The following is a 57,671-nucleotide window of genomic DNA, read 5'->3' on the forward strand; positions in this document are numbered from 1 at the left end:
AAAACAACGTCTGAAATTCCCGATTTTCGCTGCATTGAAACAATATCGGCAAAAATCACCGGTTATTCAGACCTTCCTTAGGTGAGCACTGTAGATGATCTGCTAGCAGGTAGATTTTTTCGATAGTGATATTCACTTCTCCTCTCTCAATCTTCCCCAAATAACTTCGATCAATTCCCGTTTCATGAGCGAGTCGTTCCTGAGAAAACCCTTTCGATTTTCGAATCGCACGCAAATTCCGGCCAAACGCCTCACAAATCGGTGAGCCCATTTCTTGCCCTCACAAAAGACAAGACTATGGTTTCTTGAGGCATGGGAGACCACGGCATATACTACCCATTTTTCGGGGGTCGACCAGATCGACCTAGAGACCAATCGGACCGCCTTATGAAAAAATCGCAACCACTGAGCGTCGACAAGATCCTGATCGAACTCCTGAGACAGCAGCCAGATACTCCTTTTTCCAATACCAGCATTCGGGATATGTATCTTCTTCAAATACCCGAAGTTCAGCGGCCAAGCCGCAACCAAGTTCGCAAGCACATATACAGAGAACTTCTACGCCTTGAAAAGGCAAAAGTTATCGATCGCTACGAGGGATCGACTGGTCGCGGATGCAAGTTTATCTACCGTTCAAACAAACAAGACATTTCCCTGGAATCCAAGCCTTCTCCATTTAAGGCTGCATATGGGCACGTTGAATCGTCGATGGATAGTGATACACAGCGGGCGTTGCAGGAGGAGCTTTCTAAAAGAAAGGTCGAACTGATTGCCAGTATTGGTGAAGCGGAGGAATACCAGCGCCTATATCACAAGTACCCGGCACTTCGGAGCGCCGTGAAGGCGCAGTACCTGGAGTCTCGGGAGAGAAGCACAAAGCTACTAGGTCAACTTCGTGCTGTAGAGTCGGTCATCACTAAAATTGGGTTTCCCGCATGATCCAATTGCGCGTTTGGCAGCGCGAGTGCGTCGATCAAGCTCTTCAAGCTTTTGAGTACCAAACCCACTTTCTATGCCACGCAACACCTGCGGCGGGCAAAACCGTCATGGTAGCGTCAGTGGCTAAGGCCCTTCTGGAACGCAATAAAATCGATTTCGTCCTATGCTTCTCCCCTTCACGGACAGTGTCGCAAAGCGTCGCCTCGACATTTAGCCAAATCCTTGGGCGAAGCTTCAATGGCCAGATTGGGGCCGCGGGTGGTTCTTACACCTATCAGTCGATGAACACGCTTCCCAGAGAGCTATGGCAAGTACTGGGTGAGCACAGAGTCTTCGTGGTTTTGGACGAGATCCATCACTGCTCCGGTAGCAGTTGGGACGAACTCACAATTGGCAACAGTTGGGGGCGAACAATTCTCGATAGGATTCAAGGAAAGGCCTCCCTCACAATGGCGCTATCAGGAACACCTTGGAGGAGTGACGACAACCCAATCGTACTTTCTCGCTACACGCAGCCTGACGGAGAGCTCCATTGCGATTACGAATACGGTTTAGAGCGGGCGGTTATCGACGGCGTTTGCCGAGCCCCAAAAATCGTGCTCACTGATAATCGGGAAATCAGCCTGAGGTCATCGGAACTCGGCCTCAAAACCTACTCCAGCATCCGGGAAACAATCAGTCAGGGTCATATTACATATCCTGACTTTCTGTTTCGGGACGAAGTGATCGACCATACACTCTCGGAAGCATCCAAAAAATTATTAGAGATCCGGAAGCAGGTTCCATCCGCTGCTGGCCTCATCGTAGCTGCGACAGCGGCACATGCAAAGCAGATTGCAGTTCGGCTTGCGGCGCTCGGAGAAAGGCCTGTTGTTGTCACTTACAACACGCCCGGAGCCCATCAAATTATTTCAAACTTCAAAACATCATCTGATCGATGGATCATTTCTGTGGGGATGATCAGTGAAGGAACTGACATCCCGAGATTGCAGGTGTGTTGTCATCTCAGCAGGATTCGAACAGAGCTCCATTTTCGGCAAGTTCTCGGCAGAATACTCCGGCGTCAAACAGGGGAGCCCTATGACATTGGTGGCTGGCTTTACGTCCTTGCTGAACCCAGTTTGACAGAGTTCGCACGCAGAATTGGTGAGGACCTACCAGGGCATCATGTGGTTTCATTTTCACCAAAATCATCAAAGCAAAGCACGGACGAAACTAAAAGGTCTGAAGTGCTGCAGAAAGAGAATTACACAACGGAGTGGGAACTCGATATCGATAATACGGGCACATGGGATGCTGCACCGGAACATAACGGCGCTAGGGAAACTATTGATCTATGTGTGAGCAATCAATACTGGAGTGAAGTTTTGTCCCTATTCGGGGAGAAGGTATTGTAGCTTGGTCGGAAATTTTCATATGAATGACACAAAGCATGAGCCGGCGCGGCAACTGCTGGGACAACGCCCCGATGGAGAGGCTGTTCCGGAGCCTCAAATCTGAATGGATACCGGCCCTGGGATATCGGAACCTACCCGAGGCCAAAAAAGATGTCGGTGGCTACTTGATGGATTACTACAACCGGCAACGACCTCATGCATTCAACGATGGCATTTCGCCCGTTGCCGCTGAGAAAAACCTTAAAATACTGTCTGGGATTAGTTGACCACTACAAACATCAAAAGGTGCAATCAATGAGCCGCTTCAGCACCAAGGCGACCGTATTTATGCATGGCAGACTTGCAGGGCATATGGAACGTATTGGAAGCCGCGTTCGGTTTCAGTACGACGCTCAATACCTAAAATTCGGTAGTGCCCTCAGCATGAGCTTACCTCTTCGTTCTGAGCCTTATGAGACAGAGGGGTTGCCTCCCTATTTCAGCGGTCTTTGCTCCGAGGGCTGGTTGAAACGAGTACAGGCGTACGAGCAGCGCATTGACCCCGAAGACAGTTTCACTTTGCTAATCAATAACGGTAAGGATTTGGCAGGAGCTGTGACGATCGAGCCGTCTGCGTAATCCCTACGCTGCCCGATCTGAATTGTTTATCAAAATTTTAGAGACTTACTGACTTAGTATTAATTAGTAACGCGGATTACTAATTGGTACTAAGTGTCCGATTTATGACCGGCATTCATCTATAAATGCGCCGATCCAAGTAGCCTCTTTGGGGCGCACTTTAAGTTTGTATATCTTGGTCAATCGATGAAAGCGAGCCACGTAGCTACAGGCCCCACTAGGTGGTAACCATTCATTCGGTCCTCTCGCACCTTTACTACGGTTCAAAGAGGCCTCAACGGGCCATAGATTGCGTTCGTCGTTTGCAAACCTCTCTCGACGCGCATCGGACCAGTTGCTTGCGCCCCTCTCCCAAGCCCAGGCGAGCGGCACCACGTGATCAATGTCGATTTCGCTGCTGTTCTGTATCAAGTTTCCGGTAAAAGGGCTGATCCAGCGACCGGTTACCACGCGGCAACTCTTATCGGTCGCGAAACGCACTGGCGTACTGGAACTTGCAATCAATGCCTCAGCACGGCTGTTCTGGCAGTCGCCATCGGCATCGTCCCAGCCGTGTCCGAAGGCCGATCGTCTGTACGAATCGGCCCGATGTTTGTTCAGTTTGGGCGCGTTATTAGAGGCCAACTGCTTGGGTAGGCGACCGCCACTAGCCAGGCATGTCTCCAGTGAGTCAAAGCCGTGGAATTTTTCGATGCGATCGTAATATGAGCTTTCAGGTGGATGACAAATGCCCGAAGACGTCTTTTTGATTGTCTCAGCTGTAACGGGTGCAAACCCAATGACGAGTATGAGCACCAGTAATGAGGACGGGAGATACCGCAACTACTTCTCCTTAAATACAACAAGCGTAATTTGGCTGCCATCGTATCGGGCACGGCCTCGCTTGTCTCGCCGTAGGAGATATCCCAATCGCTTTGCAGTGATATCGGCTTTCGCCGGGGGCCCAAGTCGCAGACACTAGCTCGGAGTCAATTGATCAGGGGGATCGGGGCTCAACGCCGGCAAGGATGCCAGGCAAACGCGACACCTGCCCAGTGGTGTGACGCGCCAGGGAGAGACCTGGCTCCTGTCCCCAGAGACGTTTCGCCATAACCTCAGATTATGCGCAGTGGGTCTGCGCCAAACACAAGCACGCCACCAGAGCCGGCAGAGAGGTCAAAGGCACGTCCGTGTGCCCGTATCGCTATTTTTTCTTCCGAGACGATTTGCTCTTTTCGCCCACGGTTTCCCGCGGGTGTTTCTTGGCAAAGGTCTCGGTTACATAACGGCCCGTTACAGCGCTTCGGTATTTTTTGGACATGCGTCACCTCACATGAATGAAAAGATTCTAGTGATGCCGAGGGATGCCCTCGGCATCGTCCTCATTTAGTGGTTTGGCCAACTCCGGAAATGGGCGCAAACGCGCTGGAGCGTGCCATTGACCATTCGGAAGTAAGCTCGAACGTAGACAGCGGGTCTGATGACCATGGCTGATCTCCTGTACGAGATAGCCAGTGAGGTGATGGGCGCTTCGTCACAGACTGGGACCTTATAACCAATTGGTCTTGGCAGGAAAATCCTCAGTTTTGTACTATGCTCTTCCTATCAGCCTCACTGGCTGGTGGATTTCGGTAAGGGCCTTTCCGCCAAGATTGATCCCTTACCCCTCGGTTGCTAAAAACCTCAGGACTCAACCCCTGGGGTTTTTTTATTGCCTGAAAATCAAGCAACGCCTCGATGATACAAGATATGGTGACGGAAACAATAAGGTCATTATGAAAGAAGCATGCCTGTGGATATCGATTTTCAGTTAAAACAAATGCTTAATGATTTACCCACACTTATGTGCATAACAAAATGTTATCAACATGTTGTGTTTGAGAGTTCTTGGCGGTGAGCAAATGATGGCGAACAGGCCGTTCTGCCATGTTGAGACAGATTTTTTATTCTTTCGCCTCGCCCAAAGAGGCTTCCCATTGATCCAAGATATCGTCCAGCTTTGCGTGCTTTATTTGCTCTCTGAGCTCTTCTGAAGGGTTGGTAGCCAGTGCGATTGAGCGGAAAAAAGACTCCATGAACGCATGCAGATCGAAAGCGTCCCCTTTGTCTCGATTAGCCATTTTTTTGCGTTTTGCGCCCAAAAACAGACTGTAAAGCCAGAACCACACCCCTGCACTCCAACTGACACGGCGTATTATTTTCTCAAGATCAACAATGAGTTCTTGGAGTGTTCTCTCGTTCGATGATTCGAGTTCTTGTTGTCCGATCGCGCTTACCAGCGTTGCCTCTTCGCTATCGGGCAGTGCCTCAGTCATTGCAGCGACTATGTTCGTCAGGTTTTCCGATAACTTAGGGAGAAGCTTCATTCCGCGAACGCGGTGAGCCAACAGAGGATTGAATCTTGAGTAGTTGTATAGAGCCGTCTCATAGCTGTCGAGCAACTTTGGGTCTGCCCTGACCAAGCCATCCATCAGCGTTGTAAGAATAGTGGCGACGTATTCCTTTGGAAACTCATTGACCATAATGCTTTTCAAATTTGGTCTGTCTCCAAGTATTTTCTTGAACTCGTCCTGGAATTCATCCACCGCCGCATTCAATTTTGGGCGTTCGATCAGTAGTTCGTGCCGTATTTCCATCAAGTGAAAAAGCAAGACACGAGAGCCCTCCCGGCGCTCCAGGCTCAGCTTCCAATAGTAACCAATGACGGCTAGCCCCGCGGTTACGAGTATCCCTGCATCAAACACGATTTCTTGCATTGCTATACCTGTCCCCGCCACAAGGCTACGATTGTGACGAGGCGTCGTTAAACGTCCCTTTGTGAGACGGATTCTTGAGAAGGCTTAGAATCAGCAGTGCGAACGCTCTCTGTTTTGGTTCACTCTCCAATATTTCCATCGATAATTTTTCATGGTCCGTCATGGAGTCCAGCACCAGGTCAGTTAGCCGCTTTGGAAGCAATCCGTGCATCACTTGATCCGGTGAGTGGCCGTCTACCTGAGCCATCACCGCTTCATCTCGGCGAACCCGATCAGCAATCCCGTTCGCAAAATGAAGCTGATCCTCATCGCTGACTTCAGCGCCGAAGATGTCATTCAGCTTTTCGATGATTTTGGACAGACGTTCTTTTTCCGGATCGTGGGGCTTTCCGGTGCCGACACCCGTAATCGGATCCAGTCCGTCCGAATCGTCCTCACCTTCTAACCGAAGCTCATGCTCCTTTCGCTTGGTGATCCGGTAATGGCTTAGCTCCAGCTCTGAAATATCGATTTCGTCCTCATCTAAAATTTCCTGGCGCAGCAACGGTAGTAAGTGCTTGGCAAAAACGCATAGCTGTTCCAGCTCCGGATCCTCAAAGAACACAATCTGTGACAAGAACTCATAAGCCCGAACAAAGCTGCCCAGGTTTTTCTTGAACAGGTCCAATTGATCGAGGCCTTCGCCAATCTCTTTGAGAGAAGCGTCGGCCTGCTTTAAGCCAATTGCATTCCCATCAGCCTCAGCCTGCTGCCTGACAGCTCGGACCTGTGCTCGTTCGTCACGGAGCAGCTTGTATCGCTTGTTGAATCGCTCCCGGGCCGGCTGGCAGTAATAGCTAAGCTTGGAAGATGCGGCCTTGGGATCGAAGAACGCCCGCGCAAAGGCCTCCACTTCGTCCCAGTGGTACACCTGCTCGACATCCAGAGCTTCCTGGAGGTCATAAACCACCTGAGCGTCGGAGACGCCGGTCAGCTCCGCCTTGTTGTAGTACGGCAGGAACGAATCGAGGATATCCTGGGCATCGTTGATGAAGTCCAGGATGAAGGTCTCCTTGCCAGGAAACAGCCGATTCAGGCGCGAGAGCGTCTGTACGCATTCCACACCCTTGAGTTTCTTGTCGACGTACATGGCGCAGAGCTTCGGCTGGTCGAAGCCAGTCTGATACTTGTTGGCGACCAGCATCACGTTGTATTCGTCGGTGTCGAACGCCCTGGCGTGATCCCGGCCATTCAGGCCCGGGTTCAAAAGACTGCTGGTTTCGGTGACTTCTTCCGGGATTACGTCATCGGGTGGTAGGCTTCCTGAAAAGGCAACCAGGGGGTGAACGTCCTGGTAGCCCTGACCTTTGATGTACTGTTGCATCGCCAGCTGGTACCGGACGGCTTCCTGTCGACTGCTGGTGACCACCATGGCCTTTGCCTGGCCATCCAGCAGGTGCCGGACGTTTTCCCGGAAGTGCCCAACAATAATTTCGACCTTCTGGCTTATGTTGTAAGGATGCAGTCGCACCCATCGAGCCAGTGTGGTCCGGGCTTTCTTCGAATCGACCTCTTCGTCTTCTGCATCTGGATGCGCGAGCTTCCAAGCCACTGCGTAGGTGGTGTACCGCTTCAGCACGTCGAGGATGAAGCCTTCCTCAATGGCCTGGCGCATGGAGTAAACATGAAAGGGCTGAGGTTTGTTGGTTTCGCTACGCGGTTGTGTCGGGTCTGGCTCACGGCCAAACAACTCCAGGGTCTTGGCCTTGGGGGTCGCTGTGAATGCGTAGTAGCTGATCTTCTGGCTCGGTTTTCGGGCAGCCACCGCAGCGTCTAACAACTCCTCGGCGCTGACTTCCTCACCCTCCGGCAAATCACCGCCAAGAATCGCCTTCAGCTTGGTTGCAGAGGATCCTGTCTGCGATGAGTGCGCCTCGTCAGCTATGACAGCATATCGGCCCGCAGCCAACCTGGGGTGCTTATCCAAGGCATCGAACAAGGCTGGGAATGTCTGGATCGTAACGATGATGATCCGGGTCTGTTCCGCTAATGCTTCGGCCAACTGTTCCGACTTACTCTGATTACCGAGATCCCGGGATATAGGCCGTACAACGCCCTGGGCGTGTTCAAACTGGTAGATCGTATTCTGAAGCTGGCTATCCAGCACCGTACGGTCAGTTACCACGATGATCGAACTGAACAGCTTCTGGCCGTCCTCGTTGTAGAGTTGAGCCAGTTGATGTGCTGACCAGGCAATCGAGTTCGACTTCCCCGAACCGGCACTGTGTTGAATCAGATAACGCTTACCGGCCCCTTCGGCTTGTGTGGTTTGAACCAATTGATTGACCACATCCCACTGGTGGTAGCGGGGGAAGATCAGGGTTTCTTTGGTCTTCCGGTTGCCGTAGAAGTCCTCTACCGTCTTCTTCTCCAGGTGTAAGAACCGGCCAATCACTTTTAGCCAATTGTCCTTCTGGAACAGCTGTTGCCACAGATACGCCGTCGCGTAGGTGTCCTCATCCTCTGCCCTGGGGTTACCAGCGCCACCATCAGCAGTCCCTCGGTTGAACGGCAGGAAGAACGTGTCTTTGCCATTCAGTTTGGTGGTCATCGCCACCTCGTCCTGGCTCACGGCAAAGTGGACCAGAGCCCCCCGCTTAAAGGTCAGCAGCGGTTCGGGCTTTCGTGTCAGCGAGTCTTTGACCGGTCGATCCTTTTTGTACTGGCGCTTAGCATGCTCGACGGTCTGCTTGAACTCGCTTTTGAGCTCCAGCGTCGCGGTAGGAATCCCATTGACGAAGAGCACCAGATCCAGACGGGGGTTGTAGTCCCCGGTCCGTGCGTGGGGTGAGTAAGACACTTCCTCCACCACGCGCAACCGGTTGGCGTTATATCGACGTTCTGTATCCGGGTTCATGCCGTGATCCGGTTTGAAGCTGCACAGATCGACCTTCACACCCGGTACTTTGAAACCATGGCGCAGCACATCGAGAGTGCCCTTTTTCTCAAGTTCCCGAACCGTTTTCTGGATGAGTACCTTTTCTGGGTTCTGCGGATTACCCTTGCAGAACTTTTCCCAACGGTCCGGCCAAGCCTTTTGGAAATAACCTACCAGGTCTTCCGGATACAAGGCATGCGCCTTGTCGTACTCAGACGCCTTGCCGACTAGCCAGCCCTGATCACTCATGGCGGCAATGATGTCGTTCTGGAACACTCTCTCGCGGCTGTCAGCCATGACTACTCCTCGTATCCTTCGAACCTTTTGACCACTGGCCAGTGCTTAAATGCTCTGGATCAATCCTTGAGCTCTTCTGCGGTACTTTGAGCCTCGACAAGCGAACTTTGCCAGTCACCGTAGGACTTCCTGCTGGACTCTTCAGTCCAGACAATCCGGCCATTCGCCGAGCGGCCGGATACCACTGCAGCGGCTGCGCTGGGGCTTGAGAATGATTGATCTTGAGTGAAACGCACCGCGCCGGAGGCATCTGGCACGAGTACGCCGTCTGCTGTTAATTGATCATAGAGCGGGCGATAGCTGGTGTAGCTACTTCCGCTCACCCATTTGTCTCGCGCCTGACTGCCCTCAAGCACCACAAACTCGCCGTCAACTTCCCGGGCTTTGGCACGAATCCCGTACTTGGGTAGCTCCATGAAAAAGGTGGGATCATCACCCTCCGCGCCAGCTTTACCCTGAATTTGAGCCGCTATTTTTTGACGATCACGGAGAAAATCGAAGCCCAGAACAGGCAGAATGATGCGGACTTGCTCAATGAAGAACGCCATATCGGATTGATCGGACTCTGGGAGCACCGTGTAATCGTGAGCGGTGCCGTTTACCAGGCCACAACGTCCGGATTGCTTAGCAATGGCGATGAGTTGGCTTTCCAGGTACTTCACATGGGCTTTGGTGAGATTCTGGTCTTTGCTGGTGATCAAGCACACCCGCTCCCAGAAGTCTTTGCCGCCTTGGGGTTCTGGTCGGTTGTGTTGCTTCAGGCGTTTGGCCACATCATCGGATTCACCGATGTAGACCAAGGGACGCATGGCGTTATCCGGATCTGGGCCCACCAGGAAATACACACCGGTACGACCGCATTCTGGTCGTTGCACCAACTCGGTGAGTTTCGTACGAGGCCCAGTCAGAGCATGGCCGGTCCAGTTCATGATTTCGGCAGTCAGAAGACCGTTCGGTGTGCCATCAACAAGGAATAAGCGGATGCCGCGTCCATGGTTCATACGGTAGCCTCTATTCCAGTCTGACGCACTTCCTCATTGAAGGCGTTTTCATCTGTTGGTGGTTGCCAGTTGCGGACATCAATCTTGCCGGTAACAGCAGCAGATATGAGTGCGGACCGGCGTTCCGACAGCAGCGCCATCGCCGCCTTGGCCTCACTTATCAACGCTTCCATTTCCTGTAGTCGCTTATCCAGCATCTGTGCGATCGAGATTTGTTCGTCGGTTGGAGGCACCGCGACGACGAGTTCACGAATATCTTCCAGACTAAGCTGAACCTTCGTACCTCCATAACCAGAGCCAAGTAACTGCTCCTTCGCAGCATTACCCAGAATAAAATAGGCAAGCCAGTTTGAACTGCAGAGAGTGGCAATAGGCCTCGCAAGGGCAACATGCTGACTCACATAACCACCTTCTATCGATTTGTCCGCTGCACAGACAGAACCAAGATCTGCTGTAATGGAAACCAGGATGTCACCAACTTTGATTTTCGCCCTGGAGCCTTCGCTTCCTTCGGGTGGTGTAACATACTGGATTGACTCAAGCTTCGGTCGGATAGAGTCTCGTGTCAGATTAGTGATTCGGAAAAATAGCTCACCAGAATCAGAGTAAAAATCCGCCCATCCACGTGATCCACTGGTAACGAAACTGACAAGAAACTTCACCGGCATTACTTTCCAATGCGCTGGCACTTCCCCAAGCCACTCCACTCCAGAATCCTTGGTTGGCACATCCGGATCCAGCCCCTTGGTCACCGCATGGGAAATCACGGCCTGGCGTTTTTCCTGAAGCAGCTCTATCAGGCGCTCTTGCTCGCGAATAAGTGCGTCGATTTTGGTGGTTTCGTGATCCAAGAATTGGGCGATTTGGCTTTGCTCAAGTAAAGAGGGCTCAGGTAACCTCAGACCTGAGATCGTTTGGGCTGATATGCCAATAATGGTTGTGCCGCGGGCTATAGATAAAAGGTATTTATTCGCCCCTTTACTCTTGATGCAGTAAAACAAAAACCGAGGGTTTATTAATCTAGGCTTCGGACGGATGAGTACCAGGTGATAGCCACAAATAGTGTGCTCCATTGGTTCAACTATAATTGAGACATCTGCTATTCGTGTTGGAACTACTGAATCCTTTGTGACTAGGAGGTCTCCAGCTTCGATTTGAAACTGTTTGATATCATTGGTTGATGCCGTTGATACGTTTAACTGAAACTGAACCGCTTTCGAAATCTCTGGTGTAGAGTAGACTGTATCCGTCCCCAGAAATTTAACTTCCTGCTCGCCTTCTCGCTTGTGTTTATCAACACCGCTTGCACGCACGCCGGCAACGTACTTTAGTTTTTTCACACTCCAAGACTCAGGTAACTCGTCAAGCCAATCGAAATCGATGCTTTTGTATTCTGGGTATTTATGAAAGCTCATGCAGACAACTCCTCGATCATCTGCTTGATCCGATCGGTGCACTTTTTCAAATCAGCATCAATCTCTTCCAGCGGCCGGGGCGGCGTGAACTCATAGAAGTGCCGGTTGAACGGAATTTCGAAGCCCACGATGCCGACTTCGCCATCCTTTTCGTCCCGCTTGGACTCGTCTATCCAGGCGTCTGGCAAATGGGGGTTCACTTCCCGGTCAAAGTAGTCGAACACGGACTCTGTGAGAGGCACGTTTTCATAATCCCGCAGGCCGGTGTCAGCTTCTGGATTGCCCTTGCTGTCCGTGCAGATATCCGCTTCTGGATCACGCTCACTCAGGGCATTGAGCAAAGCTTTTAGTTGCGGCGCACTCAGGTACACCTGATGGTCAGTGAGTGACGCTTTCAAGGCTTTCTGGAACTGTTTGCGATTCCGATAGACCGTCTCCGTATCCATAGCACGACAGGCAGCGAGGATTTTGTCCCGGTCTTCGTGATCCATTTTCTGGATGGCTTTCTCATCCGCGATTCGCTCAATCCGATTTTCCGAAGCCTGGAAGTTCAACTTCAGCGGACGCTCGACCGTGATCCGGCGATAACCAAAGGCTTCGATGGGGAAGATCTTGCTCTTCTTGGTTTCCTGGAAGTCCCCGTACATCCGCACGATTTCGTCCTGGTCGGACTCGCTGACAAACTGGCGCTTACTGCCGAGGGACTTACGCATCTTAGTCGACCGATCTGTAGCATCGATCAGTTGGACTTTGCCTTTGCGCTCAGCCGGCTTATTGTTGGAGAGCACCCACACATAGGTGGAGATGCCGGTGTTGTAGAACATATCCGTGGGCAGGGCCACGATGGCTTCGACCATATCGTTCTGCAGCAGATAGCGCCGGATTTCGGATTCGCCACTGCCAGCACCACCCGTAAACAACGGGCTACCATTGAGAATGATGCCGATCCGGGAGCCACCTTCACGGGCATCCCGCATCTTGCTGACCAGATGCATCAGGAACAGAAGCGAACCATCGGACACACGGGGTAGCCCAGGTCCAAAGCGGCCATCGAAGCCCCGGTGTTTGTGCTCATCGGTGACCTGCTTCTGAACTTTTTTCCACTCCACCCCAAAAGGTGGGTTACTGAGCATCAGGTCAAACTTGTTGGCAGCCAGCTGGTCATCTGACAGCGTATTCCCGAGCTTGATGTTGCTGACTTCCTGGCCTTTGATCAGCATGTCAGCCTTACAAATGGCGTAGGACTCCGGGTTCAGTTCCTGACCGTGCAGTGAGACAGTGACACTCTCGCTGATCTGTTGAATGTACTCGTCGCCCTCGGATAAGAACCCACCGGTACCCGCCGTAGGATCATAGATGGTAACAATGCTGTTGGGCGTCAGCCGGCTCTCCTGTCCGGTTAGGACAAGGGAAGTGGTCAAGTGCACGATGTCACGAGGCGTGAAGTGCTCCCCGGCCGTTTCGTTGGAGCTCTCTGCGAATTTCCGGATCAACTCCTCAAAGATGATCCCCATACCAAAATTGCTGATGGTTTCCGGGCTCAGGTTAATGCTGGCAAACCGCTGCACCACCTGATATAGCAAGTTGTTGGCGCTGAGCTGCTGAACAAAGTCTTCGAAATGGAAGTGCTCGAAGATCTCCCGGGCGTCCTGGCTGAACGACTGAACATAGCTCATCAGATCATCAGCCGTCTGGCTGTCAGATAGGGTAGCCAGGCTCAACGGGGAGGCATTGAAGAATTGCTGATCGGCAGCCCGGAGCAACAGTTTCTCGCGAACTGCATCCGGTTTGGTCTGGTGTTCCTGGGCCGCGGAGAGCACCTGAGCCTTCGTTGGCTCAAGAACACACTCCAGACGACGCAACAGGGTAAACGGCAGGATGACCCGCCCATACTGGCTCTGCTTGAAATCACCGCGCAGAAGATCGGCAACCGACCAGATAAAAGCGGCGGTTTGAGAGTGGTTGGTTTTGTTGTCAGTCATCCGTGGAGCTCCAATACAGCATGTTGTCGGACTGCGACTATCTCAGGCAGCCAATCCAATTCTTTTAAGTGATGCGTTTAACGTCGTTCGAGTCACACCAAAGTGAGCCGCAACTTCTGTTTTCGTGATTTGAGGGTCGGAGAGCATGGCCGCTGCTTTACGGACGTCCGAATCAGACATGGATGGTTTCCGGCCGCCTTTTCGCCCCCTCGCCCTGGCTGCTTGAAGACCAGCCTTTGTGCGCTCTCGAATTAGGTCATGCTCAAACTCTGCCAGTGCGCCGAAGATATGGAATACCAGACGTCCGCCTGAGCTGGTTGTGTCGATTGCCTCGGTGAGTGATTTGAAGCCAACTTCTCGATCATTCAGATCCTGGACGATCTCAACCAGGTCTTTCAGTGAACGTGCCAGCCGATCCAGCTTCCAAACTACGAGGACGTCTCCTTTCCGGAGGGTACGAAGGCACTGCGACAGATCGGGTCGCTCGCGAATTTTGCCGGTAAACTTTTCCTGGAAAATCTGCTCGCACCCAGCTTTTTCCAAAGCATCTACCTGAAACTCAGGATTCTGATCCTGGGTACTGACCCGCGCATAGCCTATGATCATTAAACGCACCTTTTCTAGTCATAGTTTTTTGTACGTGATTGTTGGACATAAAACAATAGGAAATTGCGGTTTTTTCGTGGCGCCATCCGAGCGTCCAACAAACGACCGTTTTCTGATAAAAACATAGCTCGGCAAAGGTGGGACCTAGGATCAGGATGTGGGAGCGCACGAACGGCGCCAGTGAGAACGAAGCGCTGGTCATCCAAGCCGGCTTTTAAACAAAAGCGGACATTCGAGTCAGGCCTTCCCACCACTCAGGCTGTCAGGACAGTTCAGGGGGCCGGAGTTTACCAGCAGGGCCCTGGGGGCCATTGGGCTCATGACAACCAGGTGGAGCTGAAACTGATCCGGCCTCAAAAGCCAACCCAGACCGGCTTTATCGAAAAGGCTCGGACACACAAAGGTGTGTCCGAGCCTTTTTGGCTTAAAATGCGTATTTAGCGTTAGCGTTTATCCTAAACACATTTGGCTCTTCGCCTGAACGTGTTTTTACACTGTAACGCCCAAGCTCAACCCCAAGTGACGAGTTTTTCATAGGACTCCAAACCAAATTCACGTGGGCAGAGGAAGAGCTATCGATAATCTCCGGCCCGAAATCATCAAGATCTTCATCAGCCTTCGTGTAGGCATATGCCAGCGTTGAACGCCATTTCCATTTACCACCCCACCGGTGAGTGTAGACTGCAGAGGCACCCCAGGAATCAAACCCCTCTATTTGTCCATCGGCTACGAAGGCATCAGGGTGGACACCAAGCCCCATGTACCTTCCGAGTGCCCCATAGTTGTACTGCAACCCAACACTATCGCTGAAAACTGGAAAACGAGTTGTTAAGCTTAGCGCACCGGCCCAAGCCGAATCATCCCCTTGGTTGACAGTGTCTAGCTTGAGTTGGCGAGCCATGACTTTAGTAGAGGTATGGACTTTCCCGACATTATAATCCAACCTTGCAACTAGGTCCGGAACCGTTTGGTCATCCTGATCAGTATCTGTCACGTTACCGCTCACAGTAATCACATCATTCTCATACGAATTTTCTGCAGATAACATTACAGCGCCCCAATCGAAGGGGGATGTGTACCTAATTTGCGGCTGGCGGATGAAAATCGCATTTCCGTGCGACCCATAGTTAAGAAGTTCCCCGAGAGAGGCGAAATCTAGAAACGTGGAATAGTCCTGACCCACCCTCCAGTTTTTGTAGTCAGCAAATGCTCTTCGGAGCCTAAGATCATGATTATTAGTAAAGCTCTCGGATCCCGTGCCCCCGGCAAAATCTATCTCAATATGAGTCTTAAGGTCTGCCCCCCCTGCAGGAGTTGAACTTGTAACCCAAAATCTACTTCTACGCACTGAAAATTCAGTGGCTGTATCTTTACCTTCAACGTCACCGGATGGTGTGTTGGCAAGTGTAGGCGCAAATAAGCTCTGGCTGGGAAGGCCGCTTCCATTCTCGCCGACGGCGACGTTTAGTTGAATCAATCCATGAAACGCAAGCTCAGTTTCTGTACCCGGAACAATGAAGCTTCTCGGGCTTTGTCCGGCCCGGACGTATTTCTTCGGCTCCGATTCTTGATCCCTTGACAGGTCCCCTCGATACTCTTTAATTTCCTTAATCTCATTTTCCAGATCCTTTATTCTAAGGTCATAGTCTCTCAGTGACTGCCCCATCGCTCCAGAGGAAAAAGTCGAAACTAAAACGCCAGCGCTTATGGTTGAAAGTAATGATTTTCTTTGCACTATTTTCATTATCTTTTCTCTCCACAAAAAATTAAATTATTGTAAATGCAAATTATAATATTGAGAAAATAGGAATAGACGGACCACTAACCCAAGCCAAATACTTTTTGGCGAGATTAGAAAGAATTACATCTCCCTCATATATCCCTCCTTATTCAAAACACTGAAAATTTAAAAAACTTATAAAAAAGGATAAAGTTAAATATCAAAAAACCTAAGAAATGCCAAAATAATTTTTTATAAAAAAAGCTATTATTTATAATAATTTATTCACTCAAAAGGCTACGTTGACCATCTCAGGACGGCAAATCAAAAAAACCGAACCCAAAATAACCAAATGGTAATATAGGTTACGTGTGGCTCGGTGCAGAGCTTGCTAATGCGAACGCTAAAGGGAAGAATCCATGAAGGGTTGCGACGCTAATACAGCCCTGGCACACAAACTGGGAAGCAAATACTGCGCTAGCGCGTTGAGCGATAACGCGACATTGGTTGGCAGAAATCAGATTCAAACGAGGTCCAACACTAAAACGCAAGTTGCCCGAACGTACTTTTGCTCTGTCACTACACTTCGGTCCGAGCACGGCTATGGCTCTATGTCGCCAACTTTACAGGCTCTAACAAGCCTCAATGGCCCAACGAAATTTTTATGCCCTATAACGATTGGGACGATGATTTATGGCAATAACCAAATTAAGCAAAATAGCCCCAAACACAGAAGCAATAAGCAATGGAAAGCTCACAACATATAGAGAAGCCAGTACCACAGATACATCAACAGCCATTTGGACTTTTCCGGCTCGAATGCCATGGTGATCCTGAAGGTGTAAAGAGAGTATGTTGATACCCCCCAAGCTGGTTTGATGCCTAAAGAGCACAATAAACCCGACTCCCATAATGGCATTTCCCAGTAGGGCCGCATAAAATGGCTGCAACTTACTAAATCCGATGAAATTCAGATGCACATCAATCAAAACGGAGACAAGCGCGACCGTAATAAACGTCTTAATGGTAAACTCCCATCCCATTCGCCGAATAGCCAAGAAGTAAAAAGGGAGGTTTATCAAAAAGAAAATCAAACCAAAAGAAATATCGAATGTGTAGTGCAGCAGGAAGGCCAACCCTGCAGTGCTTCCAGTGAGCGCACCTACATCCCGTAATAAAACAATACCCAATGAGACCATAGAGGCTCCAATCAGTATTGCTAGAGCATCCTCAGCATACGTGTGCTGAATAGCTTTCTTATCAATTTTGTTTGCCATAACTGTTAACTCGAATACGACCGAACCTGAATTTCGCACTCCTCGTCATAACTACTTCTATTTCGTCGTCAGGTGTTGCCTGCCCTCTTCCGCAACTGCATCAATCTCTTAATTTCGCAACAACTAGGCCTTGGAAGCCGATTCGCTCCATGGGAGTTACTGCCGTGGATTCCATTGCCCTCTAATAGAACGATGTGCTATAAAGGCTACAAGCAAAAGCTGATGTGAAGCAAGAATTTTCAACCATCGGACGAGGAACACTGCTGTGTCGGATGCCATTGATCGCCCCAAACGTCGTCGTGGTCGCGCTGCCGCCATTGGTCTTACAAAGGCTCAAGTCGTGGCGGCGGCAATTGAGCAAATTGACAACAAAGGGCTGTCTGGCTTTTCACTCCGAGAGCTTGCCCGCAGCCTTGGGGTTTCGCCTACCGTCATTTATTGGCACGTGGGTGGACGTCAAGAGGACCTGTTCGCAGAAATCTCCGCAGTGATAACGGCCTCTCTGGCCGAAGGGCTTACGGAATACCAGGATCCGAAACTGCGTTTACGGGAGGTTTTCCTCCGTTACCGCGAATTGGTTCTTAAGCATCCCAAGGTGGCCCCGCTGCTGGGGGCGCAGATGAAATCAAATGGCGTTGCAAACCTTATCTGGGTCGAAACGGTATTGTCGGCGCTGTCAGACATGGGCTTCAAGGATGGCTTACTGCGCGATGCATTCAATTCCCTGATCGGCGGCCTGGCAGGCTTTGTCACTATGGAGCTTGCACCGCCCCCTGCAGGCGATTCCAGCGGCTGGCAGGAAGTGTTCGCCGATCGTGTCAAAGACATCAGCCCCGAAAACTATCCATGTACTCATGCAGCACTGCCAACGATCACAAACCAGATATTTGTTCTGCGTTGGCAGAATGGTGAAGACATTTCATACGCGGGTAGCTTTGAGTTTCTGCTCGATTTGCTACTCGATGGACTCGAAAGGCGTGCTCAGCGCCTACATAACTCGTAACGGAGGCATTAACTATGAATTCAGCACCATCACTGCCATTCTCGAAAACCCGTCGAATCGGAAACACTCTCTATCTCTCTGGAGAATTAGGCTTTTCAGAAGATGGCACGGTGCCCGAGGGTGTAGAGGAACAGACACATAACTGCTTCAAACGAATCAAGGCCACCCTCGAAAGTGAAGGGCTTGGAATGCAGAATGTCGTTTCTTGCACCTGCTACCTGACCAACACCGAAGATTTTGCAGCCTTTAACTCCGCATATGCCCAACATTTCAGCGCTCCTTTGCCTGTCCGCACAACGGTGCAAAGCGGCCTAATGATTGATGCAAGGGTCGAGATCACCGTGATCGCGGAGATTTGATTGTTGATGGCTGCGTCGTTCCAGGCGCAGCCATCAATCCGACGAAATCCAGTTACATAAGGAGCGGTGGAGAATGGCTGAAATAATGGTGCTTGGTGCGGGCATGGTCGGGGTTTCCTCGGCCTTGGCGTTACAGTCAAATGGTCATAACGTGATCCTCGTTGATCGCTCCGCACCAGGCAGCGAGACCAGCTATGGTAATGCCGGGATCATTCAGGCCGAGGCAGCTGAACCTTATGCGTTACCAAGACAATTACAGACCATTCTGAAATACGGCTTGGGGCTGAGCAATGATGTTCTCTGGCATCCATCTGCCATTATACAAATGCTGCCGTCGCTTCTCGCATACTATAAACACTCGGCCCCTTCCCGCCATAAACAAATATCAGAGATTTATGCCCAACTGACGTCGCGCTCGACATCAGATCATACGCCTCTGATTGCAGACGCCGATGCCGAGGAACTTGTTTCTCGCGAAGGACTGGCGATGATATATCGTAACTCCAAAGACTTCGCTGCCGCGGCGGAAACAGCGGAGCGCTATCGCAGGGAGTATGGCGTGACCTCCAGAATACTCAGTGGCGACGCCTACTGCGCGGAGGAAGCTGCTCTGAAAAAATGTCCTGCAGGTGTCGTTCATTGGGAACAAAGCTGGAGCTGCTCAGATCCCGGCGAGCTTACCGCGCGATACGCAAAGCTTTTCAACCACAGGGGCGGCACACTTAAATACGGCCGCGCCGAAACCCTAGTACAAACCAGCTTGGGCTGGTGTGTGGAATGCAACGATGGGCCGGTTGAGGCTGAATCCGCCGTCGTAGCACTGGGCCCTTGGGCGCCCGACCTACTAAAAACCTTAGGTTATAGAATTCCAATGATCTATAAGCGCGGTTATCACGCCCATTTTGAATCACCCTTGGTACTAAAACGGCCGCTTTTGGACGCTTCCAATGGCGTTGTAGCAGCCTCCATGACCCAAGGGTTACGAGTATCTTCCGGAGCAGCCCTGGTAAACAGAGACTCGCCCGCCGAACCGCGGCAACTTGAGCGTGGAACCAAAGCTCTGAAAAGCATACTGCAGATTGGGCAAAGACTGGATGAGCCGCAGTGGTTTGGAACCCGTCCTTGCCTTCCCGACATGCTGCCGTTGGTCGGGGAAGCGCCTAATCACAAGGGGCTTTGGTTCAACTTTGGGCATGGCCACCAAGGGTTCACGCTTGGCCCGACCACAGCGATATTGCTGAAGCAAGCAATGGATGGTCAAACCTCAGCGCTCCATGAAGCGCTGTCTCCCAATGGCCGCATTTCAGCTTGACTCACGAATCACAAGCCCCCATGAAGGATGGAATCACCAATCCAAGGCGAAAGTCAGAGGTGATTTCATCCTTTATGGGGGCCCTCAAGCGGCTACGAAAGGGCTTTTCGCACTGAACTACAGGGGCCGGGATTCACGACCCCGCGCCATTTTCCGACAATCCTCGCTCTTCCAGCTTTCCAATTCGTCGCTAGCACCTAGGCGAAGACAACCTCCGAGTCACCCGGATGAATACAAGACCTGAATGCAAATAGGGTAACTGATCCGCTGACCGCCGTCGGCCTCCAGCCAAATATTGACGATCTTTGAATGGCTACATAGTGATTTACATGATTTTCCGATTGCACCATTCAATTCGGGAGCTCTTGTGACCTATGCACTAAATTCAGAGAATGACAACTGTCCCAAGGTTCAGAGTTAAAGTCCCGGCTTTGACCCCCTTTGGGACGGGGCGCCCCACAAACATGCATCCTTTTTTCCATGATTAGCCAGTTTGGCCAATCGCTACCGGCCCCTTGGAAGAAAATATTACACAGTATCGGAATAACTAGGTACAATTACTTACAGTTTCCAAAAAAAAATTCCAAAATAAATCTCTAATTATTATTTATGACTATTAGGTTCAGGCCCTATCTTGCTCACATATAAAAGAAGTTTTTCACATAGCAGTGCAGTAACGGGGTGAGTTCATGGAAAACAATGAAAGAGATATTAGACGATTTTTCAGATCAGAATTGAAGCTCAGGCACCTCCGTACAATTGCTGTGTTAGCGAGGGTTAAGCAAGTGAGCCGAGTTGCAGAAGAAATGAACGTAACTCAACCAGCAATCTCAAAGCAACTAGGCGAAATTGAACGATCTTTGAAAACGCCTATTACTCAACGTAAAGGAAACCGGATTGTTTTTACTTCGATAGGTTTGCGACTCGCCAACTATGCATGTGAGGTCATGCAATTAATTGAAAAGGCCGAATTTGATATTGATTCGCTCCACAGAGGGTTAGGTGGAAGGGTCGTGGTTGGTATTGCATCTTCACTCTCGCCAACTCTGTTACCTGAAGCAATTAAACGGCTAAAAGATACTGCGCCATCCGCAGTTGTATCTATCATAGAAGGTCATTTCAACGAGTTATTGCCACTTTTGGAAAGCGGCGGTTTGGATATATTGATTGTCAGAACATGGGAACCTTTCTTTCGGGAGGGTATTGAGCAACTTTCTTTGCTAAATGAGCAGATTCATTTGGTAGTTGGTACCTCACACCCGCTTGCCGCAAGAGCAGATGGAAGCTGGCAGGATCTCGTTGCATGGCCCTGGATTGCCCCTGCGGAAGGTTCATTAGCAAGACGAGCGGTTGACTCCCAACTAGCCTCCGAAGGACTGGAATTACCTGCCGGTTATATCGAGTCCACCTCTATAATGCTCAACATTGAACTTATGAGAATCGCCCCCTTCATCAGTCTAATGCCTGAGAGGCTTGCAGAAGCCCACGTCAGAAAGGGAGAACTGAGCATTCTTCCATTACACGTTGAGGGGCTGCGTACTGAGGTACGCTGTTATTGGAGGGCGGACTCTACCAATGAAACTTGCAATCTCTTTCGAGAATGCTTGCAACAGGTCAGTATTTAGCCCCTAATTTATATCGACCAAGGAAGAAGGGAAAACCGTGTCCAGAAGCGTCTGTACTACTTCAGGCCTCAAATAAAAGAAATTCAGAGCTCACAAAAAAAGCCCCCATATTGGGGGCGAAAGAGAGGACAGCGACGCAAAACCTCTCGTGGATCCACAACGCTCTATGAATGTCTTGCAAGCTTTACCAAACTAGGTAAGTTTGAAGTGAGCAAGTCAAATCAAGCAAACCCTAAAAACCCCTCGGAAAGACGTAAAGGCTTGGCATTTTTGAGTCGCTCAATATCGGGCTTGGGAGGAGCCATCTCCGGAATACCGCTGAATACCGTTTCCAATTCGCGGGCAAAGGAAAGCGTAGCTAGGTCTTCACCCCGACGGCCAATCACCTGCAAACCAAATGGCAGCCCGTTGCGATCCAAGCCGGCAGGCAGAGTAATGGACGGATGCCCGGCCAAGGTCGATGCGTAAGCCATTGAAAGCCAATGGTAATAACTATTGGTCTTCTTGCCATCGATCTCCTGCGGATAAAGCTCGTGCCAATCCCGAGGACTAATGGTTGTCGTCGGGCACACAATAAAGTCATATTTTCCAAAAAAGTTCTGCCACCGACGATATAGCTGCGTCTGCAAATGCATTGCATCAGCGACATCAAGCGCGGAGTAAAGCTCTCCCTCTTTGACATTATCCTGGATGTTCGGCCCGACCTTATCAGGGTAACTCTTCGCTAATTCACGGACTTTGCCGGAAAAGAGTACGGCTCGTAACACCGAAAAAGCCCGGTCAGCCCCCTGGCAATCTGGATGGTCACTCTCGAAACGCCCGAATAAGTGGCCAAACTTCTTGGTTTTTTCGTAAAAACTGTCGGCAATGAGTGCCTCGGTGAGCGAGAAGCCAAAATCATGTGTAAAGGCAACTTTGGCTTCACTGATGTCATAGGATGGCAAGTTGGCATACAGCTCAGGTCTGTGATGGCTGCGTTCCTGTACGACAGATACCCAGGGATCAGCACGATCCGGTCTTATCATAGCCGCCAGCATTAATGCGGCATCCTCCACGGTGCGTGCCATGGGCCCATTGGTCGACAGTGGAAGAAGGGCCATTGGGCGACCCGATCCAGGCACCACACCTGGCGAAGGCCGAAAACCGACAACGCCGCTGTATGCCGCTGGACTTCTGAGGCTGCCCCCGGTGTCGGAGCCCGTGGCTAGAGGCGACATCCCGCAGGCTACAGCAACAGCCGAACCTCCCGATGACCCGGCGGCTGAGCGGGTCAGATCAAAGGGGTTGGCGGTAACGCCATACACGGAATTGCGAGTATTACCACCGGCGCTCCACTCCGGGTTATTTGTCTTACCCATGATCAATCCACCAACTTGGCGAAGCTGGCTGACCATTGGGTCGTCGGTTTGTGCAACGTTTCCGCTATACAGCTCACTACCGTAGGTAGTAGGAAGCCCTGCAACATCGACCATATCTTTGATGCAGATTGGAAGGCCGTGCAAAACCCCAAGATCGTCACCTTGATCGATCTTTCGCTGTGCGTCGCGGGCATCTGAAATCAAAGAATCAAAATTATAACTTACCAGTGCATTTACAGCAGGATTTACTGATTCGGCACGGGCAATACAGCTTTTGACAAGCTCTACCACTGAGAGCTGTTTAGAGGAAAGCAGACGTCGGGCTTGAGCAGCCCCCAAATCACAGGGCATCATTTATGAAATCTCGCTGATAACCAGTTAAAAAAAGAGTGACTTTTAGTTTAAATATCCTCATGTTTCGAATTTTTTTATCGGAAACACGAGAAATTAGGAATGTCAAAAAGACCAGCCAATAGATAATTTCTTTATTTCTATAATTGTATTATTTGCGCAATTGTCGAGCCAAGCCGTAAATTCTTCCTTGTTGACTGATAACGGAGCATTGCTTTAGGCGTGGTCCGATTGGTTACGACGACAAGAAAACATTTCAGTCAGCCACACAGTTTATTTATTTATTTAACTTAATCTCGCAGGCTCGTGCGGCCAAATGAACGAGGATTATGGATCCCCAAATTGGCACGGATATTACAACCCAGGACATTGGAAACCCAAGGCTGTCTGCGCTAAGTCCCGCCTGACGTGCAATAAAGCCACGAGACATGTCCATCCCCGGACCGTAGATGCTGAAGTAGATGACGGGGACGACAAAGAGTACGACGGCAACGCCCCTGACTATGCCTGTCAGCAATCTCCATGGGAACGCCTTGTGCTCGGCGGGGTCGTGGAAAAGGATCGGATCCGCTTTGGATTTAAAGGAAAGCGTTGCACCGAGAAGTCCGACCCAGACCATCATGAAGCGGGCCATTTCTTCCGTCCAGGAAGGCGGCTCATTGAAGGCATATCGGGCTACCACTTGAACAGCCATAAAGAAAAGCATCAATGCCAGGCAAAATCCCGCGCCTCGTCGGGCGAGCCAATCTAAAGCGTGACTAAATGCAAGTATTGAGCGGACCATCGTCTTTACGCCTATTGAGGATAATGTCTGACTGGACCAACATCAGATAACGGAACTTGATTCAGATGCTGGCCCAGATGTTTTTTTAGAAACTCAGCGTGTCTGCTCAGAAAGACCTATCCAGAAGTCTAGATCGTCACTGCCTAACTCTGTTTGATCATAAATAGACTGCGATAATTCGCGGAAACGTTCACGACCGTCTTCGGACAAAGCGGTAACCTCAACGCCACTTTCCTGCAAGCTCTGCAAAGCCTTTGAACCTGCCTGTTCCAGCCACTCGCGGTTGGCCTGATTGGCGCTTTGAACAGCTTCGTCGACAATCTTTCTCTCGTCAGCACTGAGCCGCTGATACCAGTCATCTGAAACAAGGACTGCTCGCAAGCCGTTCATGACTTTGGCATCGCTGAAATAACCAATGATGTCAGTCTGCCCAAACATAAGGGGGACAAGTGCGGTATTGATGTAACCGTCTACAACGCCCGTTTGCAGCGCTGCCGGAACTTCCCCCCACGACACGATAGTGCCGTTGGAGCCCCAAGCTTCGTACATTGACACCTGAACATCATCGATCGCACGCATGCGCAAATCCGCCAAATCTTCCGGCTTCGTTACGGCTTGGTCCGTGGTAATGATTCCAGAGGGAGGGCCGAGCGAAACGAGCGCAAGCAAACGGACGTTAGCACTCTCAATACTGTCGTTGACCTTGGACAGGACATCACCTTCAGTTAGGGCGCGATCCAAGTGGGCAACACTGTCGAACAGATACGGCAAGCGAACACCCAAAATAAAAGGATCAATTCGTGCAACCGATTTCACGTCCGAGAGGGACACTTCCAAAAGACCCATTCCTAATTGGTCGAGCTTCTCTGATTCCCCTCCGATTGCTCCGCGAGGGATCTCTTTAGCACCCATTCCCCGGGCTTCAAGCTCTTTAACAAAGTTGTGAGCCCATACGTAAGAACCAGACATCTCAAGGTCAGCCGCTGTGTCCAGCGCAATACCGACGTCTTTAGCCATAGTGCCCATCGAGAATGAAAGTAGGGCTCCCGCCAACGCGATTGGTTTTAGTAATTTCATACCGTGCCTCCGTTATGTGGTTTTCGTTAGTCGACTTTGAACCCGAAGAATCGTGGCAAAATCAAACTAATTTCTGGAACAAATGAGATGAAGAGCAAAGTTACAACTTGAACACCAAGGAAGGGTAAGGTCGCCATGGCAAGCCTCCAGTAATTAATGTTTGCGACCCCCGCAACGACAATTAGACATTTACCAAGTGGTGGCGTTATTAGGCCGATGCACAGGTTGAAACAAATCATTATGCCCAGGTGCACCGGATTGATGCCTTGCATAAATGCAGTAGGCACAAGCAAGGGAACTAAGAGCGTCAGGGCGACCGGCGTATCCATGAACATGCCGGATACGAGAAGCACTGCAACCAACAGTAGGAGGTAGTAAGGCCCGGTAAGCCCGATATCCTCGATCCAGCCCGCCAAAAGTTGCGGCCAACCCAGAAGCCCGGCCAAAAAGCTGAGTACGGCAATAGAGCAGATAATGATGAAAATGGAGCCCGTCATACGCGCGGTCGCTTCCATGGCCTGATAAAAGACCTTTAGGCTCATCCCCCCCGTCAGGCAACCCACAATGGTTGCAGCGACAACCGCTATGGCAGCACCTTCGGTGGGAGTCGCCACGCCGAATGCGATACTTCCCAGTATGATTAGGGGTATGGACAAGGCCGGGGCGGCTCTCTTGAAGCTGGCAAGCAGAGGGGGAACCTCAACGCCACTGCCGCCCGGATGATTGTTGCGACGAGCCATCCAGCCATTCAACCCGAACAACAGAACCGCCAACAACAAGCCCGGAAGGATGCCGGCAACAAAGAGAGCTGCCACCGAGGTACTTGTTAGGCCACCATAGACAATCATAATGATGCTGGGCGGGATGATTGGCCCAATCATTGAAGATGCTGCAGTGATGGCACCCGCATAGTAGGGGGAATAACCACGCTCTCGCATGGCGGGTATCAGAGAATTGGAAACAGCGGCCGAATCCGCCACCGCCGAACCCGAAATACCGGAAAAGAAGAGGCTTGTCATGATGTTCACATGACCTAATCCGCCTTTAAGTCGACCGACTAACGCCATGGCAAAGTCGATCATTGCACTCATAACACCCGCCCGGTTCATGATCTCTCCGGTGAGGATGAACAAAGGCATCGCCATGAAAACGAAGACGTTTAATTGAGAAAAAATTCGCTGTGGGAAAATTGCGATGTAATCTTGATAACCTGCGGCGACGAATGCCACCACCGCTGCTCCCCCCACGAGGTAGGCAAACGCCGTTCCAGCGAATAGAAACGCAAAAAAAGCCGCGATAGCATATGCCATATCAGACTCCGAATCTGACTCCGCATGGGAGTAGCAAGTATTTTGTTGATCTTTGTCAAAAGCGTACGTGCCGTCTTGACAGCTAGCAAATCACAAAACTCCTGGTTCACATAACCCTTTAGTAATGCGAGAAAGACTGATTAACGGTTCACAGCCAGCGGCGCCTCCAGCGACTAACAGTCCGGCATTGCACAACTTTGTTGGGAGCGGTCGTCATAAATGTGGCGGTTACCAACGAAAAACAAAATTGGAACTTCCAACTGAATGACCTGAAGAATTTACAGAAGTGCTCGGTGGCATGGAGAGTAAGCATTCTCTGTGGCCTACTCATAGCTATCGGAAATAGCATCTATTATTCGATTATCGACTACTGGACGGAAACTCTCGTATACAGAGGTTGAGGCTTGCGTGGATTCGAAAAGCGAGCTTCTAGGGCTTAACCGTCGACTCTTGAGTATCAATGCTTCAGGACTGCCCTTTAAACCCCGCCCAAAACTCTAACAGGTTCCAACGGCGCTCATGTTTAATTCGCGGACCGACAAATACCGTCAGGCAAAACACGCCTAAAAAGAGAGGTAAGTGTTACTCCAGGAGGCGTCTCGATAACCTGTTGGACCCCTCTCTCAACAAGCATTAACGAACTCTCATGCCAACGCATCTGTGAACACATATTCCGAGCCAGATCCTGGCGAATAGCTTCAGGTGTGAACAATACTCTTGCAGAGCTAGCGCTGACATACTTCGAGTGGGGTCGGTTGATATCCACGGACCGGAAGGCGGCTTCTAATTCATCAGCCTGCGCTGTAAGCAATTCACAGTGTGAGGGCACCGCAACATCCAGAAGCTTTTCAGAGCAAGGAATTCTGGAGCGGACCACCCGAGCCGTATCTTGAAGCGCAGCTATTTCTCCCGCGAGAACAAATCGAGTGTCGCTGTTGAGATTAGCGAGATAAACTAGCGCCCCCCTTTCCCTTTGCCCAAGAACAGCTTTTTCCACTTCAGATTGCGGTGGGCCGGTTAACGCCATCATCCCATAGCCAGAGGGATATGCTTGTTGCATCAGCCTTCCTCGAAAATCAACCAGCCGGACAGCATCGCTGAATTGCAGACTCCCCGCCAGGACAGCAGCCGAATAGGCCCCGATCGAGAGACCAAGCACATAATCCGGCGCCCCTGTGCGACGCACCATGTATTCCCCCCAGGTGACACCACTAAGCAGAAGGGCAAGTTGAACATTTCGGGTATCCTGAAGGGCTTCACTGCTATCGAGCGACCATAACGGCTGTCTAAGTATGGCTTCAGCTTCAAAAACCCGGGCACGTGTCTCTGCATCTTGTGGTAATCTGCCGAGCATTCCGGCACGCTGAGCTCCTTGACCCGGGAACGTATATGCAGTTAACAATGCGTGCCTCCCCCTTCGTGCGGCGCCGACCAGGGTGATTCGGTCAATCTCGGCCCCATAGATGTTTTAATTAAAACTTTTCCAGAAGGCCGGGCCCACTCTGACAAACCAATCGCGCCCTCTGGTGTTTCAACCTGCACGTCAATTCGGCATAGGTGCCCAGTTAGCTTTGTCATCAACTTCTCAGCCTGGTGTCTCGACATCGGCGTCGGCCGCTCTATCACCAAATCCAGATCACTTCCAGGACGCAGTTGGGGATCACCAGTTGCGAGCTCATACCCCAGACTTCCGGTTATCCCCCAATCCAGTTCCTCCTCGTTCAAAATGCAAGCGACGCTACCAAGCGTCCGGAGCACGGGGTGATGATCTCGCTCAGGGTGTTGCAACCAGAGCTTGGCGGCTCGCAGCGCGAAAGGACTCACGCTTTTTTCCACGGCTTGCTCGGGGGCGAGAGCGGCGAAACGCTCCTCTCTTTTCGACCCTCGAATGCCCACAGGTACCAACCCTGGTTGAGTCTCTGCTCTCCGTACCACGACTGGCCCTTTCCCCCTCGACACCCAAGCTGGAATTGAACCGGCATCAAGTTCTGGCTTCTTCAGCGCACTGCGACATATCCACAGGAGGTCGTGTGGCCTGAAGATACTAGGCATCCCATTGAGCACGCATCATCTCCCGAACAAGCCGCGATGCTTTGCGATTGGTTCCAGCCAGGCGCCGGCGAAGGCTTACATCGCCGGGCTTGATATCCGACACTGCGTGGGCGATCTCGCCCTTTACCCGCTCCACATCCTGATCGTCTGGTGAATCAGCCGAACTCACCTCGATGAGCGCGTCCAACATTCCGAGCGAAGCATAGTTTTCGAGGTCATAGGCCATTGGCGGAATTTCTGATGCCAATTGATCCAATTCCTCCTCTGTCCGCAAAGTGATCCTTGCCGCAGCGGCCTTGCCCATTGCATGAACTTGAACGCCCTCGTCGCCGAGAGCGAGAATCCGGTTAGCTTGGTAACCGTGGGCTAAAAAACCACCTGACATCGCCTTGCCAACCAACAAAGAAACAATTGGGTGGCCCGCAAGACGAGCTCGCGCATAAGCACTGACAGCAGCCGCCAATGACTGATGAATGCCCAGAGCTTCTTCTCGGCGCCCATAAGCCTGGCTCGGCACATCGACTACTGCTATAACTGCAGGTTTTGCCATCGCTTGGGTGTTAGCCTCAATTATCGAATCGATGGCTTGCGCAATTCCCCACCCCTCAAGCAAACCGACCTCTCCGGCCCGCGCTCTCGGGAACACATTCTCTGGCTCAGGCTTGACTAGCAAAACGTAACAGTGTTGCCCGGCGATATTGACCTCAGCCACCTGTAGTGATGGGGCTGGCCCCTCTCTGCCAGCTGAATGAGTCAGAGCGTCAAACCAACGGCGCCCACGCAAACTACCGCTATTCTCACTTATCGTCATTCTTGGCTACTCCAGTCAAAATTTGATAGGCAACATCAGCGGTGATTTGCTTACTGGTGTCGACCTTCAGAAGGTTTTCAAGCGACCCCAAAATCTCATCACTCCGATGGTGGGCCGGAACTCCCTTGGCCAAGCAGCCTTGGACTGCTTTACACATGGCATCAACATCGTCATCAACTAAGACGTCCGCAAGTCCCGTGGCAAACCTCTGCGTTCCCCCAGTAAGCCCCCATATCAAATCCCGGTTTCTTGAATCATACTCATCGATGCCCGCTTCCTGTTCGATAACTTGTGGGCCGTTCAATCCCAACCGACCCTCACGCGTCATGATCAGATAGCTACATAACCCTGCCGCAATCGACATTCCACCAAAGCAGCCAACCGGCCCTGTGATCACCCCAACAACAGGTTGATAGGTTCGAAGTTCGACAATTCCCGCCTGGATTTCTGCAATGGCTCCCAGACCAAGATTAGCCTCCTGCAAGCGCACACCACCGGATTCCAAAAGCAGAACGGCAGCTGTCGGATTGCCTTTTTTGTTCTCCTCAAGAGCAAGTTCCAACAATCCGGCAATCTTTGCACCTCCAACTTCGCCTAGGCTCCCCCCTTGGAAACTACCTTCAATCGCAGCGATTACAGTGCTTTTGGCGCCAATAGTGCCTTTTGCCACAACGACACCATCGTCAAACTGGGGCACGATTCCCTGTTTCTCTAACCACGGGGACGTAACTTTGTCGAAAGGAGATAACAGCTCGTGCATGCTTCCCCGGTCTAAAAGTATCTCGACTCGTTTACGGGCACTTAAATCCACAAAACCTTTCGATTGACTTGAACTCACGCCGGCACCTCCTGCTTCCGAGCCAATTCAAGGGCCTGTTCCATTCGCAGTCGAATGACTCCTGGGGTTGCACCAAAATCGTGGATGCTCATTTTCATCGCCGGAAGCTCTAGGTCGGTATCCACTGCATCAACAATCTGCTGCCAGCGAACCTCACTGCCGACGACGGATGTCTTAATGGATATAGATGCGACGGGCTCGGGTGCAGACTCAATCAGTACTTCGAGATCTCCCGATCCGACGCAACCAACCAACACAGGACTCAAGAACTCTGTCCGCCCCGGCCGAGTTAAATCTATTGTTTGCATAACAATTCCTGTTTAAGTTGTTAGTTGAATCGAAAACAAACGATCGACGAAAAGAGTGGCCGCCAACAAATCGGCAGCTCCGCCTGCAGAGGCATTCAGTTCGAGCATTTTTAACTCGAGCTGAGCCAACGCTTTTCGCCCACCAAATGACCCACTGCCACCAGACGCAAGCACCGCCATCGCTCCTTTCTGCATCGTTTCGAGGCCAGTCAGACCTGCTCGAGAGAGAACACAGGTATCGGTGATCTCTGTCATGATGGCTAGCAAAGCATTTAGCCGTGCTACTGATTCTGGATCGCCGTTTTTTCGGCTCTGCCTTAGAAATGGCAATCCGAGATCACGAAGGTGAGGAAAGCCCAATTGGGCCTGCTCTTTGGCACCCGGAAGACGGTAGTTTTCGAAAACCCTTTGACCATTAGTCGGCGATGCCGATTCAGAAGCGTTCGGATCCGCCAGGCAGGCCAACTCAGCCGCACGCGCAAGTAAACCTTGCTCACTGTCTGAATGAGTTGCCGCTGCGGTTACGAGTAATCCCAACGCCCAAATCGCGCCTCGATGAGTATTAACACCCTCAGTCACTGCCAACATTTTTTGCTCAGCTTTGCGGCCGAGCCAGCCGATTTGGCTGCGCAACTCACCATCAGTCTTTGAACAAAAGGCTGCCTGCGACATTTGAACGAACCATGGCTCGAGGCATTCTGCAGATTTAAGCAACAGAGATAACGTCATGTCGCTATGCGCCCCGGTGCCCCTGCTGTCGACGAGGCCAGGCTTTGGGCTCAGTCTTGCTTCTTGTTCCAGAGACCAAAGGGCTAGGCCACCAAGTTGACGATTGCGCGACTGCGAAGGTGGATTGGCAAAGACCGTGTGCGTCATCACCAACTCCTGAATTTTGCCGGCGGCTTGTACAAACCGTCAGACCATCTTTCCAGCTCTCCGATACTCTTGGCAGCTAGCAGATCCCGAGTCGCATCACTGCGACGGATACCGAGGTCTTCCGGGTAAGCGACTAGACCCTCTGCTCTCAATTGCGCAGTCTCTGAAGGATCCCGGCTGAGTCCAATTGGAGTCACACCTGCAACTGCAGCAACCATCGCCCTACGCTGCTCTGGCGATTTAGCTTTATAGAGATACGCGATGCCTTCCTCAGTCAGTACATGGGTGACATCGCTCGCGTAGATCATTATTGGGGCAAGCTGCATCTGGTAGTCCCGAGCCATTGCCAAAGCATCCAGCTCCTCAACAAGGGTCGGTTGGGAACTGTCCTGAAATGTTTCCACCATCTGCACAACCAGTTTTCGCCCTTTGCTCAAAAGCGAATCATCTGGCTTCATATCCAACCACGCCTTGGATGCATGACGCCGGCCACCCGGATCGTGCCCCATGTTAGGCGCGCCACCAAAACCTGCGAGCCGCCCGCGGGTCACGGTAGAGGAGTTTCCATCGCCATCTACTTGCAGCGTGGAACCAATAAACATGTCGACCGCATATTGACCGGCCAACTGACAAAACGCGCGATTTGAGCGCAGAGAACCGTCCTTACCGGTAAAGAACACATCTGGCCGAGCTGCTACGTAGTCTTCCATGCCTAGCTCTGTGCCAAAGCAATGGACGCTTTCGACCCAACCGCTCTCAATGGCAGGAATAAGAGTGGGATGGGGATTAAGAGTCCAATTACGACAAATCTTGCCCTTGAGCCCCAGTGATTCTCCATAGGTGGGCAGAAGCAACTCAATTGCCGCCGTATTGAAGCCGATGCCGTGGTTGAGTGACTGGACCTGATGGCGTTCGTAGATACCCTTGATTGCCATCATGCCCATGAGGACGTGCAGGTCAGTGATAAGCCTGGGATCACGAGTAAACAGAGGTTCAATAAAAAACGGCTGGTCAGCTTTTACGACGTAATCCACCCAGGAAGCAGGGATATCAACACGCGGTAGATCAGATACATCGTCGACGATTTCATTAACCTGAAAAATAACGATGCCATCTCTGAATGCAGTAGCCTCGGCTAGAGCCGGGGTGTCTTCGGTGCTGGGGCCAGTGTATACGTTGCCCGCACGGTCTGCTTTGAAGCCCGCCAGCAATGCAACTCTTGGGTTCAGGTCGACGAACATTCGCGCGTACAGCTCAATATACGTGTGGATTGAACCTACCTCGAGCAACCCGTCCTCCATCAGCTGGCCAATCCGTAAGCTTTGAGGTCCCGAGAATGAAAAGTCGAGCTTGCGAGCGACGCCCCTCTCGAATAGATCCAGATGCTCGGGACGACCGACGCTGGGCATGATCATGTGCAGATTGTTTACAATGCCAGGGTCTACCTTTCCTAGCGATCTGGAGAGAAAGTCGGCCTGTTTCTGATTGTTGCCCTCAAGCGTGACTTTATCACCCGATCTCAACAGGGACTCCAGTACTGTTGTGATTTCATCGGTGGGAATCACGACTCCATCGGTCAGGTTTTCAATTCCAGCCATTCGCTCGTTTTTATCCTGACGGCGGCTCTGCCAGTTGATTGAGGTTTTCGCAGATCTGGTCATGGACGATCCTATGTAGCCCGTTATCGTGTTTTAAACGTTAAAAGCTCCGTACCTGCGCATCAATCAAGCAGATTGACCAACGGTTAACTTGAGAGTAATGATAGGCAAACAGGAAAGATGATAGTGGAGAGCTCTGGCGTGATTGATGAGTCACTGACACTGAGAAAACTGGAGATTTTCCTCGCCTTCATGGAGACAGGCACTTTGTCGGCAACGGCAGAAAGGCTCGATATAAGTGCCGTTAGTGTACATCGGGCTATTCACTCATTGGAGGAAGGGTTGAAGTGCCCGCTGTTCCAACAAGAAGGTCGTGTATTGAAACCGTTACCAAGCGCTGAAGTGCTCGCTGAGCGATCAGAGCAGATTCTGTCTTTGCTAGATGAGACGGTGAAATCGACAAGAGAAACGGCAGGCCTGTTTTCAAATCAGTTTAAAATTGGCTCACTTTACTCTCTCACTTTGAGCACAGTCCCGAGGCTTATCACGGGTTTGAAAATGCGCAGAAGTGAGCTCAACATCGAACTCACTCTTGATTCAAATGGGATTCTTTTCGATAAACTGCGGTCACTGGATCTGGACGTCGCACTTGTATCCCTAGAGCCTGGAGCACGCAACGACGATTACGTCCATCTGCCGTTGTTTGATGACGAGATGCTCCTTGCTGCCCCAGCCGACTCTGACTTAGGAAATGGTGAGGCACTCGAGCTTACGGACTATCGGGACAATACATTCGTCGCTTTAACTCAGGACTTTGCGACTCACAGTGACAGTTATAAAGCGTTCAAGCGGGCGGGATTCGAGCCAAACGTCGTGATGGAAGTGGGGGACATTTTTTCGCTGATCAGCATGGTAAGCGCCGGGCTGGGTTATGCCATCCTTCCGAAACGAGTAGAGGCTGCCTTCAAAAACAAAATCAAACTCTATCCGGTAAAGGAGCTAGGGGAGATTCGACAAGAGATATCAATGATATGTCTGGCAAGCCGCGAGAGAGACCCACGGATCCTCGCTTGTATTGCTGAGGGCCGAATTTATGCCAATGAACTGAAATCATCCGAATGATGATCCACTAGTTTTGGCCCTAACTCGCAGCTTAGCTTTGTTTAAACCTGAAACAGGGATGTTTACACCATGATTTCTCGGCTTGGCTGGGGTTAGCTCCAAAGCAGCATTCGACGGGAGGTAAAACCACCCTAGGTGGGATCAGCAAATCTGGCAATCCCTTTAAGACACTTGCTAGTACATGGTGCTCGTAGTTGCACTCTGCATCTGAACAGAGAAAGGGATCGTTTCGGGGCGTGGATCAACGACTTCGAAAGACGAATGCCGTTCAACAAGGTTGTTGCCGCTCCGGCCAATAAATTGGCTCGAATCGCGTGGGTAGTTCTCACCTGACCAACCGGCGGTTTTCCTCTTCCAGCTCCTTCAGCCGCTTCACGTCAGAAGCCTCCATGCCGCCGTATTTGGATTTCCAATTATTGGGGCGCGTCGGAGATGCCGCACTCCCGGCAGACTTCCTTGGCCAGGCGATCGCCCTCGACCTCCTTTAGGATCTTGACGATCTGTGACTCGCTGTACCTTGACTTCCTCATGTCGTTCTCCGTTTGCCTCATTGTAGGCTGGAGAACTCTGATTGCGCATGCACCGATTTTAGGGGGCAGAAAGTCTACATTTTCAATGCGATTAACCAAGAAGGGTAATAATATTTCAATAACTAAGTTAAAAATGCAACATTAATTCTATATTTAATATTTCGGGATTATTTTTGAACATTAATTACTCGTTATCGGTGGTATTGTTGCTCTAATTAAGGTCTTAGACTTTTTTTAGAAACAACAAGAAGGTGATGTTATGGCGCTAGCTGTTGAAGCCAACAAACGAAATAGCTCGCTCTCTTTGCCGGTGATGAAAGAGGTGGCATGGATAGTTTTATTATCAAGGGCGATTGATTCTATTGAAGAGAAGGAATTGGTTCCCGGCAAAAAGGTATTCAACCAATTTTCTGCCCGTGGTCATGATTTTGCGCAGGTTTTACTTGGGCGAATGATGAAGCACCAGCATGACGCTGCCGCAGGATATTACCGCTCACGCCCCTTCGCGCTGGCTGTAGGTGTCGATTTGGAAGATGCTGTGGCAAGCCCTCTCGCTCGCTCTGGGGGGTATAGTAACGGCCGCGATATAGGTGTGGTAAGCAACTATCCTGGCGTTAGCGGAGGAACTGAAGCCAAGGTTGGAGGAATGATGTTTCCGACCTGTGGTGGAGTGGGCTCACAATATTCACCCATTTCCGGATGGGCGCAATCAATCACCTATCACCGTGATGAGCTGAAGAACTCCGAATATCATGGTGCCATAGGAGTGTCCATGGGCGGCGACTCGTCGATGTCCACCAGTGGATTCTGGGCTGCGTTGAATATTTCCACAACTTATAAGTTGCCCCATCTGTTTTATATCGAAGATAACGGCTATGGCATATCGGTGCCTCAGGAGGTACAGACTCCTGGAGGCGACCAGGTCGCAAACCTCAGGGCCTATAAGAGCCTGAAATTCGTCGATGGCGACGGCACAGATCCGGAGGTTACGCCAGAACTTATCCGCGAAGCAGTCGAGCATGTTCGTAGTGGCGAGGGACCGTGTCTTTTGCGCTTGAAAGTGCCCCGTCTGAGCGGCCACACCTGTCAAGACACCCAGACCTACAAGTCAAAGGAGCTGATCGAGTCTGAGCAGTCCCGAGACCCATTGCCCAGGCTAAAACAATGGCTGATCGAGGCTGGCGAACTTAGCGAACAGGGCTGGGCAGATCTCGAGCGGCGCGCAGAGGAACGGGTACGCCAAGCTATTGCCAGTGCTGAGCAACGTCCGGAACCGGATATCTCGTCACTAACTCGTTATGTCTTCGCGGAAACCGGGGAAGACGGAGCGCCAGACCTTCAATTACGAGGAGGGCTTCTGCCGAGCGGTCACCGTTTCCCACAAAGCACTGAGGTGGCGCACCCCGAGGGGAGCCGGCTCAACATGCTGACGGCGATTCGTAAGACCTTGTATCACGAACTGGAGATTAACTCCAAGGTGCTGGTATTCGGCGAAGACGTGGGCCCCAAGGGTGGCGTGCATGCTGCCACTCTGGGCCTGCACGAGAGATATGGTCAGAATCGCGTCTTCGACACAAGTCTTTCCGAGGACGGAATTATAGGTCGATCGGTTGGCATGGCCTTGGCGGGACTGATGCCGGTGCCGGAAATACAGTTTCGCAAGTATGCAGAGCCAGCCGCAGAACAACTTTCGGATACCGGGATCATGCGCTGGCGCACTAACAATCAGTTCGCGGCTCCAATGGTCGTGCGAATTCCCGGTGGATTTGCAAAACGTGGTGACCCCTGGCACTCGATGAGCGATGAGGTGGAGTGGGTTCATAAAACCGGTTGGCAAGTGGCCATGCCTTCCAATGCCGAGGACGCAGTAGGTCTGTTGAGATATGCCTTGCGCGATAATAATCCGACGATCTACTTCGAACATCGCCACCTGCTCGACGCCGCGTGGGCCCGTCGTCCCTATCCAGGTGATGACTTTATCATTCCCTTCGGCAAGGCCAAGATCCTGCGTCAAGGTGACAACCTGACCGTGGTGTGTTGGGGGGCCATGGTTGAGCGCTGCGACAAGGCAGCTGAGGGATTGGACGGGGTTGAGGTCATTGACCTACGCACTTTGCAGCCGTGGGATAAGGCAACTGTCGTAGAATCTGTGACACGGACGGGACGCTGCCTGATAGTGCACGAGGACAACCTGACCGCGGGCTTTGGAGCCGAGGTTGCCGCAATATTGGCAGACGACTGCTTCTTCAGTCTGGATGCGCCCATCCGCCGGATGGCAACACCAGATATGCCGAGTCCGCACAACCTCCACCTTTTGGAGGCTGCTCTGCCGAGTGAGCAGCGCATTCGTGAAAATATGCAAGATCTGCTGGAAATCTGATCGGACGGAGAGAAATGACATGACGGTAATAAGGTTATCCGAAGATCAGCTGGAAGGCACGGTCGCTACGTTTTCGCACTGGTTGGTCGAAGTAAATACTGTGGTACAAGAAGGCGATCCGATAGCGGAGTTGGAGACGGATAAAGTCACCATGGAATTGGCAGCCCCAGCCTCCGGTTATCTGAAGAGCACTGAAGTCAGCGCTGGCGATGAGGTTACGACTAATTCCATTCTGGGTTATATAGAGTCGGAGGACGCGCCAGCGTCGAGGAATGGGACGGAAGAGAAGGTCGACACCTCGTCTCAGTCTGAGGTTCTGAAGGAGGAAGCGCCCCTCATTGATATCACGCTGGAAGAGGGGAAGCAGGAGGGCACAACTGCGGTTCTGGCTTCCTGGTTGGTGCAGCTCAACGAACAGGTGGATAAAGGAGCACCGATTGCCGAGCTGGAAACGGACAAGGTAACTATGGAGATCGGTGCGCCGGCTGTTGGTAGCCTGTCCGAGATCATTGCGGAGCCTGGAGCCGATGTTGTTCCAGGAGAAGTGTTGGCGAGGTTTAGAGCGCTGTCTGAGGACCAGCAATCACGGGCCAATTTGGGAACTGATGATCAGGGTGATGAGCCCGTACAGGCAGCTCATGAAAATGTAAAAGAGAACGCCCCCCAAGGGGTGGGCTCAAACGAGGCCCGCCATCTGGTGGGGCCAGCGGTACGCCGGATGGTAGCCGAACACGATCTGGATCTGTCATCAATACCGGGTACCGGACGTGGCGGTCGGGTGACCCGAGGCGATGTTGTTGTCTACCTCAAGACAGAGGGTCGTAAGGGTAGAGACTCTGAAAGAGAAGGCGTCAAGCGTGGCGAAGGGCAACCAGCGACCAGGCCGGAAACCGGCGCTTCATCGTCCAACACTCCTCGCGCTCACAGTGTCCCGCACTCTGCCATGCGCAAGTCAATTGCCTCCCATATGCAGGAAAGTCTGCAGACGGCTCCGCATGTGACCAGTGTTTTTGAGATGGACATGACGAACCTGATCGACCATCGACGCTGGCATAAGAAGGAATACTCGGACGAAGGTGTCAACCTGACCTTTACCGCATATTTCCTTGCGGCCCTGGTGGATTGCTTCAAGTTAGTTCCACAGATGAATGCTCGCTTCTATGAGGATCGTCTCGAAATTTTCGATGAAGTCAACATCGGTGTAGGTGCAGCTCTGGGTGATGAGGGTTTGGTAGTCCCTGTCATCAGGAATGTAGAGAACATGCGGTTGTTTGATATCGCACGTTCTCTCGATGAAATGACCGATAAGGCCCGCAAAGGTAAGCTGACGCGCAATGACATGTCAGGGGGTACGTTCACCATCTCCAATCATGGTGTCAGTGGCAGCTTACTGGCGGCACCAATCATCATCAATCAACCCCAGGTAGCCATCCTTGGGGTGGGTAAGATGGAAAAACGCGTGCAGGTGGAAGAGGTCAACGGTGAGGATGTGCTCAAGATCAGGCCAATGTGCTATGTGACATTAACGATCGATCATAGGGCTGTCGATGCCCACCAAACCAACCGGTTTCTATCAAAATTTGTGGAATGCATAAATGACTGGGGGAGCTAAATGTTCCCCTTGGGCTGGGTAGCCATCTGGCTTGCCAGAGTCTTAAAGAGCTCCATAAAGCGTTGTGGATCATTAGGGGTTTTACATCACTGTACCCCTCTTTTGCGCCCCCCATTCGGGGGGCTTTTTTGTGCGCCCGGCACGGGCCCCTGGAGGTGAAAGTCCTGCCGAGAGCTGGCCACAGCGAACGAAGAGAAGCACAACTGCGGAAGGCCGACGTGGCAACACGGAGCGAGAAGTCAGCAGAGGCTATAGTAGTCTGACTCAGGGTGAAGGGCCGAACGAGAAGGAGCGTCAAGCGCCTTGTCGGAAGTAGCCAGCGATGAAACAGGACTACTGCGACGAGAATCGGAGGGGGCAGGGCGAGGCCTGCTGGAGCAGGAGCTTCGCTATCAACTGCTAAGCAGCTCCTATCGGCCACAGCCCGTCCGTGGGGTGGGCATCCCGAAAACCGAACGGCAGTGAACGGGAACTGGGTATTTCCACCAGACCGATCGTCTGAGAAAGTGCGTGAACGATGCTGGCGTTATCCGGCTGATTCGGTCGTATTTGAGCTAGGGCATCATGGATAACGGCGTGGTCGTTCGGCGCGTATGCGAGACGGGGAGATGATGAGTGGATTGTCCAGCAAGGCGTTGCAGTTGTTCAAGCGGAGGATCAGGAATCTGACCCGCCGCAATGGCGCAGTATTAAAATTGAAGGTGCCACGTCTCTCATGACGTCAACTTCTCGAACCGCCCGGTGCGGACGCGCCTGCCGGTTGGTGTGGAAGGGGCGTAGCCTTATGGTTCCCCCTATCCCGATCGGGGAGATTGCTTTAGGAGTATTTGCCAGAATTGAGCCTTGCACACTTGGCGTCGAGGCATGCACTGGAGCGTTCTATTGGCAAAGTCAGTTTGAAGAGTTTGGCCCTACCGTAAAAGTTATTAGTCCGCAGTACGTGAAGCCATTTATCAAAGGCAAAAGAACGATTTTAATGATGCCAGAGGTATCGCTGTGGCCTTGTTGAAGCCAGCGTCGGGAAATTCCTCATAAACTAGGAGCATTTCCAGGAGATTGAGAGACGGGAAGAGCAGTCGTATATTTAATCGTTTTCAGTACGAACCGAGTATCGAAATGTGATACTCCCTCAAGAGCCATCAATCGACTACTAAGAAATTCGTGATAAGACGATATCCCCGTTATAGCAATTTTAAGCAGGTAATCAGACGAGCCAGAAGTGGCATAACACTCAAGTATTTCCGGTTGATCCTGGATTACCTTCTCGAAGCGGGCCGTCGAAACTGGGTTATGATCGGAAAACTTCACTTCGACAAAGACGCTTTCCGGATAGCCAACCATGGCTGCGTCTAAAAGGGCAACATAGTTTTGAACAACTCCTTGCTCTTCTAGTTTCCTGACCCGCCTCCAGCAAGGAGGAGGGGACAGTCCTACCCTCTCCGCCAGTTCTGTATTGGTAAGGCTGCTATCCCTTTGCAGCTCGCAAAGTATCCTTACATCATAACGATCAAGCTTTTCCACTTCCAGCTCCTCATTAAGCTGGAAAAGAGATTCCCCCAGCTATTTTTGCCTTCCCACAAATTTTGAAAGAAATCGGTTGGTTTGGAATGCATTAACGTTTCTGTGATCAATGGCCAATGCCGCAAAGTAATAATCTTGGTCACCTTCTCACCATTTATCTCTATACCTTTGCGCACTTTGCCATTCTACCCACACCAAGGATGGCTTCCTGGGTTTGATTGATGATGATTGGTGCCGCCAGTAAGCTGCCACTGATAATTTGACTGGAGATGGTGAAGGCAAGGATTGCTTGGTTTCTGAGACGATAACTTCTACTCGATTTTAAACACCTTTCTGGTGTAGTGGTCAACTAATCCCGGACAGTATTTTAAGTTTCTCTTCCGCAACCACCGGTGGCATGCCGTCATTGAATGTGTGAGGGCGCTGCCGGTTGTAGTAGTCCATCAGGTAGTCACCAATATCCTTTCTTGCGTCAGGAATCGACCGGTAGCCGAGTGAAGGTATCCATTCGCTCTTCAAGCTTCTGAAGACCCGTTCCATTGGGGCATTGTCCCAGCAATTTCCCCGGCGACTCATGCTTTGCTCCATGCGGTAACGCCAGAGCCTCTGACGGAATAATCGACTGGCATACTGACTACCCTGGTCGGAGTGGAACAGAACCCCGGTGGGCTTTCCTCGTTGCTCATACGCATGACCCAGTGCCTTCGCTACCAACTCAGCATCAGGCCGGTCTGATAGCGCCCAGCCAACTACCCGGCGGGCATAGAGATCCAGAACAACCGCAAGATAGCTCCATCGCTGACCAGCCCACACATAGGTGATGTCACCGCACCACGCCTGGTCTGGGTGGCTGACGCTGAACTCACGATTCAGCCGGTTTGGAATGTCTGGCCTTTCCACAGTGGCCTGCTTGTAAGCGTGGGGACCGGGTTGTTTGCAGATCAGTCCCAGCTCACTAATTAGGCGGCGAACCTTGAAGCGTCCGATCACAACGCCTTCTTCATTAAGCATGGTGGTGATCATACGGCTTCCCGCTGAGCTTCGGCTCTTGCGAAAGATCCGGTTCACATCGGCTCGTAGAACTAATCGTTCGGCGTCCACCACGGACCGCCTGCGGCGATAGTCGTAATAGCTGGACCGCGATACTTCAAACGCTTTACAGACCATCTCAACAGGCTCCTGCTCACTCAACTGGTCTATCAGCGCGTACGATTCATGTCGTCCGACATCAAGAGAGCGGTAGCCTTTTTTAGTATCGATTTTTCCCGTTCCAGCCTCTCACAACGGGCTTCCAATTCCTGGATCCGCTGCTGCTCCGGGGTCATCGCTTTGGACTTGGGTGTAACCCCACCACGTTCTTCAGAAAGCTGTTTTACCCATCGCCTGAGGGCGTTCTCGCTGACATTCAAAGAGCGGCTGGCTTCGGCAACGCTGTAGCCCTGGTCAAGCACCAGACAGGCAGCTTCCTGTTTGAACTCCGGCGTAAAAGATCGTCGTTTCCTGGTCATCAGACACCTCGCTTATGGTGGCGATATTACCACCTACGTTGGTGTCCGGAATCATTGAACCACTACATTGGGTCTTCCAGCTATTCTGAGGGGAGGTAAAGACGTCAGACGGGGCAGAGAAAAGGTCCGCTTTGTGGTCGATCTGAATGTTCGCTTTGCGACCAGGGCATCCTCTGAACTCAGCTAAACAGAAGCGAACATTTACGTCCCTCAACTAAAGGCGATCAACGTGTCGCCCACTGCAAGACAACTAGTTTCGTTGGAAGGCGGGGAAAGTGCTCATTGGTGGTCGCGATTTCTCTTGTGGTTGTAATGCGAATTATTATCAGTATTATGCGCATACATAATTATACCCACTGCTGGAGATCCCAATGCCAACACCCGGTCAATCATCATCGCCAAATCGACGTCCTCGCCTGAGCCTTTCCGCCGGTTCAACGTTTCTATCGGTGTCTTTTCTCGCCACGGTTGCCTCGCCTACGATTGTGCACGCGCAAGAGCAAGAGCCAGCTCTGCTCCCCGGCATTCAGGTTACTGCCGACTGGCTGGGGCCACCGACAGAAGAATCCGAAAGAACCTACACGGGCGCCCGCACTGTGGTCGAAGAAGAAGAGCTCCAGGATGCTGGTGCGCTCAATTTGGAGGACGCCCTGCGCCCGGTACCCGGTGTTACGGTGCTTGATGAAACGGGAACGGGCATCCTCCCCAATATCGGCGTCCGTGGTCTGAACCCGCTGCGTAGTGAACGGCTTCAGATTCTGGTAGACGGTTACCCAATTGCCATTGGCCCCTACAGCAACGTGGGCGTATCCCTTTTTCCCGTTACCCTTCCGAGTCTTGAGGCTGTGGATATTGTTCGGGGTGGAGCCTCGGTTCATTACGGGCCCAACAACGTGGGTGGCGTGGTGAACTTCGTGACCAAGCCGATTCCGGCCGAAACCTCCCAGACTCTGCGCGAGCGCGTGACCATCGCGGAAGAGACCGGCAACGTCTTTACCGACACTTATTACCGTGTCGGAGGCCGGGCTACTGACAAGCTCGACCTGCAGTTCCAGGCCAACGTTCAGCGCGGCGACGGTTTTCGTGACCACTCCGACACCGAAGTGGACAACCTCATCCTGGATGCCCGCTATTACCTGAATGACCGGAATGAACTGGCTTCTCAGCTGCAATACTACCGTGTCGATGCCGAGCTTCCCGGCGCCCTGACGCCAGAAGCCTATGAGCAGGATCGCACCCAGAGCCAGCGCCCGTACGATGGCTACGAGGCAGACATGAGCCGCGCCACCTTCACCTGGACGTACACCCCAGTCGACAACGTGGAATTCCAGTGGCGCAATTTCGTGCACGACGCCGACCGCACTTTCTTCTTCGGGCAGAACCTCAGCGGCAATGGCCATTGGGCAGACCCGGGGCTGGACTCCACCCACGTTGCGGATTCGCCCCGGCTGTTCACCGTGTTAGGCACGGAGCCCCGGCTCGCCATCCGCCAAGGTCGCCACGACATTACCCTGGGCGCCCGATTTGTCAGCGAGGATGTCGAGTTCGACGTCAACCGCCTGGAGCTTTCCTCCGGTGACCGCTCGGTGGCGCGTGACTGGCATCTGGACACCCGGGCTATGGCGTTCTACGTCAGTGATACCATGTCCTTCCTGGACGACCGGCTGACCGTCACGCCGGGTCTGCGTTACGAAGACGTTGATATGGACTTCCGCGACAACCTCAGTGGCAACACCGAGGAAAACAGCGCCGAGGAGTTGTTGCCGGGCCTGACCGTGGGTTACCAGGCTTCCGACGACCTGTTTGTCTTCGCCAACAGCCAGCGCTCGCTGGTGCCCGTGCAGATTGCCCAGACCACCCGGGAGGGTGCGGTTGCCAATGAAACCGCCTGGAACCACGAACTGGGCGCGCGCCTGCAGGTGACCCCGGACCTGTTCTCATCTGCCACCCTGTTCCGTATCGATTATGAAGACCAGATCCAGTTCAATCGCTCAACCAGCCGCTTCGAGAACCTGGGCGAAACCCGCCACCAGGGCATCGAACTGGCAAACCGCTGGAACCTCAACAGCCATTGGGAACTGGGCCTGGGCTACACCTTCCTGGATACAGAACAGCTGAGCGGCGCCAACGAAGGCAACGAGCTGCCCAACGCACCCACCCATAAGGTCAGTGCCGATGCTGTCTACAGCTACCAGGCGTGGGATGCCAGCCTGAACTGGGTGTACGTCAGCGAAAGCTACAGCGATGCCGACAACACCGAAGAAGAAACCAGCAATGGCAGTGCCGGCGAGTTGCCGGATTACCACCTGGTTACTGCCCGGGTCGGTCGCGATTTCGCGGTGGGCGGGGATCGTGTCCTGAATCTTGGCCTGGCGGTCAACAACCTGCTGGATGAGGATTACTACTTCCGGGGCGTGGACGTCAGCCCGGTCGGTCGTGTGCCCCAGCCCGGCCGTAGCTTTATCCTCGAGGCGCAGCTCGATTTCTGATGGCCTTTTTACAGAATCAGTTTGCAAAGATCCTGCTGATTGTCCTGCTTTCCCCTGTCTCAGGGTGGGCGGACAACCAGGGTATCCGGCTGACGGATGACCGCGGGGAAACCCTGCGGTTGCCCGCTGCGGCAACCCGGCCCGCGGCGATTTCGACCTTCGGGGCGGATGTCGGACTGGCGCTGGGTACAGCGCCGGTCGCGGTCACCGACTACGGACTTCAAGGTGTTCCCGACTACCTGGCTTCACGGTTAGACGGGGTTTCGGGGCTCGGCCCCCGACATCAACCCAACCTGGAAGTACTGTCGTCGGTGCGGCCTGATCTTGTCATTGCCATCCGCCGCTACACCGAGAAAGACGGTGACCAGATCGAAGCCATTGCCCCGATGCTGGCCCTGGACCTGATCACCATTCAGGACAGCCTGAGAGCGGTGGATTTGGCGGGACATGCGCTGGGAAAACCCGGGAAAGCCGCAGAACTCAACGCTCGTTTTCTGGACCGTGTCCTATCACTTGCGGAGCGCAACAAGCACGACTCAACGAAGACCGTGGCGCTGCTGACCAGCGGCAGTGAAACCCCCTTCATCTATTACGACCACTTCCTGCCGACGGCGCTATTGGAACGCCTGGGCTTCGACAATGTCGGTGGCGAGCCGCCGAATCCCGACAGTGGTATCCCGCTGGGGTACCGGATCAGTCTTGAAGCCCTGCTGGAGCTCAACCCGGACACCATTCTGCTGATGCCGACGAGTCGTCAGCGCGCCTTCACGATGAATCCGATATGGCCCTATCTCAAGGCGGTCCGCACCGACCAGGTCTACGAAGTGCCGCAGTATTGGAAAGAGGGCGCAGGCCCGATTGCGCGGGCGCGAATCCTGGACGACATTCAGCGTCTGTTGCTGACATCGGAACCGGAATAACCATGGCTAACGATGCCACTCTGCGCCCGGCGGCCCTTTACGGCGCAACGGTCGCCTTCCTGGCGTTGCTGTTCGTCGTAGGCCTCATAATGGGCTCTCGCTGGATTTCGCCGAGCCAGTTACTGGCCGCCCTGGATGGCAGCAGCGATTTGCTGACACGCATCACCGTGCTGGAACTGCGCCTGCCGCGCAATTTACTTGGCCTTCTCGGTGGGGCAGCCCTAGGCGTTGCCGGCGCCGTCATGCAGGGTGTCACCCGGAATTCCCTGGCGTCCCCCGGACTGACCGGCGTGATCGCATCCGCCGCCCTGGCGGTGGTGTCGCTTCGAACCCTGAGCTCACCAGCCGCCATGTGGCTGCCCTTGATGGCCCTCGGCGGAGGGCTGCTGGGTGGCGCGCTGACCTTTGCCATTGCTGGTCGCCGGCAGTTACAGCCCGAGCGCGTGGTGCTCGCCGGCATAGCGGTCACCTCGCTCGCCACCGCACTGACCACTGGGCTTCTGCTGGTGTCCGGGGCGGAGGCGGCCGAGCTCTACTACTGGCTGGCCGGCAGCCTGATGGGCCGGGGCTGGTTGCAGCTACAGATGGTGCTGCCCTGGCTGCTGCTGCCGCTTTTCGCTCTGCTGGTTATGCAGCGCCCGTTCCGGTTGCTGCAACTGGACGATGATCTGGCCCAGGCCATGGGGCTGGCCGTCGCCCGGTGGCGCCTGGTTTTTCTGCTGCTGGCGCTGTTGCTGGCAGCGGCGCTGGTCGCCTTAACCGGCCCGATCGTCTTTATCGGCCTGGTGGCACCGCACATTGCCAGGCGGATTATCGGCAACCAGATCCAGCACTGGCTGCCCCTGAGCGCTCTTCTTGGCGGGCTGTTATTGCTGGCCGCCGACATCCTGGCCCGACAGCTGGCCTTTCCCCAGGAGTTACCCGTCGGCATGCTGACCGCCCTGATCGGGGCCCCCTGGCTGATTTACCTGCTCAATTCGCGAACCTCACCTCGGAGCGCATAACGTGACCCATCCGGCGACGACACCAAACCGGGCAAGCAGACCTGGCAGCCGGCCTTCAGGCGCCACTCCTGTCGCCCGACTGTTTCTGGCCGGCGGGCTCGGTCTGGCCATTGTTCTGGTTGCGGGCGTCCAGTTGGGAGCAATCGACCTGAGCTGGGCCCAGGTTTGGGCCGGGCTGACCGGCGACGGTTCGGAACACGTTCAGCGAGTGATCTTCGAATTACGTTTGCCCCGCACCCTGACCGGTGTCCTGATTGGCATTCACTTTGCCCTGTCGGGCTGGCTGTTACAGCTGCTGAGCCGGAACCCTCTGGCAGAAGCCGGCATTCTCGGCATCTCCGCCGGTGCCAGTCTGGTGGCGGTCGTCGCCTTTATTATCGGTGACTGGCTGGTGTCCAGTGCCAACCCCTATGACAATACGTCGTTTGCCTTGCAGTATCTGCCGCTGTTTGCCATGGCGGGCGGGCTGGTAACCGCACTGGCGGTGTACTTCCTTGGCATGCGACACGGCCACCTGTCGCCCGTCAAAATGACCCTGACCGGTGCGGTGATTGCCGGTATGTTGCACGCTCTAACCACCGGCGCGCTGGCCTTCTGGGGCCACGCCCATACCGAACTGGTCGCCCAGTGGCTGGCCGGCTCGTTGTACGGCGCCGAATGGCAACATCTGCATACGCTGTTACCCTGGACGCTCATCGGATTAGCCAGTGTCGCGCTGCTTGTGCGACCTCTGGAAGTCATGCAGCTGGACGATGAGCACGTTCGCACCCTGGGGCTGGGCCTGAATCGCTGGCGCGCCTTTGCCCTGCTGATTGCCACGCTACTGGCGGCCAGTGCCGTCGGGGTGGTGGGTCCCGTGGGCTTTATTGGCCTGCTGATCCCCCACATCAGTCGGAGGCTGGCCGGGGCTAATCTCCCGGTCCAGTTGGTGTTGTGTGTACTGTTGGGTGCGGTGCTGGCCGTACTGGCGGATTTACTCGGCCGAACGATGTTTTCTCCGTACGAAGTGCCCGTAGGCGTGGTTTCCGCTGTCCTCGGCGTCCCGTTTTTCCTGTATCTGTTATCGCGTCAACCCTGAGGCCCGGACTCTCCATGTTACGAACCGAGCATCTTTCACTGGCATACGGCGACAAACCGGTTGTCGACAACGTCTCGCTGGCCATTCCCGAGGGTGGAATCACCTGCCTGCTGGGTCCAAATGGGTCCGGTAAGAGTACCCTGCTAAAAAGTTTTGCCGGCCTGCTGCCACCCCGGTCGGGCCAGGTGTTCCTGGACAACCGTCCGGTTGCGCAATGGGACCGGCGCCGGCTGGCGCTCAGACTCGCCATGTTGCCCCAGAAACCGATTGTGCCCGGTGGTATCCGGGTTCGGGACTTGATTGCACTGGGTCGCTTTCCCCACCGAAAATGGTGGCAAAGGAACCTCACCACCGACGACAACGCCACCATCGACGCCATGGCAATGACCGGGGTATCAGACCTTGCAGAACGATCGGTGGAAGCGCTCTCCGGAGGGCAGCAGCAGCGGGTCTGGATCGCCATGGCACTGGCCCAGGAGACCGATATCCTCTTGCTGGACGAGCCGACCACCTTTCTGGACTGGGGCTACCAGTTGGAAGTGCTGGAGTTATTATCCACCCTGAATCGCGAGCACGGGTTGACCGTGGTGATGTCACTCCACGATCTCAACCAGGCGGCGCAGTTTGCGAACCGTATTGCGGTGCTGGCCAACGGCCAACTCGACACCATCGGCAGCCCTGCGGAAGTTATTACTGAATCCCTCGTCAACCGGGTATTTCGGGTGCATACAAGCATCACTGCGGGGCGGGAAGGTCGTCCGTTTTGCACCGGATTCGCAGAATCGGCACAAAGCCGACCCAGGCAACGTCCTCACTGTACCACTACCTCTTAAATGAGGACTCGTAGCCACTACCCAGGTTCTATCCCGTTACTGCGGATCTTTCTAAAAAGAGGCGGAATTTCTCCCGGGGGAAGTGTTGGTCTATCCACCTGAACGTTCGTTTTGCGATCCAGTTGGCCAGCAGACAACAATTTTCTGAACCATACTTAAAGGCCCTTACCCTCCGAAGAGGGCCGCGTCATGACATTTCCTATCAGCAAAGCTCCCTGGAACAAGGGGAAGCTCGTTGGCCAGAAGTTACCGCTCAAACTCGAACAAATATGGGCTATCCGCATTCGGTTGGAGATTGCAAAGAATATCCGCGAACTGGCGATGTTCAACATGGCAATTGATTGCAAACTCCGATCTTGCGATATGGTAAAGCTCTTGGTTCGAGATATTTCCAGAAACGGATAGGTTCTGGATCGAGCGCAAGTCATCCAACAGAAGACCAGTCAGCCTGTTCAGTTTGAGATAACCAAAAAGACGCGCGAATCGGTCGAAGCATGGATCGAGTTGCGCGGACTCTCAGGTATGGATTATTTGTGGCCGAGCCGGATGAGAAAGTTTGAACATATCACTACTCATCAATATGCCCGTCTTGTCAAAAAGTGGATTACCAGCATTGGACTTGATCCTTCAGTCTACGCAACCCATTCAATGAGACGCAGCAAAGTGACATTGATCTACAAGAAGACCAAGAATCTTCGAGCCGTCCAGTTGCTGTTGGGACACACAAATATGTCGAGCACCGTGCGGTACCTTGGTGTCGAGGTCGAGGATGCTCTGGAGATAGCTGAGAGTATTGAGATCTAGTTGCGTAACTTGTGTCCTTGGTCCCTGTGGATGCCGCAGGCGCTGCCAGCTCCGGTTGATGATCACCCTCGGGTTACGATCAGGCTCTTCCAGTCGTAAACAAAAGCGGACATTCAGAAACGATCGAATTGACCAAAAAGCGGTATACGTCCGGTGATCCCATCTTGAGCCGCGCGCTGAAAAGGTCTTTCTGGTTTTCAATTACTGCACCGGGGTAAGTCCACGGACGTTTTAAAGCCGTCCTTGGAAACCGGGTAGAACCCAAGAGGTTGATTGGTTCAGAAGCTAACCCTTTTGGCCTCTTGTCCCAATACCTCCCTCATGTAACGAAGCAATGAGCGGGCACGCGATGCTGTCCGGCTGTGCGTGGCATTGACTGACCATATCGCTCAGAGCCATCTCAATTTTGACCAGCCTTTCGATCTTTTCACGCACATCCTTCAGCTTGTGCTCGGCGAGCGCACTGGCTTCCTCACAGTGGGTGCCATCTTCCAGCCGTAGGAGGTCGCTTATCTCATCGAGACTGAAACCCAGGTGCTGCGCCGTTTTCACAAAGGTCAACCGATCAATATCGGCGAAACCGTAGCGTCGAATGCCACCCGGAGGCCGCTTGGGTTCCGATAACAGACCACGCCGCTGGTAATAGCGGATCGTCTCTACATTTACGTTGGCCGCCCTGGCCAAGCCGCCAATAGTCATTGAATTGGCTTTAACCGACATGCTGCTTGACTCCGTAGTTGACTACGGAAGTAACCTTATCTCATCAAGTCCATGGGCAACAGGTGTAAACGTCATGTCGAAATTCAAATCTAAATCCGGAGGTGCTTCTCTCGCTGTCGGGGGGGGGGTTGCTGGAATTCTCGCCTCGGCTTGCTGTCTCGGGCCATTGGTACTTATCACTCTGGGCGTTTCCGGTGCCTGGATCGGCAATCTGACATCTTTGGAGCCCTATCGACCGCTGTTCATTGGCGCGGCCATCGTCGCCATGTACCTCGCCTGGCGACGAATCTATCGCCCTGTAGAGCAATGCTCACCCGGTGAAACGTGTGCGATCCCTCAAGTCCGAAAGACCTATAAGGTGATCTTTTGGGTAGTTACGGCTCTGGTACTGGTCGCTTTAGTGTTCCCTTACATTTTGCCCCTATTCTACTAAACGGAGATTTTCCTCATGCGTAAACAGCTTGTACTTGCCATGTTCCTCACTTTGCTCAGCATGTCCACCTGGGCTGCGTCTCAAAAAGTGACTCTCTCGGTGCCTGACATGACCTGTTCTGCGTGTCCGATCACCGTCAAGCTGGCCTTAAGTAAGGTGGAAGGGGTGTCGCAAGTTTCCGTGAGCTACCCTGATCGAGAAGCCGTCGTCACCTTTGACGATGCGCTCACTTCCATAGAGGCGCTCACCGAGGCCACGAGCGACGCTGGTTACCCCTCCACTCCCACGGCCTCAGAGGCGACCCCGGAGGGGCAATGAAGAATCCGAAGAACCTGCTCAGAGTTGGCATAGTAGGGACTTTTCTGGTTGCACTATGCTGCTTCACACCGATTCTGGTCATTCTTATGTCCACCGTGGGACTGGCCGCCCTGACGGGCTATCTCGACTATGTGCTTCTCCCGGCACTGGCGGTATTCATCGGCCTTACGGTCTATGCGTTCTGGCGGAAAAAACACTATGACGCAAGCTACGAGAGCAATTCCAAAGCTCCAAGGAGTTTCCCGAGTGAAAAATGACCAAAAACTGCATATTGCTGTAATCGGCAGTGGCGGAGCCGCCATGGCGGCTGCCTTGAAGGCAACAGAGCGCGGTGCCCGCGTCACCCTGATCGAACGTGGGACCGTCGGCGGCACCTGCGTAAATGTTGGCTGCGTGCCCTCGAAGATTATGATTCGTGCAGCACATATCGCGCATCTTCGAAAAGAAAGCCCTTTTGACGCGGGCATCAGTGCTGCGGCTCCTGAGGTAGACCGAGCGAAACTGCTTCAGCAACAGCTGGCACGAGTGGAGGAGCTGCGTGACACCAAGTACGAAAAGATACTTCGAGAACACAAGGACATCACAGTCCTGAACGGTGAGGCCCGGTTTCTCGACACCAATAGCCTGTTAGTCACGTTGGCTGAGGGTGGTGAAAAACCGGTTCATTTTGATCGCGCCTTTATTGGAACCGGAGCCAGACCGGCAGAACCGCCAATAACGGGGCTGGCAGACACTCCTTACCTGACATCAACCAGTGCCTTGGCGCTGGATACCGTTCCCAAACGGCTGATCGTGATTGGTGCCGGTTTCGTTGCCCTGGAATTGGCTCAGGCATTCGCCAGACTGGCCAGCAAGGTTACCGTTTTGGCCCGGAGCCGTTTGTTGTCCAGTGAGGACCCCGCAATCGGGGAAGCTATGGATGCAGCGTTCAAGCGCGAAGGTATTGAGGTGCTTAGCCAGACCCTGCCCAGCAACGTGGACTATAGCGACAACGAGTTCATCGTCGAGACGCCTGCCGGCACCTTGCGAGCCGATCAACTGCTGGTGGCGACCGGTCGAACTCCCAATACCGAGGACCTGAACCTGGCGAGCATTGGCGTGGAAACCTCACGCGACGCAATTCAGGTGGATGAGCATCTGCAAACCACGGTCCCCGGAATATACGCTGCCGGAGACTGCACCAATCAACCGCAGTTTGTCTATGTCGCCGCTGCCGGGGGCAGCCGGGCCGCCATCAACATGACGGAAGGCGAGGCCAAACTCGACCTCAGTGCCATGCCCGGGGTCATGTTTACCGATCCTCAAGTCGCCACCGTTGGCCTCTCTGAAGCCGAAGCAATTGCTCGGGGTTATAGCGTGGACACCAGGCTGCTCGACTTGGAAAACGTGCCGCGTGCGCTAGTAAACTTTGACACCCAAGGATTTATTAAAATGGTGGCAGAGCGCAACTCAGGCCGTTTGCTTGGGGTGCAGATTGTCGCAGCGGAAGGCGGTGAAATTATCCAAACGGCAGTGATGGCGTTACGAGCAGGTTTGACCGTTCAGGAAATCGGCGATGACTTGTTCCCTTATTTGACCATGGTTGAAGGACTCAAGCTCTGTGCGCAAACGTTCACCAAGGATGTAAAACAGTTGTCCTGCTGTGCCGGATAAATGATGTGAGCACGGCTTTAAGCTCTGGTGATGGGTTCCTAATGACCAATCGTTCCGATGCCATATCTTGCACGACCATCATTGAAAGAGCCTCATGGCCGAGCACGTGGATCATTACGTGACTGCCCAGGTTGTCCTTTGCTGTGGCAGCCAGTTGGCTACTTCCACTTGGTGTAAGTTTCAGCCAAATAGCCCCCTCAGAGATAACCGCAGCTTCAATGGCCTCGCTGGTTAAATTAACCGTCAGGCCTTCGCTCTCTTGAGCGTTCACGGGTTGCGATTGGACACTGCAAGCAGCCCCGATAATCACCAGGGTGAAAACACACAGTCTTAGTAACATGGATTGGGTGGCATCCCTTCAGTCCAAGTTGATTCGACACCATATGAAACGATGAATGCATCAGATTTTGTTGATACTTCACCTGCTTGAACTCATTTTCAACTTGTTTAGAACCAGACCGGTCTAATGGTTCAACGATTCTGGGCAGGCCAGCAGTTTGATTAAATGCTTGGGACCGGTTAGAGAATGAGCAATAGTTGGCGAATCTCTAACAATTGATTATGGTTTTGCGCTCCGATTGAACGTTCGCTTTGCGACCATCAGCGGAGGGCTCTATTTAGACGTGCAATTAAAGCAGTGATTTTTACAAGGTCCAGTGACGGGCTAGACCTCACGCCCAACCCTGTTTCGCATCGAAGTAACGTCTGGCCTGTATCAGATTCGTCATCGAACCTCGGGCCATGAAGTCCAGGGCGGATGACCCAGAGAAGGGGACTTCACTGGTTGGCAGCCGGACCCGGCGATTGGCACGCTCCGCCGATGGGTAAATCACTCTCAGTGACCTGTAGATTCCCAAGATGTAGCTGATGCGCTCCAGCGTGTCCCGAGAAAGCTTGATGTGGGGGAGCTTCTGGTACCTGGAAAGCGTGCTCCGGGATATACCGCCGAGCATTTTCATCATCTCTTCTTGGGAGCAACGCCACTCATGGCAGATGTTGAAGAAGCCTTTGAGGGCAACATGCCCGCGCAGAGCCTCGTCATTGGAGGTTTCGGGTTGTCTCTTGTTCTGTTGGGACATTGCGAAAGTACTCCCCATATGACCTCATAAAAAGATTTTAGAAAAAATTTGACCATATGTGCATATTTTTGAGCGGGGTCAGGGTCAATAACGGACACTACTAGGGATCAGTTGGATTGAATACACCGACCATTTTTGACAACTTTCTGAGATGTGTTCGGAAAACAGCGGAGGTCACTCTCGGTGGCGTCGACACCCGCCAGTTGTCTTCCAAGACCATGGCAGTACTGGAAAGACCAAACCTGTATTTCATTGGCGAGGTAGTGGATGTGACCGGCCATCTGGGCGGCCACAATTTCCAGTGGGCGTGGGCCTCGGGTGTGGCAGCAGGAAACAGCGCCTGACAGATCATCCGATTGCCAAACCCTGCCGTAGAACTGGTAACCTGAGTCCATGAATTGGCCTCACCAGAGAACGCGACAGACAGGGAGAAAGGATGCTCCAGACCGCCAGTGACACCGCAGCCACCAATGCCCTCGTAGTCGAAGGTGGCGCCATGCGCGGCATCTTCGCCGCTGGTGTACTCGATGCTTTCCTGGAAAAGCGGTATCAGCCTTTTACCGAAGCCTGGGGCGTCTCCGCGGGTTCAACCAACCTCATCGGCTACCTCTGCGGCCATCACGGCCGAAACCATCGGGTGATAACCGACCACGCCTGTCGCCCGGAGTTCATTAACTGGGGTCGCTTCTTCCAGGGTGGGCATTTGTGCGATGTTCACTGGCTCTGGCACCGGTCCTACGAGGAGGTACCGCTCGATCTGGAACGCTACCTGTCCGGCACCACCAAACTCTGGGTAGCAACCACATCAGTGGTAACCGGTGAAGCCCGGTATTTCTCCGTCGACGATCAGAACATCCACGATGTGCTTACTGCCTCCTGCTCGATTCCCCTGGCCTATCGTGATTACCCGATCGTGGAGAATGAGCCCATGAGTGATGGTGGAATTGCCGATTCCATTCCGGTTGCAGAGGCTTATCGCCGGGGCGCACGGGATATTACCGTCGTTCTGTCCCGGCCTCTGGGCTACCAGAAAAAGCCTCTGGCCTTTCCGGCACTCACAAAGCGGATGTTCAGGGAGCAGCCGGGACTCGCCGAGGCCCTGATCCGGCGCGGCGAACGATATAACGAGACATTGGAGTTCATTCGAAATCCACCGGACGACTGCCGGCTCCGGATTATCGCGCCGCCGGAAGATTTTCCGGTGAGCCGGCTGACCACCGATCTGAACAAGCTGGATCTGGGCTATCAGCAAGGCCACCGCGCAGCGATGGCCTACCTGGCCGACATGGCCCGGGAAGTCGCCTAGCGAAGCACTACCAGAGGCTTTCTGGCGGTTTCAAGCATCCGGGTGGTAGTACTGCCCACGAGGAATTGACGGATACGGGAATGGCCATAGGCGCCCATCACCAGGATGTCGATATCCTGCTCTTCCTGATAGTCGTGCAGTGCCGGTTCCACGTCGCCGGCCCGTATTGCCAGGGTAATTTCGGATTCCAGCCCTGCCAACATTTTTTCGGCCTTTTTGAGCTGCTCCCAACGGTCATTGGTATCCGGGCCAACCATCACCAGATGCAAGGGCATGCCTTTGAGAACCGGGCTACCAGCCAGCAACTCCACGCCTTTGAACGCGGTGGCGCTGCCATCAAAAGCCAGCATGGCACTGCGCGGCTGGGTGTACTCGTCCGGCACCAGGAGAATCGGCCGATGCATACTGCGAATCACGGTCTCGAGCTGGCTGCCAACGTGGGTATCACGCTCGGAGCTGCTTTCACCGTGCAGCCCCATGACCAGCAGGCGGGTCTGGTTTTCCAGCGCCAGCAGGGACTCGGTAAGGTCGCCATGGCGCTGACGCTGGATCACCTCACCGATGCCGGCTTCGGTGACGCGCTTGTGCGCCTCATCCAGCATGTGATGGCCGTGTTCCAGGGCAAGCTTGGCGCGTTTTCGGTCCAGCTCCGCCAGGTCTTCGAGCAGCTGCTCACGGCTGCCCAGACCAATGTTGCCAACCAGATCCGGCTCCGCCGGGTAGCGTTCCTCATCAAGCACGTGCAGCAACATCATGGGCGTTTCCATGTGCTTGCTGGCCCAGGCGGCATAATCGCAAACCGCAGGGGCAGCCTGGGAGCCATCAATACAGGCAACTACTCGTAACATCTCAACCTCGCCTTCATGATCCTTGTGATTGTTATTCTGACTGCGATTGTTGCTGGATTCCTTGGTCTGTGTCATGTCAGTGCCCCATCAGCTGGTCAACGGCGTCCGGCTTGTCGTGCACGCCAAAGCGGTCGACAATCGTGGCACTGGCTTCATTCAGACCGATTACCTCAACCTCCGATCCTTCCCGGCGAAACTTGATCACAGCCTTGTCCAGGGCGCCCACGGCGGTGATATCCCAGAAATGCGCGCGACTCAGGTCGATCACCACATTATCGACTGCTTCCTTGAAATCAAAGGATTCCATAAACTTTTCCGAAGAACTGAAGAATACCTGGCCCACAACCCGGTAAGTACGGGTATCGGTGGTTTCATCCAGCTCGGAGGTCACCAGCATGTAATGGCCCACTTTGTTGGCAAAGAACAACGCTGCCAGCAGCACGCCGGCCAGTACGCCAAAGGCCAGGTTATGGGTGGCAACCACGACAATCACGGTCACCAGCATCACGATGTTGGTGGAAAGCGGGTGCTCGCGCAGATTGCGGATGGAATCCCAGGAGAAGGTGCCAATCGAGACCATGATCATCACTGCCACCAGGGCCGCCATGGGAATCTGGACCAGCACGCTGTCCAGCAACAGAACCATGATCAGCAGGAAGACACCAGCGGTTAGCGTGGAGAGACGTGTCCGGCCGCCGGACTTCACGTTGATGATGGATTGACCGATCATGGCACAACCGGCCATACCACCGATCAGGCCGGAGCCGATGTTGGCAATGCCCTGGCCCTTGCACTCGCGGTTGCGGTCACTGGTGGTGTCTGTCAGATCATCCACGATGGTTGCTGTCATCATCGACTCGAGCAGCCCCACAATGGCCAGGGGAATCGAATATGGCAGGATAATCATCAGAGTTTCCAGGTTCAGAGGCACATCCGGCCAAAGGAAAACGGGGAGCGTATCCGGCAGATCACCCATATCACCAACCGTGCGGATATCCATTCCGGTAACTACGGCAACGGCCGTCAGAACGACGATACACACCAGGGGCGACGGAAGAACTTTGCCAACAACCGGCAGCACGGGGAACAGGTAGATGATCCCCAGACCCGCCGCAGTCATCGCATACACGTGCCAGGTCACATTAGTGAGTTCAGGCAATTGGGCCATGAAAATGAGGATGGCAAGGGCATTCACAAACCCCGTCACCACGGAACGTGAAACAAAGCGCATCAGGCTGCCGAGCTTGAGGTAGCCAGCGACCAGCTGTAGCACACCGGTAAGCAGAGTCGCCGCAAGCAAATACTGCAGACCATGCTCTTTTACCAGAGTCACCATCAGTACCGCCATAGCTGCCGTTGCGGCGGAAATCATACCGGGACGGCCGCCCACGAACGCGATGATCACTGCGATACAGAAAGAGGCATAAAGACCCACTTTGGGATCGACACCGGCAATGATCGAGAAGGCGATGGCTTCCGGGATCAACGCCAGCGCCACGACGATACCGGCGAGCACATCGCCACGAATGTTCGAAAGCCAGTTGGCTTTTAGGGAATTCACCATAATTTCGGGGGTCCAGCTTGCTACGAATTCAAAGGTCGCGAAGCTTATCAGCCCCCTTACAGGAAAGTAAGGTCGCTAGCGGTATCTTCTTAGAGGCCTAACGACCGGTTGCACCTGCTGCTATCATCAGAATATTCAATTACTAACAGGAGCCTACGCCCTCCCATGGATGATCTTGCTGCCCAGTTTCTGGCCGGAAACCAGACCACTCTCAACCTCGCCGTTGCGCTTCTGCTGGGCGCCATCATTGGCCTGGAGCGGGGATGGGATGCCCGGGAGCAGAAATCCGGCGAACGCATCGCAGGCATCCGCACCTTTGCCCTGGTAGGTCTGCTTGGCGGTATTTCAGCGGTACTGGCGCAGGAAATTACGGAATGGGCGTTTCCGGTGCTTCTGGTCAGTGTCGTGGCCATGGCCATCGTCGCTTACAGCGAGCGGCTGGAGCATATCCGCAACTTCAGTATCACCGGCATGGTCGGTATGGTGCTCACCTTCTGCTTCGGCGCGGTGGCAGTAGCGGTGGATCCGGTCATCGCCACCGCAGCAGCGGTAGTGACCGCAATCATTCTGGACAACAAGGAAGAAATCCACGGCTGGGTCAACAAGCTGAAAGAGCACGAACTGGATGCCGCACTCAAGCTGCTGCTGATTTCCGTGGTTATGCTGCCGTTACTGCCGAACGAGAAGATGGGGCCTGGCGGAGTGCTGAACCCCCGGGAAATCTGGTGGATGGTGGTGATGATCGCTTCTATTTCCTTTGTCGGTTACTTTGCCATAAGGGTGGCCGGAACTCGCAAAGGAATACTGTTTACCAGCCTGTTCGCAGGTTTGAGCTCATCTACTGCCCTCACCCTGCACTTCGCCCGTCAGGCCTCGAAAAATCCGCAGCTCAACGCCCAGTTCGCAACCGGCATCCTGATCGCCTGCGGCACCATGTTCCCGCGCATTCTGGTGTATTGCCTGGTGATCAATCCGGATCTGCTACCCAACCTTGTCTGGCCGGTGGTCGTCATGACTGCCCTGCTCTATGGCCCAGCCCTCGTTATTTGGAAAAAAAACGACCGACACCTTCGTGTCAGTCAGCCTACGCTTAACCAGAACCCGCTGGATCTGACCTCGGCGCTGGTTTTTGGCGGGTTATTGACGGGCATCCTCCTGCTGGGGGAGTTCCTGGGCAACTGGCTGGGTGATGCTGGTATCTATTTCCTCGCGGCCACCTCTGGTATCGCCGACGTGGACGCGATCACACTTTCCCTGACCCGCATGTCCAATGACAGCCTGGCCATGGGCACCGCCGTGATCGGTATTGTTATTGCCGCCGCCACCAACAATCTGGTGAAGTCGGCTCTTGCGGGATTTGTTGGCAATCGTCAGACCGGGCTG

At 53.1% G+C, this 57,671-nt stretch carries 50 protein-coding genes and 6 pseudogenes (1 of these 56 running past the window's edge); 27 read left to right on the forward strand and 29 right to left on the reverse strand.

Annotated elements, in window-relative coordinates; translation table 11 throughout:
• Window positions 1–55: 55 nt before the first annotated feature.
• Window positions 56–271, reverse strand: coding sequence for a helix-turn-helix transcriptional regulator (locus tag QZ534_RS08000; RefSeq protein WP_296933475.1), 216 nt, complete (start codon window positions 269–271; stop codon window positions 56–58).
• A gap of 116 nt (window positions 272–387) precedes the next feature.
• Here QZ534_RS08000 and QZ534_RS08005 point away from each other — a divergent pair, with 116 nt between their 5' ends.
• The 4 genes and pseudogenes from QZ534_RS08005 to QZ534_RS08020 all read left to right on the forward strand — a co-directional run bounded on the left by QZ534_RS08005 (window position 388) and on the right by QZ534_RS08020 (window position 2,954).
• Window positions 388–939: a hypothetical protein gene (locus QZ534_RS08005; protein WP_296933477.1), complete on the forward strand. Its 552-nt coding sequence runs from the start codon at window positions 388–390 to the stop codon at window positions 937–939.
• Entirely contained in the window at window positions 936–2,336 is a 1,401-nt protein-coding gene (locus QZ534_RS08010; RefSeq protein WP_296933479.1) for a DEAD/DEAH box helicase family protein, read from the forward strand. The genes QZ534_RS08005 and QZ534_RS08010 overlap by 4 nt, the downstream gene beginning before the upstream one ends.
• Before the next feature lie 23 nt (window positions 2,337–2,359).
• Window positions 2,360–2,602 (forward strand): annotated as a pseudogene (locus QZ534_RS08015) (integrase core domain-containing protein); the annotation flags it as partial.
• Window positions 2,532–2,954: a HipA N-terminal domain-containing protein gene (locus QZ534_RS08020; RefSeq protein WP_296933481.1), complete on the forward strand. Its 423-nt coding sequence runs from the start codon at window positions 2,532–2,534 to the stop codon at window positions 2,952–2,954. The pseudogene QZ534_RS08015 and the gene QZ534_RS08020, both read left to right, overlap by 71 nt.
• A gap of 102 nt (window positions 2,955–3,056) precedes the next feature.
• Here QZ534_RS08020 and QZ534_RS18880 read toward each other — a convergent pair whose 3' ends face one another.
• From QZ534_RS18880 to QZ534_RS08065, 9 genes are all read right to left on the reverse strand, one after another.
• Window positions 3,057–3,749, reverse strand: coding sequence for an HNH endonuclease family protein (locus QZ534_RS18880; protein WP_366935814.1), 693 nt, complete (start codon window positions 3,747–3,749; stop codon window positions 3,057–3,059).
• Window positions 3,750–4,876: 1,127 nt separating this feature from the next.
• A complete protein-coding gene (locus QZ534_RS08030) occupies window positions 4,877–5,689 on the reverse strand; it encodes a hypothetical protein (protein WP_296933483.1) in 813 nt (270 codons plus the stop codon).
• 25 nt (window positions 5,690–5,714) lie between these two features.
• On the reverse strand, window positions 5,715–8,903 hold the full coding sequence (locus tag QZ534_RS08035) for a type I restriction endonuclease (protein ID WP_296933485.1): 3,189 nt from the start codon (window positions 8,901–8,903) through the stop codon (window positions 5,715–5,717).
• 59 nt (window positions 8,904–8,962) lie between these two features.
• Entirely contained in the window at window positions 8,963–9,904 is a 942-nt protein-coding gene (locus tag QZ534_RS08040) for a GIY-YIG nuclease family protein (protein ID WP_296933487.1), read from the reverse strand.
• Complete coding sequence (locus QZ534_RS08045; protein ID WP_296933488.1) at window positions 9,901–11,319, reverse strand: restriction endonuclease subunit S; 1,419 nt, start codon at window positions 11,317–11,319, stop codon at window positions 9,901–9,903. Before QZ534_RS08045 ends, QZ534_RS08040 begins: the two co-directional genes overlap by 4 nt.
• Entirely contained in the window at window positions 11,316–13,301 is a 1,986-nt protein-coding gene (locus QZ534_RS08050; RefSeq protein ID WP_296933491.1) for a class I SAM-dependent DNA methyltransferase, read from the reverse strand. The genes QZ534_RS08045 and QZ534_RS08050 overlap by 4 nt, the downstream gene beginning before the upstream one ends.
• Window positions 13,302–13,343: 42 nt before the next feature.
• Window positions 13,344–13,907, reverse strand: coding sequence for a recombinase family protein (locus QZ534_RS08055; protein ID WP_296933501.1), 564 nt, complete (start codon window positions 13,905–13,907; stop codon window positions 13,344–13,346).
• 424 nt (window positions 13,908–14,331) lie between these two features.
• The gene (locus QZ534_RS08060) at window positions 14,332–15,651 is read right to left on the reverse strand and encodes a DcaP family trimeric outer membrane transporter (RefSeq protein ID WP_296933503.1); all 1,320 of its coding nucleotides are present in this window, start codon (window positions 15,649–15,651) and stop codon (window positions 14,332–14,334) included.
• Between the two features lie 638 nt (window positions 15,652–16,289).
• Window positions 16,290–16,904, reverse strand: a complete 615-nt coding sequence (locus QZ534_RS08065) for a YitT family protein (RefSeq protein WP_296933504.1) — start codon at window positions 16,902–16,904, stop codon at window positions 16,290–16,292.
• Window positions 16,905–17,169: 265 nt separating this feature from the next.
• On the opposite strand from QZ534_RS08065, the gene QZ534_RS08070 reads away from it, so the two are divergent.
• From QZ534_RS08070 to QZ534_RS08085, 4 genes are all read left to right on the forward strand, one after another.
• Window positions 17,170–17,907, forward strand: coding sequence for a TetR family transcriptional regulator (locus QZ534_RS08070; RefSeq protein WP_296933506.1), 738 nt, complete (start codon window positions 17,170–17,172; stop codon window positions 17,905–17,907).
• Window positions 17,908–17,921: 14 nt separating this feature from the next.
• On the forward strand, window positions 17,922–18,266 hold the full coding sequence (locus tag QZ534_RS08075; RefSeq protein ID WP_296933508.1) for a RidA family protein: 345 nt from the start codon (window positions 17,922–17,924) through the stop codon (window positions 18,264–18,266).
• Window positions 18,267–18,339: 73 nt separating this feature from the next.
• Window positions 18,340–19,578: an FAD-binding oxidoreductase gene (locus QZ534_RS08080; protein ID WP_296933510.1), complete on the forward strand. Its 1,239-nt coding sequence runs from the start codon at window positions 18,340–18,342 to the stop codon at window positions 19,576–19,578.
• Between the two features lie 689 nt (window positions 19,579–20,267).
• Window positions 20,268–21,203 carry a LysR substrate-binding domain-containing protein gene (locus tag QZ534_RS08085; protein ID WP_296933512.1) on the forward strand — a complete coding sequence of 312 codons (936 nt, stop codon included), beginning with the start codon at window positions 20,268–20,270 and terminating at the stop codon, window positions 21,201–21,203.
• Window positions 21,204–21,424: 221 nt separating this feature from the next.
• Here the strand turns inward: QZ534_RS08085 and QZ534_RS08090 are convergent, their stop codons facing one another.
• The 11 genes from QZ534_RS08090 to mdcA form a co-directional block, all read right to left on the reverse strand.
• Window positions 21,425–22,915: an amidase gene (locus QZ534_RS08090; protein ID WP_296933514.1), complete on the reverse strand. Its 1,491-nt coding sequence runs from the start codon at window positions 22,913–22,915 to the stop codon at window positions 21,425–21,427.
• Between the two features lie 274 nt (window positions 22,916–23,189).
• On the reverse strand, window positions 23,190–23,696 hold the full coding sequence (locus tag QZ534_RS08095; RefSeq protein WP_296933515.1) for a TRAP transporter small permease subunit: 507 nt from the start codon (window positions 23,694–23,696) through the stop codon (window positions 23,190–23,192).
• Window positions 23,697–23,789: 93 nt separating this feature from the next.
• A complete protein-coding gene (locus QZ534_RS08100) occupies window positions 23,790–24,773 on the reverse strand; it encodes a TRAP transporter substrate-binding protein (protein WP_296933517.1) in 984 nt (327 codons plus the stop codon).
• Between the two features lie 26 nt (window positions 24,774–24,799).
• Window positions 24,800–26,083, reverse strand: a complete 1,284-nt coding sequence (locus QZ534_RS08105; RefSeq protein ID WP_296933519.1) for a TRAP transporter large permease — start codon at window positions 26,081–26,083, stop codon at window positions 24,800–24,802.
• A gap of 523 nt (window positions 26,084–26,606) precedes the next feature.
• The gene (locus tag QZ534_RS08110) at window positions 26,607–27,485 is read right to left on the reverse strand and encodes an ACP S-malonyltransferase (protein ID WP_296933521.1); all 879 of its coding nucleotides are present in this window, start codon (window positions 27,483–27,485) and stop codon (window positions 26,607–26,609) included.
• Window positions 27,479–28,135, reverse strand: a complete 657-nt coding sequence (locus QZ534_RS18885; RefSeq protein ID WP_366935815.1) for a malonate decarboxylase holo-ACP synthase — start codon at window positions 28,133–28,135, stop codon at window positions 27,479–27,481. Before QZ534_RS18885 ends, QZ534_RS08110 begins: the two co-directional genes overlap by 7 nt.
• On the reverse strand, window positions 28,128–28,940 hold the full coding sequence (gene mdcE, locus QZ534_RS08115; protein ID WP_296933656.1) for a biotin-independent malonate decarboxylase subunit gamma: 813 nt from the start codon (window positions 28,938–28,940) through the stop codon (window positions 28,128–28,130). Before mdcE ends, QZ534_RS18885 begins: the two co-directional genes overlap by 8 nt.
• The gene (locus QZ534_RS08120; RefSeq protein WP_296933523.1) at window positions 28,933–29,784 is read right to left on the reverse strand and encodes a biotin-independent malonate decarboxylase subunit beta; all 852 of its coding nucleotides are present in this window, start codon (window positions 29,782–29,784) and stop codon (window positions 28,933–28,935) included. Before QZ534_RS08120 ends, mdcE begins: the two co-directional genes overlap by 8 nt.
• The gene (gene mdcC, locus QZ534_RS08125; RefSeq protein WP_296933524.1) at window positions 29,781–30,092 is read right to left on the reverse strand and encodes a malonate decarboxylase acyl carrier protein; all 312 of its coding nucleotides are present in this window, start codon (window positions 30,090–30,092) and stop codon (window positions 29,781–29,783) included. Before mdcC ends, QZ534_RS08120 begins: the two co-directional genes overlap by 4 nt.
• 12 nt (window positions 30,093–30,104) lie before the next feature.
• Window positions 30,105–30,968: a triphosphoribosyl-dephospho-CoA synthase gene (locus tag QZ534_RS08130; RefSeq protein WP_296933526.1), complete on the reverse strand. Its 864-nt coding sequence runs from the start codon at window positions 30,966–30,968 to the stop codon at window positions 30,105–30,107.
• On the reverse strand, window positions 30,968–32,629 hold the full coding sequence (gene mdcA, locus QZ534_RS08135; RefSeq protein WP_296933528.1) for a malonate decarboxylase subunit alpha: 1,662 nt from the start codon (window positions 32,627–32,629) through the stop codon (window positions 30,968–30,970). Before mdcA ends, QZ534_RS08130 begins: the two co-directional genes overlap by 1 nt.
• Before the next feature lie 138 nt (window positions 32,630–32,767).
• On the opposite strand from mdcA, the gene QZ534_RS08140 reads away from it, so the two are divergent.
• Complete coding sequence (locus QZ534_RS08140; RefSeq protein WP_296933530.1) at window positions 32,768–33,688, forward strand: LysR family transcriptional regulator; 921 nt, start codon at window positions 32,768–32,770, stop codon at window positions 33,686–33,688.
• A 71-nt stretch (window positions 33,689–33,759) separates the two neighbouring features.
• Window positions 33,760–33,883: pseudogene (locus QZ534_RS08145) on the forward strand (transposase); the annotation flags it as partial.
• Window positions 33,884–34,022: 139 nt separating this feature from the next.
• On the opposite strand, the pseudogene QZ534_RS08150 reads toward QZ534_RS08145, so the two are convergent.
• Window positions 34,023–34,218: pseudogene (locus tag QZ534_RS08150) on the reverse strand (transposase); the annotation flags it as partial.
• Window positions 34,219–34,477: 259 nt separating this feature from the next.
• On the opposite strand from QZ534_RS08150, the gene QZ534_RS08155 reads away from it, so the two are divergent.
• The 4 genes and pseudogenes from QZ534_RS08155 to QZ534_RS08170 form a co-directional block, all read left to right on the forward strand.
• The gene (locus QZ534_RS08155; protein WP_296933532.1) at window positions 34,478–36,598 is read left to right on the forward strand and encodes a transketolase C-terminal domain-containing protein; all 2,121 of its coding nucleotides are present in this window, start codon (window positions 34,478–34,480) and stop codon (window positions 36,596–36,598) included.
• A gap of 19 nt (window positions 36,599–36,617) precedes the next feature.
• Window positions 36,618–38,210, forward strand: a complete 1,593-nt coding sequence (locus QZ534_RS08160) for a 2-oxo acid dehydrogenase subunit E2 (protein WP_296933534.1) — start codon at window positions 36,618–36,620, stop codon at window positions 38,208–38,210.
• Window positions 38,211–38,513: 303 nt separating this feature from the next.
• Window positions 38,514–38,675 carry a hypothetical protein gene (locus tag QZ534_RS08165; RefSeq protein WP_296933536.1) on the forward strand — a complete coding sequence of 54 codons (162 nt, stop codon included), beginning with the start codon at window positions 38,514–38,516 and terminating at the stop codon, window positions 38,673–38,675.
• A 379-nt stretch (window positions 38,676–39,054) separates the two neighbouring features.
• A pseudogene (locus QZ534_RS08170) lies at window positions 39,055–39,224 on the forward strand (IS110 family transposase); the annotation flags it as partial.
• 15 nt (window positions 39,225–39,239) lie between these two features.
• Here QZ534_RS08170 and QZ534_RS08175 read toward each other — a convergent pair.
• Window positions 39,240–39,731, reverse strand: coding sequence for an Lrp/AsnC family transcriptional regulator (locus tag QZ534_RS08175; protein ID WP_296933538.1), 492 nt, complete (start codon window positions 39,729–39,731; stop codon window positions 39,240–39,242).
• Window positions 39,732–40,076: 345 nt separating this feature from the next.
• Window positions 40,077–41,239, reverse strand: a protein-coding gene (locus QZ534_RS08180) for an IS3 family transposase (RefSeq protein WP_296933540.1) whose coding sequence is annotated in 2 segments (ribosomal slippage) — window positions 40,077–40,984 and window positions 40,984–41,239 — 1,164 coding nt in all. Because the reading frame shifts where the segments join, the coding sequence is not laid out codon by codon here.
• Between the two features lie 371 nt (window positions 41,240–41,610).
• Here QZ534_RS08180 and QZ534_RS08185 point away from each other — a divergent pair.
• The 6 genes and pseudogenes from QZ534_RS08185 (at window position 41,611) to QZ534_RS08210 (ending at window position 48,367) form a co-directional block, all read left to right on the forward strand.
• Window positions 41,611–43,728 (forward strand): TonB-dependent siderophore receptor, encoded by a 2,118-nt coding sequence (locus QZ534_RS08185; protein WP_296933541.1) that lies wholly within the window; start codon window positions 41,611–41,613, stop codon window positions 43,726–43,728.
• The gene (locus QZ534_RS08190; protein WP_296933543.1) at window positions 43,728–44,648 is read left to right on the forward strand and encodes an ABC transporter substrate-binding protein; all 921 of its coding nucleotides are present in this window, start codon (window positions 43,728–43,730) and stop codon (window positions 44,646–44,648) included. Before QZ534_RS08185 ends, QZ534_RS08190 begins: the two co-directional genes overlap by 1 nt.
• A 2-nt stretch (window positions 44,649–44,650) precedes the next feature.
• Entirely contained in the window at window positions 44,651–45,652 is a 1,002-nt protein-coding gene (locus QZ534_RS08195; protein ID WP_296933544.1) for an iron ABC transporter permease, read from the forward strand.
• Between the two features lies 1 nt (window position 45,653).
• The gene (locus tag QZ534_RS08200; protein WP_296933546.1) at window positions 45,654–46,730 is read left to right on the forward strand and encodes an iron ABC transporter permease; all 1,077 of its coding nucleotides are present in this window, start codon (window positions 45,654–45,656) and stop codon (window positions 46,728–46,730) included.
• Between the two features lie 14 nt (window positions 46,731–46,744).
• Window positions 46,745–47,563 (forward strand): ABC transporter ATP-binding protein, encoded by an 819-nt coding sequence (locus tag QZ534_RS08205; RefSeq protein WP_296933548.1) that lies wholly within the window; start codon window positions 46,745–46,747, stop codon window positions 47,561–47,563.
• A gap of 189 nt (window positions 47,564–47,752) precedes the next feature.
• A pseudogene (locus tag QZ534_RS08210) lies at window positions 47,753–48,367 on the forward strand (tyrosine-type recombinase/integrase).
• A 285-nt stretch (window positions 48,368–48,652) separates the two neighbouring features.
• Here the strand turns inward: QZ534_RS08210 and merR are convergent.
• Window positions 48,653–49,087, reverse strand: coding sequence for an Hg(II)-responsive transcriptional regulator (gene merR, locus QZ534_RS08215; RefSeq protein WP_062785079.1), 435 nt, complete (start codon window positions 49,085–49,087; stop codon window positions 48,653–48,655).
• A gap of 73 nt (window positions 49,088–49,160) precedes the next feature.
• Here merR and merT point away from each other — a divergent pair, with 73 nt between their 5' ends.
• The 4 genes from merT to merA are packed head-to-tail and all read left to right on the forward strand — an operon-like array spanning window position 49,161 to window position 51,491.
• A complete protein-coding gene (merT, locus tag QZ534_RS08220; protein ID WP_296933549.1) occupies window positions 49,161–49,520 on the forward strand; it encodes a mercuric ion transporter MerT in 360 nt (119 codons plus the stop codon).
• Between the two features lie 15 nt (window positions 49,521–49,535).
• Window positions 49,536–49,838 carry a mercury resistance system periplasmic binding protein MerP gene (gene merP / locus QZ534_RS08225; protein WP_062785075.1) on the forward strand — a complete coding sequence of 101 codons (303 nt, stop codon included), beginning with the start codon at window positions 49,536–49,538 and terminating at the stop codon, window positions 49,836–49,838.
• Entirely contained in the window at window positions 49,835–50,095 is a 261-nt protein-coding gene (gene merF / locus QZ534_RS08230) for a mercury resistance system transport protein MerF (protein ID WP_296933552.1), read from the forward strand. Before merP ends, merF begins: the two co-directional genes overlap by 4 nt.
• The gene (gene merA / locus QZ534_RS08235; protein WP_296933554.1) at window positions 50,085–51,491 is read left to right on the forward strand and encodes a mercury(II) reductase; all 1,407 of its coding nucleotides are present in this window, start codon (window positions 50,085–50,087) and stop codon (window positions 51,489–51,491) included. Before merF ends, merA begins: the two co-directional genes overlap by 11 nt.
• Here merA and QZ534_RS08240 read toward each other — a convergent pair.
• Together QZ534_RS08240 and QZ534_RS08245 are read right to left on the reverse strand one after the other, a co-directional pair.
• Window positions 51,451–51,831 (reverse strand): hypothetical protein, encoded by a 381-nt coding sequence (locus QZ534_RS08240; RefSeq protein WP_296933555.1) that lies wholly within the window; start codon window positions 51,829–51,831, stop codon window positions 51,451–51,453. The genes merA and QZ534_RS08240 overlap by 41 nt on opposite strands.
• Window positions 51,832–52,162: 331 nt before the next feature.
• Window positions 52,163–52,570: a helix-turn-helix transcriptional regulator gene (locus QZ534_RS08245; protein WP_296933557.1), complete on the reverse strand. Its 408-nt coding sequence runs from the start codon at window positions 52,568–52,570 to the stop codon at window positions 52,163–52,165.
• Window positions 52,571–52,731: 161 nt separating this feature from the next.
• On the opposite strand from QZ534_RS08245, the pseudogene QZ534_RS08250 reads away from it, so the two are divergent.
• Window positions 52,732–52,914 (forward strand): annotated as a pseudogene (locus QZ534_RS08250) (NAD(P)/FAD-dependent oxidoreductase); the annotation flags it as partial.
• Between the two features lie 92 nt (window positions 52,915–53,006).
• A complete protein-coding gene (locus tag QZ534_RS08255; RefSeq protein ID WP_296933558.1) occupies window positions 53,007–53,876 on the forward strand; it encodes a patatin family protein in 870 nt (289 codons plus the stop codon).
• On the opposite strand, the gene QZ534_RS08260 is transcribed toward QZ534_RS08255, so the two are convergent.
• The gene (locus tag QZ534_RS08260) at window positions 53,873–54,799 is read right to left on the reverse strand and encodes a universal stress protein (protein WP_296933560.1); all 927 of its coding nucleotides are present in this window, start codon (window positions 54,797–54,799) and stop codon (window positions 53,873–53,875) included. The genes QZ534_RS08255 and QZ534_RS08260 overlap by 4 nt on opposite strands.
• 1 nt (window position 54,800) lies before the next feature.
• A complete protein-coding gene (locus QZ534_RS08265) occupies window positions 54,801–56,288 on the reverse strand; it encodes a SulP family inorganic anion transporter (RefSeq protein WP_296933561.1) in 1,488 nt (495 codons plus the stop codon).
• Window positions 56,289–56,453: 165 nt separating this feature from the next.
• Here QZ534_RS08265 and QZ534_RS08270 point away from each other — a divergent pair, with 165 nt between their 5' ends.
• A protein-coding gene (locus tag QZ534_RS08270; protein WP_296933563.1) for an MgtC/SapB family protein crosses the window boundary here: on the forward strand, window positions 56,454–57,671 show its 5' portion. Its footprint extends 63 nt past the window's final position; 1,218 of the gene's 1,281 nt are visible here — the first part of the coding sequence; its start codon is at window positions 56,454–56,456; the stop codon falls past the right edge of the window.

The organism is uncultured Marinobacter sp., from assembly GCF_913055835.1.
Taxonomy (GTDB): Bacteria; Pseudomonadota; Gammaproteobacteria; order Pseudomonadales; family Oleiphilaceae; genus Marinobacter.

Coding starts and splice junctions, on each gene's coding strand:
- QZ534_RS08130 (WP_296933526.1), bottom strand. CDS start 30,968: ATGACGCACACGGTCTTTGCCAATCCACCTTCGCAGTCGCGCAATCGT.
- QZ534_RS08035 (WP_296933485.1), bottom strand. CDS start 8,903: ATGGCTGACAGCCGCGAGAGAGTGTTCCAGAACGACATCATTGCCGCC.
- QZ534_RS08155 (WP_296933532.1), top strand. CDS start 34,478: ATGGCGCTAGCTGTTGAAGCCAACAAACGAAATAGCTCGCTCTCTTTG.
- QZ534_RS08090 (WP_296933514.1), bottom strand. CDS start 22,915: ATGATGCCCTGTGATTTGGGGGCTGCTCAAGCCCGACGTCTGCTTTCC.
- QZ534_RS08050 (WP_296933491.1), bottom strand. CDS start 13,301: ATGACTGACAACAAAACCAACCACTCTCAAACCGCCGCTTTTATCTGG.
- QZ534_RS08065 (WP_296933504.1), bottom strand. CDS start 16,904: ATGGCAAACAAAATTGATAAGAAAGCTATTCAGCACACGTATGCTGAG.
- QZ534_RS08055 (WP_296933501.1), bottom strand. CDS start 13,907: ATGATCATAGGCTATGCGCGGGTCAGTACCCAGGATCAGAATCCTGAG.
- QZ534_RS08095 (WP_296933515.1), bottom strand. CDS start 23,696: ATGGTCCGCTCAATACTTGCATTTAGTCACGCTTTAGATTGGCTCGCC.
- merP (WP_062785075.1), top strand. CDS start 49,536: ATGCGTAAACAGCTTGTACTTGCCATGTTCCTCACTTTGCTCAGCATG.
- QZ534_RS08240 (WP_296933555.1), bottom strand. CDS start 51,831: ATGTTACTAAGACTGTGTGTTTTCACCCTGGTGATTATCGGGGCTGCT.
- QZ534_RS08060 (WP_296933503.1), bottom strand. CDS start 15,651: ATGAAAATAGTGCAAAGAAAATCATTACTTTCAACCATAAGCGCTGGC.
- QZ534_RS08000 (WP_296933475.1), bottom strand. CDS start 271: ATGGGCTCACCGATTTGTGAGGCGTTTGGCCGGAATTTGCGTGCGATT.
- QZ534_RS08100 (WP_296933517.1), bottom strand. CDS start 24,773: ATGAAATTACTAAAACCAATCGCGTTGGCGGGAGCCCTACTTTCATTC.
- QZ534_RS08255 (WP_296933558.1), top strand. CDS start 53,007: ATGCTCCAGACCGCCAGTGACACCGCAGCCACCAATGCCCTCGTAGTC.
- merT (WP_296933549.1), top strand. CDS start 49,161: ATGTCGAAATTCAAATCTAAATCCGGAGGTGCTTCTCTCGCTGTCGGG.
- QZ534_RS08195 (WP_296933544.1), top strand. CDS start 44,651: ATGGCTAACGATGCCACTCTGCGCCCGGCGGCCCTTTACGGCGCAACG.
- QZ534_RS08045 (WP_296933488.1), bottom strand. CDS start 11,319: ATGAGCTTTCATAAATACCCAGAATACAAAAGCATCGATTTCGATTGG.
- QZ534_RS08005 (WP_296933477.1), top strand. CDS start 388: ATGAAAAAATCGCAACCACTGAGCGTCGACAAGATCCTGATCGAACTC.
- QZ534_RS08040 (WP_296933487.1), bottom strand. CDS start 9,904: ATGAACCATGGACGCGGCATCCGCTTATTCCTTGTTGATGGCACACCG.
- QZ534_RS08185 (WP_296933541.1), top strand. CDS start 41,611: ATGCCAACACCCGGTCAATCATCATCGCCAAATCGACGTCCTCGCCTG.
- QZ534_RS08105 (WP_296933519.1), bottom strand. CDS start 26,083: ATGGCATATGCTATCGCGGCTTTTTTTGCGTTTCTATTCGCTGGAACG.
- mdcA (WP_296933528.1), bottom strand. CDS start 32,629: ATGACCAGATCTGCGAAAACCTCAATCAACTGGCAGAGCCGCCGTCAG.
- QZ534_RS08245 (WP_296933557.1), bottom strand. CDS start 52,570: ATGTCCCAACAGAACAAGAGACAACCCGAAACCTCCAATGACGAGGCT.
- QZ534_RS08205 (WP_296933548.1), top strand. CDS start 46,745: ATGTTACGAACCGAGCATCTTTCACTGGCATACGGCGACAAACCGGTT.
- QZ534_RS08190 (WP_296933543.1), top strand. CDS start 43,728: ATGGCCTTTTTACAGAATCAGTTTGCAAAGATCCTGCTGATTGTCCTG.
- QZ534_RS08265 (WP_296933561.1), bottom strand. CDS start 56,288: ATGGTGAATTCCCTAAAAGCCAACTGGCTTTCGAACATTCGTGGCGAT.
- merF (WP_296933552.1), top strand. CDS start 49,835: ATGAAGAATCCGAAGAACCTGCTCAGAGTTGGCATAGTAGGGACTTTT.
- QZ534_RS08080 (WP_296933510.1), top strand. CDS start 18,340: ATGGCTGAAATAATGGTGCTTGGTGCGGGCATGGTCGGGGTTTCCTCG.
- QZ534_RS08085 (WP_296933512.1), top strand. CDS start 20,268: ATGGAAAACAATGAAAGAGATATTAGACGATTTTTCAGATCAGAATTG.
- merR (WP_062785079.1), bottom strand. CDS start 49,087: ATGTCGGTTAAAGCCAATTCAATGACTATTGGCGGCTTGGCCAGGGCG.
- QZ534_RS18885 (WP_366935815.1), bottom strand. CDS start 28,135: ATGCCTAGTATCTTCAGGCCACACGACCTCCTGTGGATATGTCGCAGT.
- QZ534_RS08160 (WP_296933534.1), top strand. CDS start 36,618: ATGACGGTAATAAGGTTATCCGAAGATCAGCTGGAAGGCACGGTCGCT.
- QZ534_RS08020 (WP_296933481.1), top strand. CDS start 2,532: ATGCATTCAACGATGGCATTTCGCCCGTTGCCGCTGAGAAAAACCTTA.
- QZ534_RS08030 (WP_296933483.1), bottom strand. CDS start 5,689: ATGCAAGAAATCGTGTTTGATGCAGGGATACTCGTAACCGCGGGGCTA.
- QZ534_RS08010 (WP_296933479.1), top strand. CDS start 936: ATGATCCAATTGCGCGTTTGGCAGCGCGAGTGCGTCGATCAAGCTCTT.
- mdcC (WP_296933524.1), bottom strand. CDS start 30,092: ATGCAAACAATAGATTTAACTCGGCCGGGGCGGACAGAGTTCTTGAGT.
- QZ534_RS08260 (WP_296933560.1), bottom strand. CDS start 54,799: ATGACACAGACCAAGGAATCCAGCAACAATCGCAGTCAGAATAACAAT.
- QZ534_RS08075 (WP_296933508.1), top strand. CDS start 17,922: ATGAATTCAGCACCATCACTGCCATTCTCGAAAACCCGTCGAATCGGA.